General features: G+C 50.3%; 58 protein-coding genes and 2 tRNA genes. 55 read left to right on the top strand and 5 right to left on the bottom strand.

Annotated elements, in window-relative coordinates; genetic code table 11:
• The 16 genes from L5656_RS03515 to rpsT all read left to right on the top strand — a co-directional run.
• A partial coding sequence (locus L5656_RS03515; protein WP_297199098.1) for a TIGR03936 family radical SAM-associated protein occupies positions 1-494 on the top strand: 494 nt, incomplete at its 5' end.
• Positions 495-642: 148 nt separating this feature from the next.
• Positions 643-957 carry a 50S ribosomal protein L21 gene (gene rplU / locus L5656_RS03510; protein ID WP_297199095.1) on the top strand — a complete coding sequence of 105 codons (315 nt, stop codon included), beginning with the start codon at positions 643-645 and terminating at the stop codon, positions 955-957.
• A 1-nt stretch (position 958) separates the two neighbouring features.
• Positions 959-1,306 (top strand): ribosomal-processing cysteine protease Prp, encoded by a 348-nt coding sequence (locus L5656_RS03505; protein ID WP_297199092.1) that lies wholly within the window; start codon positions 959-961, stop codon positions 1,304-1,306.
• Positions 1,303-1,575, top strand: coding sequence for a 50S ribosomal protein L27 (gene rpmA / locus L5656_RS03500; protein WP_366017828.1), 273 nt, complete (start codon positions 1,303-1,305; stop codon positions 1,573-1,575). Before L5656_RS03505 ends, rpmA begins: the two co-directional genes overlap by 4 nt.
• An 81-nt stretch (positions 1,576-1,656) precedes the next feature.
• Positions 1,657-2,214, top strand: a complete 558-nt coding sequence (locus L5656_RS03495; protein ID WP_297199086.1) for a Spo0B domain-containing protein — start codon at positions 1,657-1,659, stop codon at positions 2,212-2,214.
• Positions 2,215-2,223: 9 nt separating this feature from the next.
• Positions 2,224-3,495 carry a GTPase ObgE gene (gene obgE / locus L5656_RS03490; RefSeq protein WP_297199083.1) on the top strand — a complete coding sequence of 424 codons (1,272 nt, stop codon included), beginning with the start codon at positions 2,224-2,226 and terminating at the stop codon, positions 3,493-3,495.
• Between the two features lie 15 nt (positions 3,496-3,510).
• Entirely contained in the window at positions 3,511-4,647 is a 1,137-nt protein-coding gene (gene proB, locus L5656_RS03485) for a glutamate 5-kinase (protein WP_297199080.1), read from the top strand.
• Between the two features lie 17 nt (positions 4,648-4,664).
• The gene (locus L5656_RS03480; RefSeq protein WP_297199077.1) at positions 4,665-5,921 is read left to right on the top strand and encodes a glutamate-5-semialdehyde dehydrogenase; all 1,257 of its coding nucleotides are present in this window, start codon (positions 4,665-4,667) and stop codon (positions 5,919-5,921) included.
• 91 nt (positions 5,922-6,012) lie between these two features.
• Complete coding sequence (gene nadD / locus L5656_RS03475) at positions 6,013-6,603, top strand: nicotinate-nucleotide adenylyltransferase (protein WP_428849295.1); 591 nt, start codon at positions 6,013-6,015, stop codon at positions 6,601-6,603.
• Positions 6,600-7,172, top strand: a complete 573-nt coding sequence (gene yqeK, locus L5656_RS03470; RefSeq protein WP_297199071.1) for a bis(5'-nucleosyl)-tetraphosphatase (symmetrical) YqeK — start codon at positions 6,600-6,602, stop codon at positions 7,170-7,172. The genes nadD and yqeK overlap by 4 nt, the downstream gene beginning before the upstream one ends.
• A gap of 52 nt (positions 7,173-7,224) precedes the next feature.
• Positions 7,225-7,581 carry a ribosome silencing factor gene (gene rsfS / locus L5656_RS03465; protein WP_297199104.1) on the top strand — a complete coding sequence of 119 codons (357 nt, stop codon included), beginning with the start codon at positions 7,225-7,227 and terminating at the stop codon, positions 7,579-7,581.
• 24 nt (positions 7,582-7,605) lie between these two features.
• Entirely contained in the window at positions 7,606-10,098 is a 2,493-nt protein-coding gene (gene leuS, locus L5656_RS03460) for a leucine--tRNA ligase (protein ID WP_297199068.1), read from the top strand.
• Positions 10,099-10,110: 12 nt separating this feature from the next.
• On the top strand, positions 10,111-10,422 hold the full coding sequence (locus tag L5656_RS03455; protein WP_297199065.1) for an MTH1187 family thiamine-binding protein: 312 nt from the start codon (positions 10,111-10,113) through the stop codon (positions 10,420-10,422).
• 207 nt (positions 10,423-10,629) lie between these two features.
• The gene (locus tag L5656_RS03450) at positions 10,630-11,241 is read left to right on the top strand and encodes a ComEA family DNA-binding protein (protein ID WP_297199062.1); all 612 of its coding nucleotides are present in this window, start codon (positions 10,630-10,632) and stop codon (positions 11,239-11,241) included.
• 60 nt (positions 11,242-11,301) lie between these two features.
• Positions 11,302-12,087, top strand: coding sequence for an undecaprenyl-diphosphate phosphatase (locus L5656_RS03445; protein WP_297199059.1), 786 nt, complete (start codon positions 11,302-11,304; stop codon positions 12,085-12,087).
• A gap of 56 nt (positions 12,088-12,143) precedes the next feature.
• Complete coding sequence (rpsT, locus tag L5656_RS03440; RefSeq protein ID WP_297199056.1) at positions 12,144-12,413, top strand: 30S ribosomal protein S20; 270 nt, start codon at positions 12,144-12,146, stop codon at positions 12,411-12,413.
• On the opposite strand, the gene holA is transcribed toward rpsT, so the two are convergent.
• Together holA and L5656_RS03430 are read right to left on the bottom strand one after the other, a co-directional pair.
• Complete coding sequence (holA, locus tag L5656_RS03435; protein ID WP_297199053.1) at positions 12,391-13,371, bottom strand: DNA polymerase III subunit delta; 981 nt, start codon at positions 13,369-13,371, stop codon at positions 12,391-12,393. The genes rpsT and holA overlap by 23 nt on opposite strands.
• An 81-nt stretch (positions 13,372-13,452) precedes the next feature.
• Positions 13,453-14,565 carry an AAA family ATPase gene (locus L5656_RS03430; protein ID WP_297199050.1) on the bottom strand — a complete coding sequence of 371 codons (1,113 nt, stop codon included), beginning with the start codon at positions 14,563-14,565 and terminating at the stop codon, positions 13,453-13,455.
• A gap of 173 nt (positions 14,566-14,738) precedes the next feature.
• Here L5656_RS03430 and L5656_RS03425 point away from each other — a divergent pair, with 173 nt between their 5' ends.
• Positions 14,739-17,234 carry a DNA internalization-related competence protein ComEC/Rec2 gene (locus L5656_RS03425; protein WP_297199047.1) on the top strand — a complete coding sequence of 832 codons (2,496 nt, stop codon included), beginning with the start codon at positions 14,739-14,741 and terminating at the stop codon, positions 17,232-17,234.
• Here the strand turns inward: L5656_RS03425 and spoIIP are convergent.
• Positions 17,173-17,907: a stage II sporulation protein P gene (gene spoIIP / locus L5656_RS03420; protein ID WP_297199045.1), complete on the bottom strand. Its 735-nt coding sequence runs from the start codon at positions 17,905-17,907 to the stop codon at positions 17,173-17,175. The genes L5656_RS03425 and spoIIP overlap by 62 nt on opposite strands.
• 321 nt (positions 17,908-18,228) lie before the next feature.
• On the opposite strand from spoIIP, the gene larB reads away from it, so the two are divergent.
• The 20 genes from larB to L5656_RS03320 all read left to right on the top strand — a co-directional run bounded on the left by larB (position 18,229) and on the right by L5656_RS03320 (position 37,929).
• Positions 18,229-18,981 carry a nickel pincer cofactor biosynthesis protein LarB gene (gene larB, locus L5656_RS03415; RefSeq protein WP_297199043.1) on the top strand — a complete coding sequence of 251 codons (753 nt, stop codon included), beginning with the start codon at positions 18,229-18,231 and terminating at the stop codon, positions 18,979-18,981.
• A 65-nt stretch (positions 18,982-19,046) separates the two neighbouring features.
• A complete protein-coding gene (locus L5656_RS03410; protein WP_297199040.1) occupies positions 19,047-19,385 on the top strand; it encodes a phage holin family protein in 339 nt (112 codons plus the stop codon).
• 106 nt (positions 19,386-19,491) lie between these two features.
• Positions 19,492-21,291: a translation elongation factor 4 gene (gene lepA / locus L5656_RS03405; RefSeq protein WP_297199037.1), complete on the top strand. Its 1,800-nt coding sequence runs from the start codon at positions 19,492-19,494 to the stop codon at positions 21,289-21,291.
• 1 nt (position 21,292) lies between these two features.
• Positions 21,293-22,420, top strand: coding sequence for a radical SAM family heme chaperone HemW (gene hemW, locus L5656_RS03400; protein WP_297199034.1), 1,128 nt, complete (start codon positions 21,293-21,295; stop codon positions 22,418-22,420).
• A 110-nt stretch (positions 22,421-22,530) separates the two neighbouring features.
• Positions 22,531-23,559, top strand: a complete 1,029-nt coding sequence (gene hrcA / locus L5656_RS03395) for a heat-inducible transcriptional repressor HrcA (RefSeq protein ID WP_297199031.1) — start codon at positions 22,531-22,533, stop codon at positions 23,557-23,559.
• Between the two features lie 139 nt (positions 23,560-23,698).
• The gene (grpE, locus tag L5656_RS03390; RefSeq protein ID WP_297199027.1) at positions 23,699-24,388 is read left to right on the top strand and encodes a nucleotide exchange factor GrpE; all 690 of its coding nucleotides are present in this window, start codon (positions 23,699-23,701) and stop codon (positions 24,386-24,388) included.
• A gap of 44 nt (positions 24,389-24,432) precedes the next feature.
• On the top strand, positions 24,433-26,286 hold the full coding sequence (dnaK, locus tag L5656_RS03385) for a molecular chaperone DnaK (RefSeq protein WP_297199024.1): 1,854 nt from the start codon (positions 24,433-24,435) through the stop codon (positions 26,284-26,286).
• Between the two features lie 16 nt (positions 26,287-26,302).
• A complete protein-coding gene (gene dnaJ, locus L5656_RS03380) occupies positions 26,303-27,463 on the top strand; it encodes a molecular chaperone DnaJ (protein ID WP_297199021.1) in 1,161 nt (386 codons plus the stop codon).
• 10 nt (positions 27,464-27,473) lie between these two features.
• Positions 27,474-28,340 (top strand): 50S ribosomal protein L11 methyltransferase, encoded by an 867-nt coding sequence (gene prmA, locus L5656_RS03375; protein ID WP_297199018.1) that lies wholly within the window; start codon positions 27,474-27,476, stop codon positions 28,338-28,340.
• 6 nt (positions 28,341-28,346) lie between these two features.
• Positions 28,347-29,096, top strand: a complete 750-nt coding sequence (locus tag L5656_RS03370) for a 16S rRNA (uracil(1498)-N(3))-methyltransferase (protein ID WP_297199015.1) — start codon at positions 28,347-28,349, stop codon at positions 29,094-29,096.
• Between the two features lie 11 nt (positions 29,097-29,107).
• The gene (gene mtaB, locus L5656_RS03365; RefSeq protein WP_297199012.1) at positions 29,108-30,433 is read left to right on the top strand and encodes a tRNA (N(6)-L-threonylcarbamoyladenosine(37)-C(2))-methylthiotransferase MtaB; all 1,326 of its coding nucleotides are present in this window, start codon (positions 29,108-29,110) and stop codon (positions 30,431-30,433) included.
• 61 nt (positions 30,434-30,494) lie between these two features.
• Positions 30,495-30,836 (top strand): histidine triad nucleotide-binding protein, encoded by a 342-nt coding sequence (locus L5656_RS03360; protein ID WP_297199009.1) that lies wholly within the window; start codon positions 30,495-30,497, stop codon positions 30,834-30,836.
• A 37-nt stretch (positions 30,837-30,873) separates the two neighbouring features.
• Positions 30,874-31,812, top strand: a complete 939-nt coding sequence (locus L5656_RS03355) for an aldo/keto reductase (RefSeq protein WP_297199006.1) — start codon at positions 30,874-30,876, stop codon at positions 31,810-31,812.
• Positions 31,813-31,909: 97 nt separating this feature from the next.
• Positions 31,910-32,086: a 30S ribosomal protein S21 gene (gene rpsU / locus L5656_RS03350; RefSeq protein ID WP_297199003.1), complete on the top strand. Its 177-nt coding sequence runs from the start codon at positions 31,910-31,912 to the stop codon at positions 32,084-32,086.
• 203 nt (positions 32,087-32,289) lie between these two features.
• Positions 32,290-32,601 carry a sporulation protein YqfC gene (yqfC, locus tag L5656_RS03345; protein WP_297199000.1) on the top strand — a complete coding sequence of 104 codons (312 nt, stop codon included), beginning with the start codon at positions 32,290-32,292 and terminating at the stop codon, positions 32,599-32,601.
• A 17-nt stretch (positions 32,602-32,618) separates the two neighbouring features.
• Positions 32,619-33,878 (top strand): sporulation protein YqfD, encoded by a 1,260-nt coding sequence (gene yqfD / locus L5656_RS03340; protein ID WP_297198997.1) that lies wholly within the window; start codon positions 32,619-32,621, stop codon positions 33,876-33,878.
• A 116-nt stretch (positions 33,879-33,994) separates the two neighbouring features.
• Positions 33,995-34,993: a PhoH family protein gene (locus tag L5656_RS03335; RefSeq protein WP_297198994.1), complete on the top strand. Its 999-nt coding sequence runs from the start codon at positions 33,995-33,997 to the stop codon at positions 34,991-34,993.
• Complete coding sequence (locus tag L5656_RS03330) at positions 34,972-37,140, top strand: HD family phosphohydrolase (RefSeq protein WP_297198991.1); 2,169 nt, start codon at positions 34,972-34,974, stop codon at positions 37,138-37,140. Before L5656_RS03335 ends, L5656_RS03330 begins: the two co-directional genes overlap by 22 nt.
• Entirely contained in the window at positions 37,109-37,573 is a 465-nt protein-coding gene (ybeY, locus tag L5656_RS03325) for an rRNA maturation RNase YbeY (RefSeq protein ID WP_297198988.1), read from the top strand. Before L5656_RS03330 ends, ybeY begins: the two co-directional genes overlap by 32 nt.
• Positions 37,570-37,929: a diacylglycerol kinase family protein gene (locus L5656_RS03320; protein WP_297198985.1), complete on the top strand. Its 360-nt coding sequence runs from the start codon at positions 37,570-37,572 to the stop codon at positions 37,927-37,929. Before ybeY ends, L5656_RS03320 begins: the two co-directional genes overlap by 4 nt.
• Here L5656_RS03320 and L5656_RS03315 read toward each other — a convergent pair.
• A complete protein-coding gene (locus L5656_RS03315; RefSeq protein WP_297198983.1) occupies positions 37,926-38,417 on the bottom strand; it encodes an NUDIX hydrolase in 492 nt (163 codons plus the stop codon). The genes L5656_RS03320 and L5656_RS03315 overlap by 4 nt on opposite strands.
• 75 nt (positions 38,418-38,492) lie before the next feature.
• Between L5656_RS03315 and L5656_RS03310 the strand changes: the two genes are divergently transcribed.
• The 10 genes from L5656_RS03310 (at position 38,493) to ppdK (ending at position 48,593) form a co-directional block, all read left to right on the top strand.
• Complete coding sequence (locus L5656_RS03310; protein WP_297198980.1) at positions 38,493-38,906, top strand: cytidine deaminase; 414 nt, start codon at positions 38,493-38,495, stop codon at positions 38,904-38,906.
• Positions 38,907-38,911: 5 nt separating this feature from the next.
• Complete coding sequence (gene era, locus L5656_RS03305) at positions 38,912-39,829, top strand: GTPase Era (protein WP_297198977.1); 918 nt, start codon at positions 38,912-38,914, stop codon at positions 39,827-39,829.
• A 62-nt stretch (positions 39,830-39,891) separates the two neighbouring features.
• Complete coding sequence (locus L5656_RS03300) at positions 39,892-40,050, top strand: hypothetical protein (protein ID WP_297198974.1); 159 nt, start codon at positions 39,892-39,894, stop codon at positions 40,048-40,050.
• A 1-nt stretch (position 40,051) separates the two neighbouring features.
• Positions 40,052-40,792: a DNA repair protein RecO gene (gene recO / locus L5656_RS03295; RefSeq protein ID WP_297198971.1), complete on the top strand. Its 741-nt coding sequence runs from the start codon at positions 40,052-40,054 to the stop codon at positions 40,790-40,792.
• A gap of 11 nt (positions 40,793-40,803) precedes the next feature.
• Entirely contained in the window at positions 40,804-41,247 is a 444-nt protein-coding gene (locus L5656_RS03290) for a DUF4342 domain-containing protein (protein ID WP_297198968.1), read from the top strand.
• A gap of 117 nt (positions 41,248-41,364) precedes the next feature.
• Positions 41,365-42,327: a glycine--tRNA ligase subunit alpha gene (gene glyQ, locus L5656_RS03285; RefSeq protein ID WP_366017826.1), complete on the top strand. Its 963-nt coding sequence runs from the start codon at positions 41,365-41,367 to the stop codon at positions 42,325-42,327.
• Between the two features lie 3 nt (positions 42,328-42,330).
• Complete coding sequence (gene glyS, locus L5656_RS03280) at positions 42,331-44,427, top strand: glycine--tRNA ligase subunit beta (RefSeq protein ID WP_297198962.1); 2,097 nt, start codon at positions 42,331-42,333, stop codon at positions 44,425-44,427.
• A gap of 36 nt (positions 44,428-44,463) precedes the next feature.
• Complete coding sequence (locus L5656_RS03275) at positions 44,464-45,102, top strand: helix-turn-helix transcriptional regulator (RefSeq protein WP_297198959.1); 639 nt, start codon at positions 44,464-44,466, stop codon at positions 45,100-45,102.
• Between the two features lie 16 nt (positions 45,103-45,118).
• Entirely contained in the window at positions 45,119-45,931 is an 813-nt protein-coding gene (locus L5656_RS03270; RefSeq protein ID WP_366017824.1) for a pyruvate, water dikinase regulatory protein, read from the top strand.
• Entirely contained in the window at positions 45,921-48,593 is a 2,673-nt protein-coding gene (gene ppdK / locus L5656_RS03265; RefSeq protein WP_297198956.1) for a pyruvate, phosphate dikinase, read from the top strand. Before L5656_RS03270 ends, ppdK begins: the two co-directional genes overlap by 11 nt.
• Positions 48,594-48,654: 61 nt before the next feature.
• Here ppdK and L5656_RS03260 read toward each other — a convergent pair whose 3' ends face one another.
• Positions 48,655-49,116 (bottom strand): DUF523 domain-containing protein, encoded by a 462-nt coding sequence (locus L5656_RS03260; RefSeq protein WP_297198952.1) that lies wholly within the window; start codon positions 49,114-49,116, stop codon positions 48,655-48,657.
• A 121-nt stretch (positions 49,117-49,237) separates the two neighbouring features.
• Between L5656_RS03260 and L5656_RS03255 the strand changes: the two genes are divergently transcribed.
• The 8 genes from L5656_RS03255 (at position 49,238) to L5656_RS03220 (ending at position 55,311) form a co-directional block, all read left to right on the top strand.
• Complete coding sequence (locus L5656_RS03255; protein ID WP_297198949.1) at positions 49,238-49,444, top strand: DUF6485 family protein; 207 nt, start codon at positions 49,238-49,240, stop codon at positions 49,442-49,444.
• Positions 49,445-49,510: 66 nt separating this feature from the next.
• Positions 49,511-49,975 carry a ribonuclease HI gene (rnhA, locus tag L5656_RS03250; RefSeq protein ID WP_297198946.1) on the top strand — a complete coding sequence of 155 codons (465 nt, stop codon included), beginning with the start codon at positions 49,511-49,513 and terminating at the stop codon, positions 49,973-49,975.
• A 41-nt stretch (positions 49,976-50,016) separates the two neighbouring features.
• Positions 50,017-50,622, top strand: a complete 606-nt coding sequence (locus L5656_RS03245; protein ID WP_297198942.1) for a flavodoxin family protein — start codon at positions 50,017-50,019, stop codon at positions 50,620-50,622.
• Between the two features lie 31 nt (positions 50,623-50,653).
• The gene (locus L5656_RS03240) at positions 50,654-51,643 is read left to right on the top strand and encodes a deoxyguanosinetriphosphate triphosphohydrolase (RefSeq protein WP_366017822.1); all 990 of its coding nucleotides are present in this window, start codon (positions 50,654-50,656) and stop codon (positions 51,641-51,643) included.
• Between the two features lie 463 nt (positions 51,644-52,106).
• Entirely contained in the window at positions 52,107-53,930 is a 1,824-nt protein-coding gene (dnaG, locus tag L5656_RS03235) for a DNA primase (RefSeq protein WP_297198935.1), read from the top strand.
• Positions 53,930-55,021 carry an RNA polymerase sigma factor RpoD gene (gene rpoD, locus L5656_RS03230; protein ID WP_297198933.1) on the top strand — a complete coding sequence of 364 codons (1,092 nt, stop codon included), beginning with the start codon at positions 53,930-53,932 and terminating at the stop codon, positions 55,019-55,021. Before dnaG ends, rpoD begins: the two co-directional genes overlap by 1 nt.
• A 136-nt stretch (positions 55,022-55,157) precedes the next feature.
• Positions 55,158-55,232, top strand: a tRNA-Asn gene (locus tag L5656_RS03225).
• Between the two features lie 4 nt (positions 55,233-55,236).
• Positions 55,237-55,311, top strand: a tRNA-Ile gene (locus tag L5656_RS03220).
• Positions 55,312-55,940: the final 629 nt, after the last annotated feature.

Below are 55,940 nucleotides of genomic sequence, written 5' to 3'. Positions count from 1 at the left end.
TAGCAGTAGGTGCAGAGAGCGAAGCTGAATATGTGGACTTAGAATTAAAGGAACCACAAGCCCCAGGCCAAGTATTAGAGGCCTTAGCCCGGGAACTTCCCCCTGGGCTTAAAGTATTGGCTGCCTGGGAGATCCCTCCTGATCATCCGCCAGTTGCGGCCCAAGTACGGTGCGCAGCCTATCAGGTAGAAGTCGAGGGCTTAGAGTCGACCCAGATTAAAGAGGCCATACAGAGACTTTTCGCCCAGGAGGAAATTTGGGTGTCACGTAAGGGTAAGGAGGGTTGCCGGAAGATCAATATACGGCCCGGCTTATATCAGCTTGAGTTGAAGGGGGAGGCTACTTTAAAGATGCTATTATCCTTAACCCCTGAAGGTAGCGTGCGGCCTGAAGAAGTAGTACAGGCCCTAGATCCTTCCCTGAGTATAAAAAGCATACGCCGAACGGCCCTCTACTTAAGCTGCGGTCCGGAGGGACTTATTCCCCTGGACTAGGCTTAGCTAGGCAGCGCTTTAGTTTGACGCTTTTCTGAAGTGAACGCCGGAAGCTTGACAGGTATTTACTGCTTATGATACACTGCAAGGGCGGAAAACCTGAGTTCAGGCTACAAGGATTTTAGTTTCAGTTTTGGGAGGAATTTGTATGTATGCTATAATTGAAACTGGGGGGAAGCAATACCGCGTAAAGGAAGGAGATCTACTGCGGGTTGAAAAGCTACCTGCAGAAGTAGGGGAAACCGTAGTCTTAGATAAAGTGCTAGCTTTAAAAGATGAAGAAGGGTTAAGGGTGGGTAAGCCCTATCTTCCTGAGGTAAAGGTCATAGGCAAGGTAGAGGCGCAAGGGAAAGGAGAAAAAATAATCGTCTTTAAGTATAAGCCCAAAAAAAATTACCGGCGTAAGCAGGGGCACAGGCAACTGTTTACTGCCCTGCGCATTGAAAAAATAGAGCGAGGGTAGGATGATCCACGCAACCCTCTGGCTGGATAGGGAAGGATCTGTAGTGGGTTTTGAAATTTCCGGCCATGCGGGCTATGCCCCCCGTGGGCGGGACATCGTATGTGCGGCTGTGTCGGCTTTGGCTCAAGCTACTGTTTTGGGATTGGAGGAGTTTTTAAGCAGGAAGCCGGCAGTGGAGATGCGGAAAGGGAGGCTGCGCTGCCAGTTGGCTCCGGATCTTTCTCCTCGGGATCGGGAGCGGGCAGGAGCCATTTTAGGTACTTTGAGGTTAGGCCTACAGGCTATAAAGGAGAGTTACTCACCTTATATTAAAATCGAGATAAGGAGGTGGAACGGATGCGGAGAATAGATCTGCAGCTATTCGCCCACAAAAAGGGTGTGGGAAGTTCTCGGAATGGCCGGGATAGCGAATCTAAGCGCCTGGGGGTTAAGCGGTATGACGGACAGTTCGTTTACGCGGGCAATATCCTTGTCCGCCAGCGCGGCACCAAGATACACCCAGGGCGCAACGTTGGAATAGGTAAGGATGACACCTTGTACGCCCTTATTGATGGGTATGTGAAGTTTGAAAGAAAAGGCCGGGATAAGAAACAAGTCAGCGTTTATGCGGCGTGTTAGATCTTAAATCTTAAAATAAAACCCCTGGATATCTCCAGGGGTTAATAAATACCGAGCCCACGGGAGACCTGGGGTGGGAAAATGGGCAACGGGCCGGCAGACTTTTTGAGGTTGTTGCGGGGGCAAAAGCACGATTTCTTAAATCACCTGCAGGTCATTTTGGGATTCCTGCAACTGGGTAAACCTGAGCGGGCTTTAATGTATACTAAAGAAGTAGCGACCAAAATAGAGAAGAACGGAAGGCTTATGCGTCTTAAGCCACCAGAAATAGCCTTTCAGTGCCAGTTGAAGCTAGAGGAGGCTGCCCGGTACCAGGTGGCAGTGGAGGTAAAGATGGAAACAGAAATGGACAACCTGCTTTTACCTGGTGAGGTGGCGGCTGAACTTCTGGAACGCGCGTGGGACCTGGCCCTTGCGGCACTAGGGAGAAAACCTGAGGATAGGGAATTATTTTTAACGATTAGTGAGACGGACGAAGGGTATTGCTGGCATTTTAATACTGGGGCGGACCATTTTGAGGACGGAGATTTGGCTCTGTCTCTGGCCCAATTAGAAGAAAAGGCTAAAGAATGCCGGGTGCCTTTCTCTTGGTCTCTTTACCCCCTGGAGTTTAGCTTGTGGTTGCCGCGAAAGGAGTAGCGGTCTTTTGTGTTTTATGACGAGGCTAAAATCTACGTCCGTGGCGGTGACGGCGGTAACGGAGCAGTAGCCTTTCGCCGGGAGAAATATGTACCCCGGGGTGGACCTAGCGGTGGTGATGGCGGTCGGGGTGGTAGCGTAATTTTGGAAGCCGATCCTGGACTTAGGACCCTGGTAGACTTCCACTACCGGACCCACTACCGCGCTGAAAGGGGCGAGCACGGGCAAGGTAAAAATAAACATGGACGGAGCGCCCCTGACTTAATTTTGCGGGTCCCCGTGGGTACCGTGGTGAAGGATGCGGAGACTAACAAGGTGATAGCAGATCTAATATATCCCGGGCAGCGCGTGGTGGTAGCGGCCGGCGGGCGCGGGGGGAGGGGCAATGCGCGCTTTGCTACACCTTGGGACCAAGCCCCCACCTTTGCTGAAAAAGGTGAGCCCGGAGAAGAACGCTGGCTTCTATTGGAGCTAAAGTTGCTGGCCGATGTAGGCCTAATAGGATTGCCTAACGCGGGGAAGTCCACTCTGCTTTCGCGGATTTCAGCAGCCAGGCCCAAGATCGCTGATTATCCTTTTACTACTTTAACCCCCAATTTAGGTGTAGTTCGTTTGGATGAGGAACATTCCTTTGTGGTAGCGGATATCCCCGGCCTCATTGAGGGGGCCCACCGGGGGGCGGGCTTGGGTCTTAAATTTTTGCGGCACATAGAGAGAACGCGGATTTTAGTGCACGTGCTAGAAGTAGGAATGCTTACAGGTGAGGAAGTACTGCGTAACTTTAAAATTGTGAACGAAGAGCTAAACCATTACAGTCCCAAACTTTTAGAGCGCCCTCAGGTTATCGCTGCAAACAAAATAGATCTTCCAGGCGGGGAAGAAAATGTAGAGTTTGTGAAGGCCAACCTTGGGGCATCCTACCGGATTTTTCCTATTTCGGCTTTAAAAGGCGAGGGTTTAGAACCCCTTCTCTGGCATTTAGCCGAGCTTCTGGCCGGTTTGCCGGAAAGCGAACCTATAACTTTTGAAGAAGAATATGAAGAAGTCCACGTGAGGAAGGCGCCCGTGAGTGTAGTCCGGCAAGGAAATGTGTTCCTTGTTACCGGGACGGAGATAGAGCGTCGGGTGGCCATGACGGATTTTAATAATGAGGCGGCTGTGCGCAGGCTCCAACGTTTTTTAAAGCGCACAGGAGTAGAAGAAGCCTTACGGCGTGCCGGAGCCCGGCCGGGGGATATCGTGCGCATTGGTGAGCAAGAGTTCGAGTTCCAGGCAGGATAAGGTAGGGGAGCTCCGTTGAATGCAAGCGAATACCGGCAGGGGTTAAAAAATAGCCACCGGTTGGTGGTGAAGGTAGGTACCAGCACTCTTACGCATCCCACTGGCAAACTTAACCTCGAACGCTTAGAAAGGGTAGTACGGGAGCTGGCCGATCAGGTTAATGCGGGCCGGCAGGTGATCTTGGTCACCTCTGGAGCCGTGGGGGCCGGAATGGGGCGCCTAGGGCTCAAAGAGAAACCCCGGACACTACCTGAAAAGCAAGCGGCGGCCGCTGTAGGCCAAGGTATTCTCATGCACATGTACGAAAAACTTTTTGCTGAATACGGAATAATTGTAGCGCAGGTCCTTCTTACCCGGGATGATCTGGCTGACCGGCGCCGCTACCTTAATGCCCGCCATACCTTAAGTACCCTTTTACGTTTTGGTGTGTTACCTATCATAAATGAAAATGATACAGTGGCAGTGGAAGAGATTCGAGTAGGGGATAATGATACTTTATCAGCTTTAGTAGCTGGACTGGTGGATGCGGACGTACTTATTTTATTGACTGACAGCGAAGGCTTGTACACCTCAGATCCCCAAACCTGTTCTGAGGCAAAACTTATCCCTGTAGTGGAAGAGATTACACCGGAAATAGAGGCCCTGGCAGGAGGTTCGGGTTCTACCTGGTCCACAGGGGGTATGGTTACCAAAATCCAGGCGGCCCGCCTGGCCACCAGCTTTGGTATACCCGTGGTTATTGCCAGCGGCCTTTTGCCGGGGAACCTGGCTGCTATCCTGCGGGGTGAAGAGGTAGGTACGCTCTTTCTGCCTCGGGAACACCGGGCCCAGGCCCGTAAACGCTGGCTGGCCTACGGCCCGGCGGTTCAGGGTAAGATCCTGGTGGACGCCGGAGCGGAGCGAGCTCTTGTCAGGAACGGGAAAAGCCTGCTACCCAGCGGTATTGTAGGCGTGGAGGGTGAGTTTGAACAGGGGAGCCTGGTGAGCATAATAGGCCCTAAAGGGCAGGAGATCGCCCGGGGAATAGCTAATTACTCTGCAGAGGAGATAAGGCGTATTCAAGGGAAAAAGACCAGTGAAATCACCTTTGTTTTAGGTTATAAGGATTACGATGAAGTAGTTCACAGGGATAATTTGATTATATTAGGATAAAACGGAGGTGCCAAAGGATGAGCGTACGGGACGAGGTTGTGGCCTTGGCCCGGCGGGCTAAAGCGGCCGCGGCAGAACTCGCCACCTTAAGCACAGAAGTAAAAGACAAGGCCCTTAAGGCCATGGCCCATGCTTTGAGGGAAAGGGCCCCTGAAATCCTGGAGGCAAATGCTAAAGATATGGAAGCCGGACAGGCCCAAGGACTATCTCGCGCTTTACTCGACCGTTTACTCCTTAACGAAAAACGTATCGAGGAGATGGCCCAGGGTTTGGAGGCCTTAGTCAGCCTTCCCGACCCCGTTGGAGAGATAACATCCATGTGGACCCGGCCCAACGGTCTTAGAATTGGGCGGATGCGGGTACCTTTGGGTGTAGTAGGCATAATTTATGAGGCCAGGCCCAATGTTACGGTGGATGCAGCAGGTTTGTGTTTAAAAACGGGCAATGCTGTTATCTTACGGGGCGGTTCGGAGGCTATTAATTCCAACCGGGCCATTACCAGAATTATAAGCGAAGCTGCAACCTCCCAAGGTATCCCGGAGGGCGCCATCCAGTTGGTAGATACTACCGACCGTGAGGCTGTATATGTAATGTTAAAACTTAATGAATACATCGATGTACTCATACCCAGGGGAGGAGCAGGGCTTATCCGGACGGTGGTTGAAAATGCCACTGTACCGGTTATTGAAACGGGCGTAGGTAACTGTCACGTCTACGTAGATGCTGAGGCAGACCTTGAGATGGCCGAAAAGATCGTGGTTAATGCTAAGACCCAGCGGCCAGGTGTATGTAATGCCATGGAGACCCTGCTTGTGCACAAAGATATAGCTCCGGCCTTTCTACCCGTGGTGGCGGAGAAGTTGCGGGATTTGGGGGTAGAGCTCAGGGGCTGCGAGTATACACGCACTTTAGTGCCCTTCGCCCGGGAGGCGACGGAAGAGGATTGGGCAACAGAATACCTGGACCTCATCCTGGCGGTAAAAGTAGTAAACAGTTTTGAGGAGGCTATAGAGCATATAGGGAAGTACGGTACCAAGCACTCGGAAGCCATTGTCACCACTAATTATACAAGAGCCTGGGAGTTCCTTAAGCGGGTAGATGCAGCGGCCGTATATGTTAATGCTTCTACGCGTTTTACCGATGGCTTCCAGTACGGATTCGGTGCTGAAATCGGTATTAGTACCCAAAAACTTCATGCCCGGGGCCCCATGGGCCCTGAACAGTTGACGACTTTCAAGTATATAGTGTTCGGCAGTGGACAGATCCGGCAGTAATTGCTAAAATACTCTTGAATTCACCGGAATTAAGGGCCCCGTGGAGGATGATATGTATTTAGGAGAGACCGATTTTAGGCGGGTCGGCTTGATGGGCGGGACGTTTGACCCTATTCACTATGGCCATTTAGTCACGGCTGAAGTGGCCCGCTGCGAGTTTAACCTGGATAAAGTAATTTTTATTCCTTCGGGGCACCCGCCCCATAAAAAGGATTATGAGGTTACAGCAGCGGAACACCGTTATCAAATGACCGTGCTGGCTACTGCCAGCAATCCATACTTTGAGGTATCGCGGATAGAAATAGACCGTCCAGGCCTTTCTTATACAGTGGACACGGTAAAAGAGTACCGTAGGCTATGGGGGCCTGAGCCTGAAATCTATTTTATAACCGGAGCCGATGCTATCTTAGAAATTCTGCATTGGAAGGATGTAGATATACTTTTAGATACGTGTTGCTTTATTGCCGCCACGCGACCTGGCTTCCCTTTGGCTAGGCTAGAAGAAGTCAAACCTTGCCTGCCGCAGGGAGCAGAAGGCCGCATTTATCTTTTAGAAGTACCGGCTTTGGCCATTTCTTCCACAGATATCAGACGGCGTGTAAGGGAAGGAAAAAGCATTAAATACCTTCTACCGGAACCGGTCGAAGAATATATAAGGGAGCAAGGGTTATACCGAAAATGAAAGAAAATGATTATGACAAACTTCTGGCCAGGAAGCTTTCCCCTTTACGTTACCGACACAGCCGGGGAGTTGCTTCTTACGCGGCACAATTGGCTTTAAAATATAACATAGAGGTTAATAAAGCTAGACTTGCGGGTTTATTGCACGATTATGCCAGGGATTTACCGGAGGGAGAGCTATTAACCCTGGCGGAAGAGGCCGGCTTGATATCCTGCGAAGTAGAGAGAAAGCTACCTTTACTCTTACATGGGCCGGTGGGAGCCTACCTGGTACAGAAAGACTTAAACGTAAATGATGGAGAGATTTTGCAAGCCATTAGCCGCCACACGGTAGGGGCACCTGATATGACCCTCCTGGATAAAATAATCTATCTAGCGGATGCTTTGGAGCCTGGCCGGGTTTATCCGGGGGTGGATGTTCTCCGGCGTTTAGCGGAAGAAGACCTGGATAAGGCACTGTTAAAGGCGTTGGAGAGCAGCATATCCTACGTGCTTGCAAGAGGCCAGCTACTGCACCCGGCTACAGTGGAAGCGAGGAATTGTCTTTTAATGAAGAGAGATAATAGTTAAATCCGGGAAGGTTGGAGGATAATTTTAATTCTAAGGGGGTTTAGGCTGCTTGGTGGATCCATTGCGGGTGGCCCGGGTAGCCGCTCAAGCCGCCCGTGATAAAAAGGGACAACAGGTTGTTATATTAGACATACGTAAAATTTCCCTAATAGCTGATTACTTCGTTATAACCCATGGCACTTCCGTCCCCCAGGTCCAGGCTATTGCTCGAGAAGTGGAGGATAAGGTTACGGCTTTAGGAGAAAAGCTTTTACGGAGGGAAGGTTTTGATTCTGCCCGTTGGATCCTCCTAGACTTTGGGGCCGTAGTGGTACACGTATTTATGGAGGAAGAGCGCAAGTTTTACGACCTGGAACGCCTTTGGGGGGATGCTGAGGTGGTAGAAGAAAAAGCCTTTGCTGAAGCGTAGCTTTGGAGGGAGTGAAAGGGAACCTTGGAGGCTAGATATAATTTTAAGGAAATAGAGCCAAAATGGCAGCGGCGTTGGGAGGCTAACGAGCTGTATAAAGCACGGGAAGACGACCCGCGGCCTAAGTTTTACTGCCTGGAGATGTTTCCCTACCCTTCTGGCAACCTTCACATGGGGCATGTGCGCAACTATACCATCGGTGATGTGGTAGCTCGTTTTAAACGCATGCGGGGGTTCAACGTCCTGCACCCCATGGGTTGGGATGCTTTTGGTTTACCTGCGGAAAATGCCGCCATTAAACACGGGATACATCCGGCGGAGTGGACATGGAAAAATATAGCCAATATGCGCAGGCAGCTAAAATCCATGGGTATAAGTTACGATTGGGACCGGGAGATAGCTACCTGCCACCCCAGCTACTATAAGTGGACCCAGTGGTTATTCCTGCAGATGTACAAACACGGCCTGGCCTACCGCAAAAAGGCTGCCGTGAACTGGTGTCCTTCCTGTGCTACAGTTCTGGCCAACGAGCAAGTGGTAGGTGGAGCCTGCGAACGGTGCGGTACACCTGTAACACGTCGCGACTTGGAGCAGTGGTTCTTCCGCATCACGAAGTATGCAGACCGCTTGCTGGAAGACTTGAAGAAGCTTCCAGGTTGGCCGGAAAAAGTAAAGGTAATGCAGGAAAACTGGATCGGCAAAAGTTTCGGTGCCGAGGTGGTGTTCCGCCTGGAGGGAAGCGGGGAGGAAATACCTGTTTTTACTACCCGGCCGGACACCCTTTTCGGTGTAACTTATATGGTTTTGGCTCCCGAGCATCCCTTAGTGGTAAAGCTTACACGTGGGACACCTTATGAAGACAAAGTAGAAAAGTTTATAGAGGCTGCTCGGCATTTAAGCACTCTGGACCGCACGGCAACCGAGAAAGAAAAAGAAGGTATGTTTATCGGAGCTTATGCAATAAACCCGGTCAACGGGGAAAGGGTACCAGTATGGATCGCCAACTATGTGTTGATGGAGTACGGCACGGGGGCAGTCATGGGTGTACCGGCCCACGACCAGCGGGACTTTGAGTTCGCCCGCAAGTACGGTCTCCCCATTAAGGTGGTTATTAAGCCCCCTAACGGTGAGCTTGACCCCTCCAGCATGGAACAAGCTTATGTAGAGCCAGGTATAATGATCAATTCCGGGCCTTTTACGGGATTGCCCAGCGAGGAAGGTAAAGAGAAGGTCATAGCTTATCTAGAAGAAAAAGGTGCAGGTTGCCGCAAGGTGAACTATAAATTGCGGGATTGGCTCATTTCCCGGCAGCGGTACTGGGGGGCACCTATACCTATAATCTACTGCGACCGCTGCGGTATTGTGCCTGTGCCCGAGGAAGACCTGCCGGTAATCCTGCCTGAGGGGGTCGAGTTTAAACCTACCGGGGAATCGCCCCTTAAAGAATGCCCCGAGTTTGTCCATACTACTTGCCCGTCCTGCGGGTCACCGGCCCGGCGGGAAACGGATACCATGGATACCTTTGTTTGTTCTTCCTGGTATTTCTTGCGCTATACCAGTCCCCACAGCCAGGATGTTCCCTTCGAGCGAGATAAGGTTGATTACTGGATGAACGTGGATCAATATATAGGCGGCGTAGAGCATGCGATCCTCCACCTCATGTATGCCCGGTTCTTTACCAAAGCCCTGTACGATTTCGGCCTAGTAGGAGTGGAGGAACCTTTCCAGAATTTGCTTACGCAGGGTATGGTTCTCAAGGACGGGGGCAAAATGTCCAAATCCAAGGGAAATGTGGTAAGCCCGGAAGAGATCATAGAGCGCTACGGGGCCGATACCGCCCGCCTCTTTATCTTGTTTGCCGCGCCGCCAGAAAGGGACCTGGAATGGAGCGACCAGGGAGTAGAAGGTTGTTATCGCTTCTTAAATAGAGTTTGGAGGCTGGTTTACCATTATAGTAATAAGGTGCGGGGGATACAAGAGGATGAAGTCCGACTTATGAGGAAGGCCGACAAAGAGCTGTATCGCCTTCTGCATGCTACCATCAAAAAGGTAACTGAAGATATAGAAGAACGCTTTAACTTTAACACCGCCATAAGTGCCATCATGGAGTTGGTAAACGGGCTCTACGATTACCAAGAGCAAATTGACCCTGCGGACCAGAATTTACCTTTGCTCAAGGAAGCTTTGAGCAAGCTGATTGTACTTCTGGCGCCTTTTACGCCCCATATTGCGGAGGAGCTTTGGCAAGGTATAGGTAAGGAGAGAAGCGTACATCTGGAGAGCTGGCCGGAGTACGACCCCGAAGCCCTTGTGGCCGATGAGGTTACAGTGGTAGTCCAGATCAATGGGAAAGTCCGGGATCGTATTCGCGTACCGGCCGGCCTTAAGGAGGAAGAGCTACGGGAGGCCGTCCTCTCCCGGGAGAAGATCGCCGCCTGGCTGAAAGGGCAGGAGTTGGTAAAGGTAATTGTGGTACCGGACAAACTAGTTAACCTAGTGGTCCGGAAGGCAGGTTAAGGAGGGAGATGTATGCCTGTTGCCCAGATAACGGTGATCCCTTTAGGAGGTCCGGGTTCACCGAGCATAAGCTCTTATGTAGCGGAACTGCAACGTCTTTTGAGTGAGATGCCGGGTATTAAGTTTCAACTTACGCCTATGGCTACGGTTATAGAGGGAGATTTGGATTCTCTTTTCCAGGTTTTCCGGAAGATGCACGAGTTACCCTTTCAAAAAGGGGCTTTAAGGGTTATAACTTCTATTAGTATAGACGATCGGAAGGATAAGGAGCTTACCATGGAAGGCAAGCTCGAATCCGTAAGAAAGAAGCTTCAGGAAACCTGAAAAGACCAGGAAGGCCGGGCTAATTTTAACGATGATTAAGTTTAAAGGGTCTGGAACGGACCCTTTTTCTTTTTAATGTTTTTAAGGCAGGAATCTTGTTAATGCAGGAATCTTACCTACATGCGTTGTATAGATACTTCTGGCATGGCAAAAAGAAATCAACCCTTAAAGCAAGGGTGGCAAGCTTTCTTCTCGGGGTGAAGAAGGTTGTGGGAATGGGATAGCCGGTCCCGGTGGGTGATTATATTTATTGCAGGGTCCCTTTTGTTTGGTGCTGGGGTGCAGTACGGGAAGTGGAGGCAGAGCGAAGAGGGGGCCGTACCTGTAGTGGAACGGGGGGTGGTGGAAGGCAAGCTTGAGGTAGAGGATGACGTATCAAAAGAACAGCAGTTCATACAGGTACATATAGCGGGGGCTGTCGAACGGCCCGGGGTATACCAGTTGCCTGCGGGTGCCCGGGTGAACGAGGCTCTGAAATTGGCGGGCGTCCTTCCGGAAGCCGATCCCCACGCCCTTAATCTGGCTGCTCCCTTATCTGATGGGCAGCAAATTATCGTACCCCGGGTGGGCGAGGAAGGGAAAATTGCCCAGGGAACGGCAGGTCCGGGGACGGGCAGAACACAGGGAAAAATTAATATAAATACTGCCGGGCCGGAAGAACTGGATACCCTCCCGGGTATCGGACCCAGCCTAGCCCAAAGAATCATCGAATATCGCGAGCAGCACGGTCCCTTCCGGACCATCGAAGACTTGCAGAACGTACCCGGCATTGGGAGCAAACGATGGGAGAACCTTAAAGATTTAATCACGGTGTACTGAGGGTACCAAAGGGTAAACTTTAAAAGAAATTTATTTCGAAGTAAAGGAAGATGCAGCGATATGAGCGTATTTCAGGCCTTAGTTTTAGGAGCCGTGCAGGGGTTGGCTGAGTTTTTACCTATCTCCAGCTCAGCCCACCTTATTTTGGTCCGCTTTTTTTTCGGTTGGCCGGACCCGGGCCTGGCCTTTGACGTAGCCCTTCATGTGGGAACCCTAGTCGGTGTGCTGGCTTACTTTTGGTCTGAATTGACCAGGCTTGTCGTAGCCGGTTTCACCCGTCCCCGTAGTAAAGAGGGACGGCTTTTCTGGTACATCCTCTTAGCGTCTGTGCCTGGTGCTCTGTTTGGGGTAACCTTGGAGGAATATGCCCAAACGATCTTTAGGACGCCGACTTTAATAGCCGTCACCCTTGCCTTAATGGGTGTAATTCTTTGGTCCTCCGACCGCTTCAGCCGGAAAAAGAGAGGGCTTGAGGAGATAAACGTGTGGGATAGTCTGCTGGTGGGTTTTTCTCAGGCACTGGCCATTATACCCGGAGTATCCCGTTCGGGTGTAACCATGACCGCAGGTTTGTTAGGGGGATTAACAAGGGAAGCCGCAGCACATTTTTCCTTTCTACTTTCCATCCCTATTATAGCGGGGGCCGCTCTCTGGGAACTGCGCCACATATCCTGGCAAGACATAAATTTCTCCTTCGGCGTGGGTGTTTTTACTTCAGCCCTCCTAGGATTTCTAGCTATTAAGTTTTTACTTAAGTATTTACGGCGGGGCAGTTTTGCCCTTTTCGCCTGGTACCGGCTCCTTTTAGCTACCGCGACATTTTTAATGGTGCTTCTTAAAGCTTGAATCAAGTTGCACGGGGATCCCAGGTGTGATAAAATACGTCGGGAGGTGAGGGATAGGTGGCCCATACTAAATCGGCCAAAAAGCGGATCAAAATCATCGAAAAGCGCACTTTGCGGAATAAGGCCATAAAATCCAGGGTGAAGACGGCCATCAAGAAATTTGAGAAGGCGTTGGCCGGAGGTGCCTTGGAAGAAGCCAAGGAGAATCTTCGCCAAGCTCTGAGGATCATAGATAAGGCGGTTACAAAAGGGGTGTTGCACCGTAATACTGCGGCGAGGAAAAAATCGCGGCTGCAACAGCGCTTTAACCGGGCCGTGGCCGGGTAAGTGACCATATAAGTTGTTCGAGGATCAAGCGGGGGTCTCCTACACCTGTTTTCAAGGCTACGTCTGCCCTAAGGATTTTCTCTAGGGCTGAAACCGTGGACGCTAAGGAACTTTTCCTGGCAAGGCGTGCTATTTTCTTGGCCACCCAGGGATGCAGGCCCAGGATTTCTGCCAAGGGAGAAGCGGGCCCGTGGATGTGGGCGAGGAGCAGGAGACGAAACTGGCGGGCCATCATGCCCAGGATGGCCAAAGGAGCTTCACCAAAGGCGAGTAGCCTCCGACACAGGTCTATCGCTGTCGAGCGGTCTCCTTCCGCCAGGGCATCCAGGAGCTGGAAGATGGTTTTGGAACTTAGGGCAGCAGGGACCAGAGTCTCCACGTCCTTAAGGGTGATGGGTGTTCCGGGCGGAAGATAGAGATCGAGCTTCTCCAGTTCCTTTAACCCTTGCTCAAGTCCGGTAACGGCCTCGGCTAAGGCTTGAGCTGCTCCTTCTTCCAGGGACCGTCCTCGTTTCCGTGCTTCATCCTTAAAGTATTGGGCCAGTTCGGCTGGCGGTAAATTCCTAAATTCCACTACCCGCCCTGCTTGCTGAATAGCTTTTACAAGCTTTTTCCTCTTATCTATCTCCTCTCCGGCCAGAAGCACCAGGCATGAGGTAGGACAGGGCGGAGAGATAGCTTCAAGGAGGGCTTCCTCATTTAACGGAGCATCCTTTACCACGATTAAACGCCTAACGGATAATACCGGCGGTGTTTGTGTAGCGGAGAGGAGGGCCTCGAGATTTATTTCTTTTCCTTCAAACTCTTGGTAGTCCAAAAGCTCGGCTTCCGGGCCGAGCAATTTATTTTTAAGGGCTTCTACTGCCCGGGTAATAAGATATTTTTCCTGACCGTAGAAGAGATACACAGGAGCTACTGAGCCTGCGGTCAACTCTTTTTGAAGTTCTTGCCAGGTCATTTCAAACTCACCCGTTTAGAATATGTATTAGGGCGTTTAAAAGGCCCTTACCCTATTATAGCAACTATTACCTTTAGGGTACTAAAGAAGTTCACGGCGAACGTATTCACCGAACATGGGCTCGATAAATCTATACGTCCCTCGTCCGGTTTTTTCGATTATACCTTTCGCAATCAGGTAGTCTATAGCCCGCTTGATTTCGTTAGGATTGACTTTTCCGGTATATACTTTGGACCCTCGGGCGATGCTTCTTAATACCTGGCGGATGACGGGCCGGTGGCCGAGTTCTTCGATAATTACTTCGTATATGGGAGCCAGGCTGAGCATTGCCCGGTCGAAGCCTATTTTGATGATACCTGGTGTAATGGTAGACTTTGCTGTTTCGAGTAATATATAGTAGATCTCGGAACATAATAGCATCGTGTTATAAGGATGGCCTTGAGTTATCTCCAAAATTTGCCTAATTGCTTCTTCTTCAACAGCAAGATTTTGCTCCGCAAACTTTCGAGAAATATATTCTATCCATGCTTCTTGCGGGATAGGAGGGATAGAAAAAATAGTGGCAAAACGGTAAAATGCTTCTCTACGATTACCAAAAAGGGTCTTCATCATTCCTTCTTTTGAACCCAGGAATAAGTAAGATACCCTACGGTGGTTTTGGAAATACGATCGCATCTTTTTGTATATATCATCGCCTGCTATTTGACTAATGTCCTGAAATTCGTCGAACATCACTACCATATTTTTTCCGTCACGGGTGGCAATAGTCTCTGGGAGGTCTAAAGCGTAGTTAAGAACAGTGGCTTCGTCTAAATCAATGTGGAAGAGATCAACGCTTACTTGCAGGTCTTCAAGTTTAACCGCAAGTTTGGCGGTGTCAGCGAGTGCCTTAGCATGGCTCTTTAGAACATCTAAAGTTCTTCGCATACCCGTTCTGTTTTCGAGGCAACTGTTAATAAGAGACTGCGCCAGGTCACGCCTGTTTGAGAGGCGAAAACAGTCGACTGTGGCCGTATAAAACCCGCGCTTTTTCAGCCTGCGGAGAACTTCGTGGGCTAAAGAAGTTTTACCGGTTCTGCGAGGGCCTACCAGTACAATACTTTGTCCCCCTGCTAATCTCATCTCTAAGGTTGTTATAAAGGCTTCCCTATCTACGATGTCTTCTTCCGTGACCGGACCTCCGATAGGGAACAATTTGCCAGCCAGATTGAACACCTCCGGATATTACGTTAGTAGTAATATTTTATTACTGAATAAGTAATAGGTCAACGCTTGCTCGATTAAGTAGGCCTAAAACCGGTTTAGACCTTTGAGATTAGCAGGAACCAGCTTAAAGAGGGCGTAATTTACTTCTTATGGGGCAATATTTGATCGTAAGTGGGACTATCGCTTTTATAGCAGGGCTTTGGCTGGCTCGCTGGGTGATTTTACCTGCGCTGCCTGCCCTATTAGCATTTATAACTTTGGGAGCATTAACTTTATCTCCCTTTTTTAGAATACGGCCCTGGGCTAGGATGGCTCTTTTACAATTCGCTTTTTTAGCGGGCGGTTATGCTGTAGCTTCTTGGGATTATACTTACCATCGTAGCCAATTAAGTACAGAATTAAATACCTTCCTTGAACTGCAGGGTGTGGTGATCGAGGAGCCTAAAATATATTCTCAGCGGGTGGTCTATGTACTGGAAGCCCAAGAGATAAAGCAAGGAGAACGCCAATGTAAGATAAAGGAGAAGGTAGAGGTCATCCAGTATCTTCCACGGGATATAAAAGCTTCCGGGGTTTCTTCAGATTCTGCTCTATCCTGGGATATTCCTTACTACCGTTATGGCGATGTTTTAAAGGTTAAAGGTCGCTTGGAACTCCCGGCCACCGCCCGCAATCCCGGAGAATTTGATTACCGTGCCTATTTGGCCCGCCGTTACATATATACCCAGTTGATTGTAGATAATCCCGGAAATATAAGGAAAATAGGAGAGGGCAAGGGTTACCTGTGGTGGCATCTTGCTTTGAAGGCGAAGGAACGGGCTCGGGTGGCCATTACTTCAGCTCTTCCCCCGCGTTTTAGTGGCCTGCTTCTGGCTCTCCTTTTCGGGGATAAAGAAAAACTGGAACAGGAAGATGTGGATGTTTTTAAAACTTTGGGGGTCATGCATGTTCTCGCCGTCTCTGGCCTCCATGTGGGTTTCGTTTTACTTTTTCTTATGGGCCTAGCAGGAGTTCTAGGATTGCCCTTGAAGTGGGCTGTGACCCTAAGTATAGCGGGACTAATTTTTTATGCAGCGATGGCTGGTTTTAGCCCTTCTATTACCCGGGCGACTATCATGGGAAGCCTGGGTTTATACGGTTATCTAAAACGCCAAAACTTTAACTTTTATAGTTCCCTCTCTTTAGCAGCTTTCCTTATCTTAGTTTTTCAACCGCGCTACTTATATGATGCCGGATTCCAGCTATCTTTCTTAGCTACCTGGGGCCTTGTTTACCTGTATCCCTTGGTAGACGGCCTCTTAACCTGGCTTCCTCCTTGGCGGCGCTATCTGATCGTACCTTTGGCAGCCCAGATCGCTCTTCTCCCTTTGACCGTTTATTACTTCAACCTTCTTCCCCTTCTGAGCTTGCCGGCCAACCTGGTAACTATAGGTTTAAGTGGGGTGGTTACCCTTTTAGGGCTGGCCACTTTTCTGGCGGCCCTAATTTCCCCGGTGGCCGGGCAAGCTTTAGCTTCGGCCGCCGAACCTTTGCTGGCCTTTCTCCTATATGTACTCTATAAACTGGGCTCCCTGCCCGGCGCTGCCCTCCCACTTGCCACCCCGTCTCCAGCCTGGATTGTCGGCTATTATGCGGTACTTATTCTAGTACGGGAGGCTTACATGAGGTGGGAACACCCGCGCATGTTATGGTGGCGCACGCGCTATTTAAAGGGTAAGGCGCTGCGTAACACCCTCATTTGCCTCAGCCTGATAGGAGCGAGTATTTTTTTCTTATGGGATCATATTTCAGCCCGGGAGTTGCAGGTTACCTTCTTAGATGTAGGGCAGGGCGATGCCATATATATCCGTACCCCCGGTGGTAAACACGTGCTTATAGACGGGGGCGGCCGGCCGGACGACGATATGGGTAAGGAAGTAGGGGAAAAGGTAGTTATTCCCTTTTTGCATCGCCAAGGCGTAAGGAAGCTAGATGTGGTAATAAGCACCCATCCGGACGCTGACCATATGGGAGGGTTGCTGGCGGTTGTGGGAAGGATGCCCATTTCATTAATGGTGCTACCGCCCTTGAAGGGAAACTTTTTGTACGAATATGCGCCTTTACTGGAAAAGTTAAAGGAACGGCAAATTCCCTGGTCCGAAGCAAGCCGCGGAGACGGCCTTCGCCTTGATGATGTTGTAGAGGTTATATTTTTAAATCCCTCAAGCCGTACATCCGGAACCAAAACCTCGGACAATAGTTGTTCACTGGTCACCCGTCTTCAGTATGGCCGCATTACATTCCTTTTTACTGGTGATATAGAAACTTATAGTATGGAGGACATACTAAATAGTGGGCTAAATGTAAGCAGCACGGTTTTTCAGGTTCCCCATCACGGTAGCCGCTTTGGGTTGCATGAGAAGTTTCTGGAAGAAGTAGGGCCGTCTTTCGTAGTGATCTCCGTAGGCGCCAAAAATAGCTTCGGTCATCCTAGCCGCGAGGTCGTTGATTACTGGCGAACCAGGGGAATACCTGTTTTACGCACTGACGAGCACGGGGCTATCACCTTTTTTACCGATGGCCGGGGACTTAAGGTTAAAACTAAAGACAGTGACATCAAGATTCGGGTTGTTTCAGGGGATTCTCCTGCTTTAGCTGCTCCAGGGCCTCGGCTATAACACGTGCCAAAAGCTTAGCGGATCTCTGGGCTTGATCTAAAGTATTATTACTGCTTCCTATTTCTAAGAGGAGAGCACGGGGGTGTAAGTGCTGGTTATACCTGCCCTGCTGTACGCGGACACCGCGGCACAGTCCTGGATAGAGTTCATCCATTATTTTAGCCAGCTTTTGGGCAAAGGCTTCGTTTTGGCGCCAGTTAGGGTGCTCTAGCCGTGCGTTACTGCCTACGACGATCAATATCTGAGCTACTTCTTGATTATTGATATAAGCTACAGGTGGCTGTTTGAGTCCGGCATCCCTGTGGATATCCAGTACGATCTGGATGGAAGGATTTTCGGCTAGCATCCGGCGCACCGTCTTTTCCGAATTGGCGTAGGAAAGGGTAAAATCGGGATAATCATGGATAGTTTCTGACCGCACTACAGGAATGCCGTAATCCTGGGTTAAGGTTTCGGCCAGGACGGCGGCTACCCGGACTACGCCACCGTTTTGGCCAGGCAATTTTTCAGCCCCCTGGCTGGGTGCATAGGACTCTGCATTGTGGGTATTATAAATGGCTACCAGTGGGTGTTTGCTATCTTTGTCCAACTGATTAATATTTAGGGGTGGGGGAGGCGGGGGACTCTCTGATGTACCCGGGAAAGGGTACTCCTCTTCTTCAGCACTTAACATTGTCACTAGCTCCGGGGACAAGCTACGGAGGTAAAAGGGCCATAAGCCTTCTTCCTCAAAATGGGGAGGGTGGGAAGCCTTAAGGACTAACGTAGGTAACCCTGCGTATAGGATATTTTTCCAAAATGAGGGTGGAAAGGAGAAGGGAGCCAAGCTCTGGGAAAACTTAAAGAAAATTGAAGATCGTATCCCGAGGACAACCAATAAAAAAATGACGGCAATCCGCAGGAAATTTTTTTTCAAGGGTTTATCCCCCCCGCTACACCCATTTTATTCCTGTAACGTTCTTTTTAGACCAGTAGCTAAAAGGAGGCGAACCCTTTGACGGAAAACAAGCTCAAAGAGCTCCTTGAAGCTGTGCGTGAAGGCCGGGTAGACGTTGAGGAGGCGCTGAAGCGTTTAAAAAACTTAAGTTATGAAGACCTGTTTTACGCTAAGATCGACCATCATAGAGCTTTACGCCAGGGTTTCCCTGAGGTAATTTTCGGGCAGGGTAAAACAAAGGAGCAAATTGTGGCTATCTGCCGCCGCCTTTATGAAGCTGGCAGTACCGTATTGGTTACCAGAACTACGGAAGAGGTTTTTCAGCAGGTACGCTCAGAACTACCTTTGGCTCAGTTTAATTCCCTGGCCCGAACCATAGTGATACCTGCCGGTGAGATACCCCCTACAGGAGGCAGGGTGGCTGTTTTAAGCGCAGGCACGGCGGACTTACCTGTAGCTGAGGAGGCGGCGGTTACGGCCGAAGTTATGGGCAATGAGGTGGTAAGAATTTATGATGTGGGAGTAGCAGGCATACACCGGCTGCTGGACCAGATGGACAGAGTCCGGGAGGCCGACGTTATTATTGTCGTGGCAGGGATGGAGGGAGCTTTAGCTAGCGTGGTAGCAGGTATGGTTTCCCAGCCAGTTATTGCCGTACCTACAAGCGTAGGATACGGGGCCAGCTTCGGGGGTTTGGCTGCCCTTTTGACCATGCTTAACAGCTGCGCTATAGGGGTAGGTGTAGTAAATATTGATAACGGTTTTGGGGCAGCAGCCCTGGCCACGGCTATCACACGGTTGAAAAGGTAAGTAGTTAGTATAATCCACCTCCTTTTGGGTAAAGCTATGGAGGAATGGGAAAGGAGGTGGAGTAAGTGCAAAATTGGCTAGGAGCGGTGATTAGATTTATCGTATCAGCCCTGGTGTTGATGCTTGTAGCTTACTTGTTGCCGGGCATCAGAGTAGCGGGCTTCACCGGTGCTCTCGTAGCGGCGGTAGTCATCGCCGTACTGGGTTGGGTAATAGAAGCTCTGCTAGGTAAGCGCATTTCACCTCACGGACGGGGTATCGTAGGTTTTCTGGTAGCGGCAGTAGTAATTTATCTAGCTCAATTCCTCATACCTCAGTTTTTGCAAGTAAATATTTTAGGGGCACTCCTCGCTGCTCTGGTGATCGGCGTTATTGATGCCTTTGTCCCTACAGAGCTCCGCTAAAGTAAATGTATATGGTGTACTAGCAGGAGCAAGGATATACCAAAGGGCCCGGCTTTAAGCCGGGCTCGCTTTTTGCTATAATCAGGGCCAGGAGGTTTTGACTACCTTGACCAAGCAGGAGCGTATCCGTAATTTCTGTATTATAGCCCATATCGATCATGGCAAATCTACCTTAGCCGACCGTCTGCTAGAGTATACCGGTGCCCTTAGCCCGCGCGAAATGGTAGACCAGGTGTTGGATACCATGGAACTGGAGCGCGAACGGGGCATAACCATTAAACTTCAGGCGGTGCGGCTGGTTTACCGTGCCCGTGACGGCCAAGAGTACATCCTTAATTTGATCGATACTCCTGGCCATGTAGATTTTACGTATGAAGTCTCCAGGAGCCTGGCTGCGTGCGAAGGGGCCTTGCTGGTGGTGGACGCCAGCCAGGGAGTAGAAGCCCAAACTGTTGCCAACTTATATTTGGCCCTGGAGCATAATTTGGAGATTATACCCGTTATCAATAAAATCGATCTGCTCAATGCTGAACCCGAGCGGGTACGCCGCGAGCTGGAAGAGGTCTTGGGACTGGACGGAAGCCAGGCCATACTTGCTTCAGCCAAGACGGGATACGGGATTGAAGAGATCTTAGAAGCCATTGTCAGCCGTATCCCACCGCCGGAAGGGGATCCAGACGCACCTCTACAAGCCCTTATTTTTGATTCTTATTTCGATTCCTACCGTGGAGCCATCCCTTATGTGCGGGTGGCCAACGGCCGCTTAACTAAAGGCATGGTCATCCGTATGATGTCTACAGGCAAGGAATTCGAGGTTACCGAAGTGGGAGTATTTACTCCTAGGCCCCGGCCGGTGGAGGCTCTGGAGGCCGGGGAAGTGGGGTACCTGGCGGCCAGCATTAAAAACGTGCGGGATACCCGTGTCGGAGATACCATAACTTCAGCGGAAAGGCCGGCCGCACATCCCTTGCCCGGGTACCGGCCCGTAACTCCCATGGTCTATTGCGGCCTTTACCCGGTGGATTCTGAGAAGTACGAGGAACTTAAGGAGGCTCTGGAAAAACTCCAGCTAAACGATGCCGCCCTTGTCTTTGAACCCGAAACTTCAGCAGCGCTCGGTTTCGGCTTCCGCTGCGGTTTTTTGGGCCTTTTGCACATGGAGATTGTCCAAGAACGGTTGGAGAGGGAATACGGTCTGGAGCTGATTACTACGGCTCCCAGCGTAGTTTACCGGGTGACCCGCACCAACGGGGAAGTCCTTCATATTGATAACCCTACCCGCCTTCCGCCACCGGGGAGTATAGCTACCATAGAGGAGCCTTACGTTAAGGCTACTCTGATGCTGCCTACTGAATATGTAGGTGCGGTGATGGAGCTTTGCCAGGATAGAAGGGGCGAGTTTGTCTCCATGGAGTATCTTTCGGAAAAGCGGGTGGTCCTGACTTATGAGCTACCCTTGGCGGAGATTATCTATGATTTCTTTGACCAGCTTAAATCCAGGACTCGGGGATATGCGTCTCTAGATTATGAGCTTATAGGTTACCGTCCCTCTGACTTGGTAAAACTGGATATCTTGATAAACAATGAAGTAGTAGATGCCTTATCGGTGATAGTCCACCGGGACCGGGCATACCAGCGTGGCAGGGCTTTAGTGGAAAGATTAAAGGAGCTCATTCCCCGGCAGCTCTTCGATGTGCCTATACAAGCGGCCATCGGGAGCAGGGTTATCGCCCGGGAGACCATCCGGGCCTTGCGTAAAAACGTTTTGGCTAAATGTTACGGTGGCGATGTTACCCGCAAGCGCAAGCTTCTGGAAAAGCAAAAAGAAGGGAAGAAGAGGCTAAAAAAGCTGGGCAAGGTAGAAATACCCCAGGAAGCCTTCATGGCTGTGCTGAGGATAGATTAGAATGCATCTTTATATCCATCTTCCCTTTTGCCTTAAGAAGTGCAACTATTGTGATTTTATTTCCTACGCCGGGATTCCTCGCGGGCAGGTGCGGCGCTATTTGGCTGCCTTGTTTAAAGAGATGGAGTTAGTGGCTGCCCGTTTTCAGCCGAGAAAGATTTCCACCCTTTATTTAGGCGGGGGGACCCCTTCTTATCTTTCAGGAGAAGAATTGCTGGATATAATTGAGAGGGTCCGGAATATTTTTGGTATTGAAGAAGAAGCGGAAATTACTTTAGAGGCTAATCCCGGCACCTTAACTCCTAAGAAACTAGAGCTTTTGCGGCTGGCTGGCGTAAACCGCCTATCCTTGGGGGCTCAAAGCTTTGATGACGCATTGCTTAAGGCCATGGGGAGGGTTCACCAGGCCAAGGATATCTACCAGGCTTTCTATTGGGCACGAGAAGCCGGTTTTAGCAATATTAATCTGGACCTGATTTACGGGCTACCCGGTCAAACCTTCTCCCAGTGGGAAGATACACTAAATCAGGCCATAAAGCTTTATCCCGAACACGTCTCTACTTATGCCCTAGAATTATCTATAGATACTCCCTGGGGTAGGAGACAAATGCTGGGCGATTTACTTCTTCCCGCAGAGGAAGAAGTTCTATCCATGTACGGGCTTGCCTGCCAGAAACTTAAGGAAGCAGGCTTCGAGCACTACGAGATATCCAACTTTGCTCGACTGGGCTTTAAGTGCCGCCATAACCTAAGTTATTGGGAGAACCAGGATTATTTGGGACTAGGCGCGGCTGCCGCGTCTCACTGGAGGGGTAAAAGATGGCAAAATGAGATTGCCATAGAAAATTACTGCCGGTCCCTGGAGGAAGGCAAGCTCCCGGTAGCCGAGGAAGAAGAGCTAGACCGGCGTCAGAAGATGGGGGAAACCCTTTTTTTAGGTTTGCGGTTGCGCAAAGGTATAAGCCTTAAGGAATTTAAAGACCGGTTTGGGGAAGAGCTTATGTCGGTATACGGGCCGGAAATAGAGCGCCTTGTTAGCTCAGGTCTGGTAGAGATAAGGGAGGGGCGCATGGTTATAACAGAAAAGGGCTTGCCCCTGGCCAACGAAGTCTTCCTGGCTTTTGTTTAACCCCCCGAATTTGCTTGACAAATCAAAAAGCCGGTGCTATGTTGTTAATGAAAGTTTTAGCACTCTATAATTTAGAGTGCTAAGTCGGGAAAAGGTGAGGCAGGGTGCGGGTGGAGGGACGAAAGAGGAAGATATTAGAGGCTATAATATTAGACTATATTGCCACCGGCGAACCGGTAGGGTCACGTACTATCGCACGGCGTTATAATTTAGGCGTAAGCCCGGCTACCATACGGAATGAAATGGCAGATTTAGAAGAACTCGGTTTACTTGAGCAACCCCATACCTCAGCCGGCCGGGTGCCTTCTGATCTGGGCTACCGGTATTATGTGGATTGTCTCATGGAGCGGCAGGAGCTTTCCCAAAGTGAAAAAGATTATATCCGAAGCCGGTTCGAGCAGAAACTAGGAGAAATAGAGCAGGTATTGGCCGAGGCCACCCGCCTCCTGGCCGAGATGACCAATTTAGCTGCTGTGGGATTAGGACCTTATCAGGGCCGGGCTTATATCAGGCAGGTGCAGCTCTTCCATGTTTCCCCTGGCCGGGCTTTGTTGGTAGTGGTTACCAGCAACGGTCTAGTAGAACACCACTTTTTCAGCGTACCCTGCGGGATCAGCCAGTTTGAGCTGGAGCGTGTTTCGCGCCTTTTAAACCACCGGCTTCAGGGAATAATTTTGGAAGAGCTTAAACCTAGTATTTTGAATGATATCTACAGGGAATTGGTGGCCGAACACCGGGAGCTCTGTTCTTTGTTAATGGAGCTTTTAGAGCGGTTGAGCAAGCTAGAGAAAGAAGAGAAGATTTTCCTGGAGGGGACGTTAAACCTCTTTGAGCAGCCTGAGTTTAGGGATATCAACAAGGTAAAGAGCTTGCTGTCTATCCTGGGGCAGGCGGATACCCTGCGGGAGCTTTTTGCCCAGGGGCCGCCGGCCGGGTTAACCATAAAAATCGGCCGGGAAAATAAATACCAGGGAATAAGCAAGTGCAGTGTCCTAACCGTCACTTATGAAATAAATGGCGAGGTTATCGGTAATGTAGGGGTTTTAGGACCCACTCGTATGGATTATTCCCGCACGATCTCTATTTTGGAATACGTGGCACAAAATCTTTCTCGAGCCTTAGAAAGGCTCTGCGGATGAAGTGTTTTGGATAACTTTTTAAAAAAGAGGTCTGAGGCCGGTGCATTAATGGCGCTGGCCTTTTTTCCGAAAGGGAATGGAGGAAAGGGTTAATATGGTTTGTGAAGGAAGCAAGGTTAAATTTGAAGGAGGCCAACAGGTGAAATTAGAACCCGAAGGCAAAGAAGTAGACCAGCCCACAGAAGCGCCCGAAGAGGTTCCCGTCTCCAGTAAGGAAGAAGCTGAGGGGGTTCCAGCCGGAGAAGTAGAGGAAGCGCCACCCGAAGTAAAGGTGGAAGGAGAAGAAGTAGAAGGAAAAGAAGCAGAAGCAGAAAGGGATGTCCGGGAACAAGAGATAGCCGCTTTAAAAGAAGAAGTAGAATCCTTACGTTCGCAGCTTATCCGCCTGCACGCTGATTTTGATAACTATCGTAAGCGAGTCCGGCGGGAGCAGCAGGAGATGAAGGAGACAGCGACAGCCGGCCTTATCAAAGAGTTGCTCCCTGTGTTGGATAACTTAGAGCTGGCTCTGGCAGCGGCCAAAACCGGGGGAGAAAAGGAAGCTTTTGTGTCCGGAGTGGAAATGGTTTGGCGCCAGTTGCTAGAAGTGTTGAGCCGGGAGGGGCTTACCCCTATAGAAGCAGTAGGCCGGCCCTTTGATCCTTTCCAGCACGAGGCAGTGGCCACAGAGGAGGCTTCAGAAGCCGGCCAATATAATACGGTCACTGCGGAGCTCCGTAAAGGGTATCTGTTGAAGGGTAAGCTTTTACGCCCTGCCTTGGTGAAGGTAGCTGTTCCCCCTGCTCCTCCGCCGGAGGCCAGTACAGAAGATAAGAAGGAAGAATCTTAGTCGTGACTAATCTTTACGAGCCTCTTGAGGAGGTGTTTTGATTTATGGGTAAGAAAAGTAAAGTTTTAGGAATCGATCTCGGAACTACCAACTCCTGTATGGCCATAATGGAAGGCGGCGAAGCTGTGGTAATACCTAACGCTGAAGGCGGTAGAACCACTCCTTCGGTAGTAGCCTTTACTAAGGACGGCGAACGCCTGGTAGGCCTAGCCGCTAAGCGCCAGGCCATCACCAACCCTGAGCGTACTGTTATTTCCATTAAACGGCACATGGGGACCAATTATAAGGTAAGGATAGACGATAAAGAGTACACTCCCCAGGAAATCTCAGCTATGATCCTCCAGAAACTCAAGGCTGATGCCGAGGCCTATCTGGGGGAAAAGATCACCCAGGCTGTTATCACTGTTCCGGCTTACTTTACAGATAGCCAGAGACAGGCCACAAGGGATGCTGGACGTATCGCAGGCTTAGAGGTTCTACGTATTATAAATGAGCCCACGGCTGCTTCTTTGGCCTACGGGTTAGATAAAGGTGAGGACCAGACTATCCTCGTTTATGACCTGGGCGGCGGTACCTTTGATGTGTCTATTTTAGAGCTGGGAGACGGCGTCTTTGAGGTCAAAGCTACCAGCGGTAACAACCGTTTGGGTGGGGACGATTTTGACGAAAGGATAATGAACTGGCTTATCGATATTTGCCGCCGCGAGTACGGTGTAGATTTAAGACAGGACCGCATGGCCATGCAGCGGCTTAAAGAAGCTGCGGAAAGGGCTAAAATTGAGCTTTCCAGTGTTACCAGTACCAATATCAATCTGCCGTTTATTGCGGTAACCTCTAGCGGTCCGGTACACCTGGACGTCACTTTGACGCGAGCCAAGTTTGAAGAACTTATCGCTGACTTGGTGGAGAAGACGGTGGAGCCCATACAGCAGGCCTTAGCCGATGCGGGCCTCAGACCCGAAGACATAGACAAGGTCTTGCTAGTCGGTGGATCCACCAGGGTACCCTTGGTACAGGAAACAGTGCGCAGGGTACTGGGTAAAGAACCCCATAAGGGTATTAACCCAGACGAATGTGTGGCCATGGGGGCAGCTATCCAAGGAGCCGTGCTGGCTGGAGAGGTCAAAGATATATTGCTGCTGGATGTAACGCCGTTGTCGCTGGGCGTGGAGACCTTGGGAGGAGTGTTCACCAAGATCATCGAGCGGAATACCACGATTCCTACCTCTAAAAGCCAGATCTTTACTACCGCGGCTGACAACCAGACTACGGTTGAGATCCATGTTCTCCAGGGCGAGCGCCCCATGGCGGCGGACAACAAGAGCCTCGGCCGGTTCCAGCTTACCGGTATCCCGCCTGCGCCGCGAGGGGTGCCCCAGATCGAAGTCAAGTTTGATATCGATGCGAACGGTATCGTCCACGTATCGGCCAGGGATTTGGCTACCGGCAAACAGCAGGCCATCACCATTAAGTCGTCGAGCGGCCTGAGCGAAGAAGAGATACAGCGCATGATCAAGGAAGCCGAGATGTACGCCGAGGCTGACCGCCGGCGCAAGGAGGAAGCAGAAACCAGAAACCAGGCGGATTCCCTCATTTACCAGGCCGAACGTACCCTTAAGGAGTTCAAAGAAAAAGCCGATAAAAGCGATGTCGAGAGGATTGAACAGGCTAAAAAAGAACTGCAGGATGCTCTGGGAGGCAAGGACATTGCTAAGATTAAAGAAAAGATGGAAGCCCTCTCCCAGGCTGTCTTTGCCCTTACCACCAAGGTGTACCAGCAGACCGGGCAGCAAACCGGCGGCCAGGCCTGGCAGGCCACGGGTACCGAAGGGCCCTCTTCAGGTCGCGATAACGTAGTAGATGCCGAGTATAAAGTTATGGATGATGATAAGAAATAAAAATCGGTGATGGGTCATGCCCAAACGAGACTATTACGAGGTGCTGGGTGTCAGCCGGGATGCTTCGGCAGAGGAGATAAAAAAGGCTTACCGCCGGCTGGCACGCCAGTACCATCCCGATCTCAACCCGGGTAATAAAGAGGCGGAAGAGAAGTTCAAGGAAGTCCAGGAAGCTTACGAGGTTTTAAGCGACCCGGAGAAGAGGGCCCGGTACGACCAATTTGGTCATGCGGGCTTGGGCGCGGACGGCGCCGGACCGGGTCCCGATTTCGGGGGTTTCGATTTTGGCACTGCTTCTGCCGACTTCGGAACTTTTGGCGACTTGTTTGATATGTTCTTTGGAGACCCCTTTGGGACCCGGAGACGGGCCGGGCCCCAGCGGGGCGCCGATGTCCGGCTGGATTTAGATATTTCCTTTGAGGAAGCTGCCTTCGGGACGGAAAAGGAAGTGGGGGTGCCTCGCCTGGAGAGATGCCCGGACTGCGGCGGTTCCGGGGCCGCACCGGGGACCTATCCTGTGGATTGCCCGACCTGCCAGGGTACAGGGCAGGTGCGGTATTCCCAGCGTACCCCGTTGGGCCATTTTCAGACTATACGGACCTGCCCTCAGTGCCGCGGGACAGGTACTATTATCACTAGTCCGTGTAAAACCTGCCGCGGTCGGGGTCAAGTGCAGCGGACAAGGAAAATTAAGGTCAAGATACCCCCGGGAGTGGACACAGGAGCTCGCCTGCGCTTAGCAGGAGAGGGCGAGGCGGGAGAACGGGGTGGCCCACCGGGCGACCTGTATGTATATATAAATGTGCGCCCCCATCCTATATTCCGGCGGGAAGGTTTTGACGTAATCTGCGAAATACCCGTTTCTATGGTCCAAGCAGCCCTGGGTGATGAAATCGAGGTTCCAACACTGGACGGCAAAGTCCGGCTAAAAATACCCGAGGGGACCCAGAGCGGCACCTCTTTCCGGTTGAAAGGGAAAGGGATACCACGCCTAAACGGGACCGGGAGAGGCGACCAGCATGTAGTAGTACGGGTGCTTACTCCCAGGAACCTTACCGAAAAGCAGAAGGAGATTTTGAGGGAGTTTGCCCGTTCATACGGTTGGGAGCCTTCTGAGCGGGAAAAAGACCAAGATAAAGGTTTTTTTAGGAAAGTAAGAGACGCTTTTATGGGATGATAGACTCATCATGAAGTGGCAGGAAATAACTGTTACTACCCCGAGATGTGCTGCAGAAGCCGTAGCTCATTTATTTTATGAGGCGGGCGTCCAGGGGCTGATTATAGAGGAAGGCGGCGATGGGCGGGTCTCCCTGCGGGGTTACCTTCCCGAAGGTCCTCTGCTGAAGCTCAGGCTGGAAGAACTTAGAGAGAAGGCAAATGAACTGGAGCATTTTTTTCCCGATTTCTATGCCTTTTTTACCACCCGGTGGGTAGAGGAAGAAGATTGGGCTAGCTCTTGGAAGGCATACTATAAACCAATCAAGGTAACCGAGCGCCTGGTGGTAAAGCCGAGCTGGGAGGATTATTCTGCCCGGCCGGGGGAAATGATAATCGAACTTGATCCGGGAATGGCCTTCGGGACGGGTACTCACCCCACCACCGTTATGGCCTTAAAGTTCCTGGAAGAATTCCTAAAGCCGGGGTTTATAGTTTATGATGTGGGTACAGGGTCCGGTATTCTAGCTATTGCTGCTGCCTTGTTGGGGGCTGCTGAAGTAATAGCCGTAGATAGCGACCCGGTAGCGGTCAGGGTGGCTAAGGAAAATTTAGAACGTAACCGGGTGCAGAGTACAGTAAGGGTGGAAGAGGGGGACCTGCTCTCCGGGTTTACGAAGAGGGCTGACATGATAATAGCTAATATAGTTGCCAGCGTACTTCTTAAGCTTCTCCCTCAGGCCGCGAAAATTTTAAAGCCTGGAGGTTATGTTATATTAGGTGGTATTCTAGCCTCGCACCAGGCTGAAATATTGGAAGCCCTTAAAAATCACGGCTTTCGTCTAATAAAACAGGATAGCCAAAGTGATTGGGTAACTTTAGCGGCAAAGAAAGGGTGAGCCGGAGTGGCCCACCATTTTTTTATACCTGGCCGACATTCCAAAGGCACCAGAGTGATGCTGTCCGGAGAAACTGGGCATCATGCTGCTCGGGTTTTACGCCTTAAAGTCGGGGAAGAGATCACCCTAGCCGACGAGCGGGGAGGCTTATTTCGTGGAAGGGTTACTGCCGTCCTGGAAGGAGAAGTGGAGGCTGAGCTTTTAGAAGACCTGCCTTCCGTAGAACCGCCTTTAACGGTGACTTTACTGCAGGGGTTACCCAAAGGCGATAAGATGGATTTAATCGTAGAAAAATGCACAGAATTAGGGGTGAAGCGGATAATTCCCCTTTTGACGGAGAGGGTGGTAGTTCGCCTGGATGAAGAAGCGGCCTTGCGCAAAAGAGAACGGTGGCAAAGGGTGGCCCGGGCGGCAGCACAGCAGAGCCGGCGCGGCCACATACCGGCAGTGGAGCTTCCCCGGACATTGGAAGAGGCCTTGGGGGTTATTCCTGCGGAAACCCTGCTTTTGATTCTTTGGGAAGGGGAAAGGAGCTGTGGCCTTAAGGGGGCGCTGGGACGAGCATCTCCCGGCCAACCTGTGGCTTTGATTGTGGGACCAGAAGGTGGATTAAGTAAAAAGGAAGTTGAGCTTGCCTGTAAGGCGGGGGGTATACCGGTACACCTAGGGCCGCGGATTTTACGGACGGAGACAGCGGGTTTGACCTGCCTTGCCATTGTCATGTATGAACTGGGAGATTTGGGCAGACTGTTTTAGGAGGTGAAAACGTGGCTTCCCGGCGGGTGGCCCTGGCCAGCTTGGGATGTAAAGTCAACCAAAACGAATTAGAAGCCCTTAAAGGTCTATTTCAGCAAGCTGGGTACGAAATAGTGCCCTTTGATGAGACTGCTGATGTATACGTCATTCATACCTGTACCGTTACCCATTTAAGTGACCGTAAATCCCGCCAATTGATCCGGCGGGCCACCCGGCAAAATCCGGAAGCCATTGTGGCGGTAACGGGTTGTTACTCACAAGTTGCACCGGAAGAAGTTTTAAAGATTCCCGGCGTGGATGTAGTCGTAGGTACCCGTGAGCGGGCGCGGCTGGTTGAGCTGGTAGAAGAAGCGCGGCGAACTGGTAAGACCGTAAACGCTGTGCGCCCGCACGAAAAAGGAGAACCCTTTGAGGAGTTACCCCTCGTCCAGACTTCCCGCTCCCGCGCTTTTGTCAAGATCCAGGAGGGTTGCGAAGAATTTTGTACATATTGTATCGTACCCTATGCGCGAGGGCCTTTACGTAGCCGGGCGCCAGAAGCCGTTATTGCCGAAATTAGAAAGCTTGTTACTGCCGGGTACCAGGAGATAGTTCTCACGGGAGTCCATGTGGGAGCCTACGGCCGGGAACGAGGAGATATAGATCTTGAGGGGCTTTTAAAACTTGTGGTGTCTATTCCCGGCCTGGGACGGGTACGGGTTAGCTCCATAGACCCTCCTGATTTTACTCCCGGGCTCGTTGCAGTTTTGACAGGTTCGGAAAAGATCTGCCCCCATTACCATATTCCTTTACAGAGCGGTGATGACTGGATTTTAAGGCGCATGGGCCGCCGGTACAACGTTAAGCAGTACCTGGATTTGATCGCCAGCCTCCGGCAGGGCCGTCCCCGGGCCGCCATTACCACAGATGTTATAGTGGGTTTTCCGGGTGAAAAAGAAGAACATTTCCGGCATACCTTAGAAGTGGTTGAAGAGGTTGGCTTCTCCCGCGTACATGTTTTCCCTTTTTCACCCCGGGCACGTACTGCCGCAGCCTTAATGCCCGGGCAAGTGGATGCTGAAGTTAAAAAAGAAAGGGTAAACAGGCTTTTAGAGCTCGCCCGCAGGCTAGCCGCCGAGTATGCACAAGGATTTATAGGGGAGACTTTAGAGACGTTGGTGGAAGAGGAGATGCCTGGGCGCGAAGGTTTTTGGGAGGGCCATACCGGAAACTATCTGCTGGTATCTTTTTTGGCTCGGGAGCCCTTAAGAGGTCGGTTGGTGCCCGTAAAGATAGCGGAGTACCGGGAAGGAAGGCTTTGGGGAGAAGTCTCTTATGAAGGATGCAGGATTTTCTAAAAGATAAATCGAAAATAAACCTGGTTTCGTCTTGACCACTTTATGGGAGGAGGAAAAACATATGTCCGACTGCATTTTTTGTAAAATAGCTGCGGGAGAGCTTCCTTCAGAGATGGTTTATCAGGACGAACGGGTAGTGGCCTTCAAAGATATACGCCCTGTGGCGCCCGTGCATATACTCATCATCCCCCGCAAGCACATCCCCGACCTTACGGCCATAACCGAAGAAGATGCAGAGCTTATCGGGCACTTGCACCTTGTGGCTGTTAAAGTGGCCCGGGAGCTTGGCTTGGCTGACCGGGGTTTCCGCTTGGTCAACAATTGTAAGCAGGAAGGAGGCCAGGTCATCTATCACCTTCATTACCACCTCTTGGGCGGGCGGCAATTGAGAAACTTGTGTTAAAGAGCTTTTAACTAAGATAGGAGGTTTGCCTCTTAAAATGGAATATCGTCCTTTGGGGCGCACGGGATTTAAGGTTTCTGAGCTGTGCTTTGGTGCTCTGCCCATGGGGCCACGCCAAAAGAATTTAGATGTGGCTACCTGTGAAAAGCTTATCCGCCGGGCCCTGGAGGGAGGAGTAAACTTCATAGATACAGCCCAGATTTACGAGACCTATGAGCCGATAAGGAGAGCCATCAAGGGGTACGGCCAGGAAGTAGTAATAGCCAGCAAATCCACAGCCGAAGATTATGAGGGAATGAAAAAGGCCGTAGAAGAGGCTTTAAGCAAGTTGGGCTTAGACCATATCCATATTTTCCACCTCCATGCTGCGAGGGCCACGGAAAAGGTCTTTGCAGAAAGGGCCGCAGCGTTACAGTACTTGCTAGAGGCCAAGGAAAAGGGAATTATCGGTGCGGTGGGTATATCTACCCATTCGGTGCTTGCGGTCCGGGAAGCGGCGAACCGTGAAGAAATAGATGTAATTTTTCCTCTCATAAATATAAAAGGGATGGGACTTTTACACGGAAACCGTGAGGAAATGCTGGAAGCTATAGAAGAGGCTGTGGCAAAGGGGAAGGGCGTGTACTTGATGAAGGTACTGGCCGGAGGCAACCTGATCCAGCAGTACCGGGAAGCCATGGAGTTTGCGAGAAAAATACCGGGGGTAGCCTCTATAGCTGTGGGAATGCTGACTGAGGAGGAGGTAGAATATAACCTTCGCTACTTCAACGGGGAGGATCCTGGTGAGCCTTTAAGTTTGAGCAAACGTTTTGCTGTAGTAGAAACGGTATGCGTAGGAGATGGAGCTTGCTTAAAAGCGTGCGCCAGCGGGGCTATTACTTTAAACCAAGGAAAAGCCCGGATTGACCCTGAAAAATGCATATTGTGTGGCTACTGCACTGAAGTTTGTCCCCAATTTGCCATCCGGATGATATAAAGATATTTTAAAAAAGGAAAAACAACGTTCAATGTGGAATACATATAAAGCGAAGTGCAGCAGCTGCCACCGGTTAGGAGGGGAGGGAGACGGTCGAATGAGCGAAGTTCGCGTGGGAAAAGATGAGAGCTTAGATAGCGCTCTGAGGCGTTTCAGACGCCTTTGCCAGAAGGATGGACTGATGGCAGAGATGCGCAAACGGGAGCATTATGAGAAGCCCAGCGTAAGGCGGAAGAAAAAGGCCCAGGCTGCTAAGAAGCGGCACTGGCGATAAATTATTTTTAGCCTTCCTCCCCCAAAAGAATATATTCTTCGATACTGTCCGGTAAGGCGGCTGCTTTACAAACAATATAAGGTGACTTTCGCCCGGTTGATACGGCCGGGCTTTTTTACTGCTTTTTATTTTGAGACGGCTATTAAAGGGGTCTTTTTCCAGAACGAGAGGCATAGATTGAGTAAGAGGGGGCGGATTTAATTATGCCGGTACGGCAGGGAAAGGGTCGGAAATCGGCAGAGTTCGTGAAGGCCAAAGACCACATGGCAAGCTTCTTAGATCTGCCCCAGGAAGCGGTCTGTGACTGGCCCCGCCTAACACTAATTGGGAATAGCCGGTTACTGCTGGAAAACCACCGGGGAGTAGTTACTTATGAAAGCGGACTATTACGAGTAAATGCAACCTTAGGTCAGCTGGAGATAACCGGAAAGGATTTAAAGCTTAAGGTCCTTCGTCCTGACGCCATGGCTGTAGAAGGAAGTATTAAGTCGATAAAGTTTTTGGAAAGGTATTAGCCCGGAGGGGGAGGCCGGTGAGAGGGCAGGATTGGCAGGCTTTTTTCAAGAACTATGTGGTAATTGAGGTAGAAGGGAATAACTTAGAAGAATTCCTGGATGTCGCCTTGCACCAAGGTGTTATCTTTTGGGATATAATCCAGGGGCCCGGGCCCAAATTTAGAGCTAAAATACCGGTAGCTTGCTTTGCGCAGCTCCGGCCGGTAGCCAGAAAAACCCGCTGTCGTGTCCGCCTTATGGACAAGCGGGGGATTATCTTTTGGTGGCAGCGTGTCAAAACGCGGCAGAGCTTTTTAGCAGGGGCTGTCCTTTTCCTGCTGGGCCTTTTATTTCTTTCTAATTTTGTCTGGGCGGTGGACGTGCTACCGCGAGGGGAGCTAAAAAAGGTGGACCCCAACTTGCTGAAGGTCGTAGCGGCAGAAGCGGGTTTAAGGGTAGGAACCTGGAAGGGGAGTCTTGATGCGCGTGCGCTGGAGCATGAGATCCTCATGAGAGTGCCGGAACTGGCCTGGGTGGGAGTAAACTTCCAAGGTACCAGGGCGTGTATTGAAGTGACGGAAAAACTTTTTCCTTTAGCGGAAGAGGGTGGATCAGAACCGGCACATATAGTAGCTGCTAAAGATGGTATAATATCCGAAATCCTTGTTCTGGCGGGCCAGGCCAGGGTTGGCGTGGGCGATACCGTACGCCAGGGCGACATTCTCATTTCTGGCCTCATTTTACCGCCTAGGGAGAATCCTTCCGGGCAGGAGGGACAACCTGGGCCTCCCGCTTTACCCCGGTTGGTAAGGGCTCGAGGAATCGTCAGAGCCAAGGTCTGGTACGAGGCGGAAGGGCAGTCGCCCAGGGAAGAGGTTAAGGAAGCCTTTACTGGAGAGCACAGCACAACTGTAATATTACGTACCCCCGACCGGGAATATATTCTTAAGGGTTCGCCGGAACCGCCTTACCTAAGCTTCCGGCAGGAAAATAGAATTATCAAATTGCCTACCTGGAGGAATTTTACCTTCCCTGTCGAACTGATTATTGTGACTTATTTTGAAACCTCGGTGGATAGAAGATGGTTAAGCCGGGAAGAGGCGGTAACCAGGGCTAAAGAGCAAGCCCTTTTGTCTTTGCGACAGAGCCTTTCAGACCGGGCTAGAGTTTTAGGCGACAGGATCATAGGGATCACGGAGGAGCCCGGCCTGGTACGGGTTAAGGTTCTTTTGGAGGTGGAGGAAGATATAGGCCAGACAGTAAACCTCAGGGAACCTCCGAGACAGGCTGGTAGCTAAACGGTGGACCTAGCAGAAAACTTTGGGGGATAGCCCTTCTTTACTCTCCTCAGAGAATGGAGTATAATAAACTGTCGCACAAAGTGTATGTATAAAGAGGAGGTTGATTGTTAAATTTGAGTGAGCATCTCGAGGTTAAGGTAGTCGTGGGTAGTAACGGGGAAGCGGCCAATCTTTTTGGCCTTCATGATGAAAATCTAAAATATATTGAAAGCCAGGCAGGCGCTCGCATAGTAGCCAGAGGTAATGAAGTGTATATTTCGGGGGAAAAACAGGAGGTGGAGGAGCTAGAGGAGCTTTTTCGTCAGCTCCTGGGCTTAGTAAAAATAGGTTCCACTATAAATACCAATACCATTAACTATACGTGGAATCAAGTACGGCAGAGAAAGAGAAGGAAAGATGTGCCGTCGCCCGACCTGGCGGAAGCGTTAGGGGAAGTTCTTTATATAACACCCCGGGGGAAGCAGATCCGTCCGAAAACCTTGGGGCAATTACGTTATGTGCAGGCTATACGCGAACACGATATAGTATTCGGAATAGGACCTGCGGGGACGGGCAAAACTTATCTGGCGGTGGTGATGGCGGTTTGTGCCTTGCGTTCCCGCAGCGTAGAAAGAATAGTATTGGCCCGGCCGGCCGTGGAGGCGGGTGAGAAGCTGGGCTTTTTACCTGGTGATCTTCAAGAAAAGGTAAATCCCTATCTTCGCCCCCTTTACGATGGACTATATGATGTGCTAGGTATGGAAACAGCACAGAAATATATGGAGAAGAATATTATAGAAGTAGCGCCGTTGGCTTATATGAGGGGTCGCACCTTGGACGATGCCTTCATAATTTTAGATGAGGCCCAGAACACCACTACCGAACAAATGAAGATGTTTTTAACACGCCTCGGTTTCGGATCTCGAGCGGTGATAACCGGAGATATTACTCAGATAGATCTGCCCCGCGATGTGCCTTCCGGTCTGGTAGAGGCCCAGCGCATCCTAAGGGGCATAGACGGTATAGCCTTTGAATATTTAACCGAAGCTGATGTAGTACGGCATCCTCTGGTGCAAAAAATTATTAAAGCCTATGAAAGGAGTGAACGGGCTTGGCGTGGCAATGGCTCGTAGGCCAGCTACGCTCATTATGGGCCCGTGGAGGGAAGGTAGGTTTATCGAACAGGCGAGCCCTCTGGGGAGGGGTTTTATTTTTTCTGGCTTTGGCCATTGTTGCTGTGGACTTTTTACCCCAGAAGCTGGATCTTAAAGTAGGCCAGCCTAGCCCCAGGGATATTAAAGCTCCCCAGGGTATCGTTTATGAAAGTGAAGTATTAACCGCCCGGGCTCGCGAAGAAGCAGAACGAAGGGTGGAACCTGTCTATAGAATCGACAACACGGTTACTGATAAGGTAGTAGAAGAGGCTCGGATCCCTTTTCAAAGCGTGCGCCAAATACTTCTTGAAACTTCAGAAGCGAGCCTAAGGGAAGAAAGACTAAAGACTGCTCTATCCGGTTGGGAGGTGGATAATTCCACCATTAAGGTATTGGCTTCAGCTGGCCAGGACACTTTAAACAGGCTAGAAGAGGGGCTTATACAGATTATACGCCGGCATATGCAGGGAGCTTTAGCCCAAGAAGCTCTGGAAAGCATTCGGGGAAAAATGCTTGCCGACGTTGAGGCACTAAGTATAGAAGCGAAATACAAGTCCTTCCTGGCTGCTATCGTCCGGAAGCTGGAGCTTAAACCTACGCTGGTATATGATGTTGCTGCCACCCTACAGCGCCGGGAGAAAGCCCGGGCCGAAGTAGCTCCCGTACAGGTGACCATCCGCCAGGGGGAGAAAATAGTAGGTGACGGGGAGATTGTTACCGAGGAAGATATAGAAGCTTTACAGAAATTAGGGTTGCTACGTCCTGAGACACCTTGGAGAGGCTTGGTGGGCTTAGGCTTGCTCCAAGGAGTTTTAGTGTTCCTTATGCTTTTCTATTTGCGTACCTTTAAAAGAAAGATTTATGGCGACGATCGGCTCCTTTTGCTTTTGGGGCTCCTATGGGTGGTTTTCCTTGTCTTTTCGCGGGGCGTTACCGCTATAAGCTTAGGTAATCCCTCAGAAATGTCCAGAGTAATAGGGTATCTCATCCCTGTGGCCGCAGGTTCCATGCTTACAGCTATTCTTGTCGATGCCCAGGTCGCCTCGGTTTTTACGGTTTTTTTGGCCCTGGAAGCGGGTATCTTAGGGGGAAACTACTTCCATATTACTGCGGCGGGAATCGTAAGCGGGCTGACAGGGGTGTATTGCGTAAATCACCTGGACCAGAGATCGAGCTTGGCCAGGTCCAGCATTTTTATTACTTTGGCCAATATGCTGGCGGTGCTGGCTCTAGGTTTACTTTTAGAACACTCTTTACTAGAGACAAGCTTAGGCTTAGGCTTGGCCGTGGCCAATGGGGTGCTTTCTGCGGTTTTGACCATCGGTTTTTTACCCTTTTTGGAGAATACCTTCGGTATTACTACTGCAGTGAAGTTACTTGAACTATCTAATCCCAACCACCCCCTCTTAAAGAGGCTTTTATTAGAAGCACCTGGTACCTACCACCACAGCCTACTGGTAGCCAATCTCGCAGAAGCGGCAGCCGATGCCATAGGGGCGGATTCCTTGCTTGCTCGTATCGGTGCTTACTATCATGATATCGGCAAGCTTAAGCGACCCTACTTTTTCATTGAAAACCAAGTGGGGATGGAAAACCCCCATGATAAATTGTCACCCTCTCTAAGTAGCTTGATAATATCCTGTCATGTGAAGGACGGATTGGAGCTAGCCCGTGAATTTGGGCTTCCCTCTGTAGTGCAGGATATTATTGCTCAGCACCACGGTACAACCCTTATGTCCTTCTTTTACCACAAGGCCTGCGAAAAGAGCCGGGGCTTGGAAGTAGATGAAGAAGAATTTCGTTATGAGACACCCAAACCGCAGACAAAAGAGGCGGCCATTGTTATGCTGGCCGACAGTGTAGAGGCTGGGATAAGGGCGCTACCTAAGATTACGCCAAACCGCATGGAAGGTTTTGTGCGCAGGATTATAAAAGAAAAATTGGAGGATGGTCAGCTAGAGAACAGCGATTTAACCTTCCGGGACCTCGCTTTAATAGGAGATGCCTTTTTAAAGGTTTTAAATGGTATATATCATTCCCGGGTGGAATATCCAGAGGTAGTCCTGCGGGAAATGGAAAGGAGAAGGGGCCGCAATGGAGTGCTTCATAAACAATCAGCTGGATAGCGAACTGGAACCCCACTTGGAAAGAATGATAAGGAGGATCCTTGAGGAGGCGGCCAGGCTTGAGGGGGTACCTGAGACGGCGGAAGTGAGCTTAACTTTGGTGGATGATGAGGAGATACGCCGCTTAAATCGAGATTTTCGCGGGATAGATGCTCCTACCGACGTTTTATCTTTTGCCCTCCAGGAGAAAGCTCCCGGAGAACCCGAGATTAAGGAAGAAGGGGAGCTTCTTTTGGGAGATATTTTTATTTCACTGGATACTGCCCGGCGCCAGGCTAAAACTTACGGGCATTCCCTGGAGAAAGAGATAGGGGTACTGGTTGCCCACGGCTTTTTGCACCTTTTAGGTTACGACCATGATACCCCGGAAAAAGAGGAGATAATGTTCCGGCGGCAGGAAGAACTGTTAGACAGGGTGGGAATAAAGGGATGATTAACAAGTTCAGGGCGGCCTTAGCCGGTCTGTTTTATACCTTGCGTACCCAGGTTAATATGGGTATCCATTTAACAGCGGCTGCAGGGGTGTTTTTCCTGGGTTACTACTTCCGGCTAGAAGGTTGGGAATGGGGCATTTTAATTCTAACGGTGGCCTTCGTACTTGCGGCGGAAACCTTTAATACGGCCTTGGAGTTAGCTGTAAATCTATCTTGTCCCCATTACCATCCCCTGGCTCGGAAGGCTAAAGATGTGGCCGCAGGAGCCGTTTTGGTCACTGCATTAGGGGCTGTGGCAACAGGCCTCCTCATTTTTTTACCCAGGTTTCTCCAAATATTTAATAGCGGTTTTTAAGGATTGTGTTCCTTACGCAAGATACTACGGTAGAAGAGGCGGGAAGGTTCGCCTACGGGCCGACCCGATAGTAAGCCCAAATGCTCAAGGAGATCCAGAGTTCCAGAGGTAAGCTGGTAGTTACTCACTTCTTTTAAGGGGATCCAACGTGCCTCAGCCACATCGGAAGCAGGTTTTAGCTCTCCGGAAACGTAGCGGGCCCAAAAGTCTACCAGCACGAAGTGGTATTTAACCCTGTCCAGGTCGTCCAGATAGATGCTGTCTAACACCGCTACCGGTGGTCCGACTTCGATAACGATACCGCATTCTTCGGCTATTTCCCTTTGCAAAGCCTCGCTTAACGTTTCTCCAGTCTCTACTCTACCCCCAGGGATGCTCCAAAGTCCCCGGGCGGGTGGATGTCCTCGCAGTACCAGAAGGATTCTTTCACCCTCTACAATTATTGCTCCCACGCCAACCAAAGGCTGACCAGGGTAAATACGAGACATTTACCTACTCTCCCTTCACCTTTTAAAACGGGTATGATAAAATGATAACAACTGGAAATATTCTTTGACAAGTACTTGTGGAAAAATGGAGGTATAATAAGGATTAGAGATAGGCTTTTAGATTTGGCTTACGAGGCAAAAGGGAAGGCCTATGCTCCCTATTCCCGTTTTCCGGTGGGAGCTGCCCTACTCGCCTCTTCAGGTCGTATTTACCAGGGTTGCAATATAGAAAATGCATCTTTAGGGCTTAGCGTATGTGCTGAGAGGGTAGCCTTATGGAAAGCTGTCTCCGAAGGTGAGCGAGAATTTATAGCCTTGGCTGTGGTGGGCGGGGAACTTGCGGCCTGTTTTCCTTGCGGAGCGTGTAGGCAGGTATTGGTAGAGTTTGCCCCCGATCTGGAGATAATTACCGGTCAACCTGGACAAAGATTATTGGTGTGCAGTCTCAAGGAACTTTTACCGGAGACCTTTACCTTTAAGGAGAAGTAGCGCCTATGTCGGAGACCCCTTTCTACCGTTCGGGTTTTGCTGGTCTCATCGGGCGCCCTAATGCAGGTAAATCTACCTTGCTTAATACCCTCATCGGGCGCAAGGTGGCCATCATATCAGATAAACCCCAAACCACCCGTAATAAGATTTTGGGGGTTTACACAGATGAGAAGGCCCAGATCATTTTTTTAGATACCCCCGGTATACATAAGCCCAGGCACCGTCTCGGGGAGTACATGGTACAAGTAGCCCAGCACACTTTAAAGGAAGTAGATGTAGTTGTATATGTTGTGGATGCAGCGGTAGAGCCGGGTGCAGGGGAAGAGTATATAGTTAACTCCTTAAAGGATATTCCCACACCTGTGATCCTCGTCTTAAATAAGATAGACCTGATTTCGGAAGAACAGCTCCTTAAGGTGCGGGAGTTTTTCCAAAACAGGTTTGAACCTGCTGCAACAGTAGCCATTTCCGCTTTGCAAGGTACCAATGTTGATAAGTTACCTCCCTTGATAATTCAATATCTTCCTCCAGGACCTCAATATTACCCGCCAGACCAGGTTACGGACCAACCTGCCAGGTTTATTATAGCCGAGCTTATTCGCGAAAAAATTCTCCTTTTAACAGAAGAAGAGGTGCCCCATTCAGTAGCCGTAGTAGTAGAGGATATGCTGGAGAGACCTGGTGGGCTGCTTTACGTTCCGGCTATTATCTATGTAGAAAGGGATTCACAGAAGGGGATCCTTATCGGAAAGGAAGGCCGGATGCTTAAAGAGATTGGAACCTTGGCCCGTCAAGAGATAGAAGCCCTCTTAGGTAATAGAATCTATTTGGATTTGAGGGTAAAGGTGAAAAAGGATTGGCGCCGCCAGGAAGGAGCTTTAAGGCAGCTGGGCTATGAAGTTGGCAGAAGGAGACCAGTATAGCCCGGAGATTTTAGGTGAGACTTATAAGGGAGAGGCTGCCTTTTAGAGGAGGAGAAACCCCTGTGCGACCTAGTGACGCTTTATGGCAAATTTTTGCCGCAACAGGCCATGTAGGAATTTATCTATTGTACAGACAGCAACTAGAATATGAATTAAAAGTTTGCGGGCAAAAGGCTGAAAGGGAGGTTTTATTGGAGCAGCCTAGCTCTATAATAGTTTAAAATGGGTAAACTTTATCAAGTTAGGGGTATAGTGTTATCCACCCAGGATTTTCAGGACAACGACCGGATATTGAGCATTTTAACTCCGAGCAGGGGGAAAGTAACCGCCATAGCCAAAGGAGCACGTAAAGCGACGAGCAGCCTACGCAGCGGTACGCAACAGTTATGCTTGTCCCGCTTCCTCCTTTATGAGGGTAAGAGTCTGGCTACAATTACCCAGTGCCAGGTAGAAGACTTCTTCGGTGCTGTGCGGGAGGATCTGAAAAGGCTTTTGACTGCATGTTATTTGACGGAGATAGCTGAAGCGGTTACGGTACCTGGACAACCGGGTTATGGCATGTTTAAGCTCCTTAAAGAGAGCTTATCTCTTCTGGCCAGAGAAGATCCTTTTATTGTAACCCGGGCTTTTGAGGTTAAGACTATAGGTTTGCTCGGGCTAGCTCCTCGGTTGAATTTGTGTGTTTCTTGCGGAGCTTCCTTAGATTGGCAAGAAGCAGTAGCAGTATCACCCGCTGCGGGAGGCACTCTGTGTTCCTCCTGTCAGGGACGTTATAGTCCGGAGTACCGCCTTTCAAAGGAAGGTCTTAAAATCTGGGAATATTTAACTAGATGGAGGGGAGAAAGCCTTTCGCGTTTAAAACTTTCCACCCGCTGCAGGGGAGAACTAGAGGAAGTTTTGCCCGCCTATTTGGAATACTATCTAGAAAGAAAGTTAAAATCTCGGATATTACTCCACCTTTGAGGAGGATGCTTATGAGCGCGGAGTTAGAGAAGATTGATATCCTCCGCAAACGCCTGGGTTTGACTTACCGCGAAGCTAAAAAAGCCCTGGACGAGGCGGGAGGCGATGTTATCGAAGCCCTTATAAGGTACGAGGAGGGAAAGAAATCCGAAGTAGTCGAACAGATAGAGACGTGGAGCAGTAAAATTTTGGCACGAATTAAAGATATATTGCAGAGGGGGCAGGCTACCAAAATTAAAATCAAAAAGGATGGTAAAACAGTGGCTGAAATACCGGCCACGGCAGGGGCCTTAGGTGTTTTGGGAGTCTTGGCCAGCACGGAGTTAGCTATCCTGGCCGGGATCAGTACAGTGGCCGCATTGTTTAACCGTTACACCCTAGAAATAGAGCGTCCGGGCGGCCAGGTAGAAGAGCACACCCTTAATTTGGGGGATACAGGAATGAAAAACGAGTAGAAGTTGACAATCTGCACCTCCTCTGGTAAATTATCAAACGGAGGAAGGCTCCCGTCCCTGGGTGGGGCGGGATTTTTATGTAGGAGCTACACATTTTTGAGGGAGTGCCAAGATCAGGTGAATTTTCAGGAGTTGATCCTTGCCCTTCAGGATTTCTGGGCCCGCCAAGGCTGTGTGATCCAGCAACCCTATGATTTAGAAAAAGGTGCGGGGACCATGCATCCGGCTACTTTCCTGCGCGTCCTGGGGCCTGAACCCTGGCGCGTGGCTTACGTAGAACCGTCCCGCCGGCCCACCGATGGCCGGTATGGCGAAAATCCTAACCGCCTCCAGCATTATTACCAGTTCCAGGTAATACTTAAACCTTCCCCGCCCGATGTGCAGGATATTTATCTAAAAAGTCTAGAACACATAGGTATAAATCCGCTAGAACATGATATCCGCTTTGTAGAGGATAACTGGGAGTCCCCGACTTTAGGCGCTTGGGGATTAGGATGGGAAGTATGGTTAGATGGTATGGAGATAACACAGTTTACATACTTTCAGCAATGTGGAGGTTACGATTTAAAACCTGTAAGTGCAGAAATTACTTACGGCCTGGAGCGGCTGGCCATGTACATTCAGCAAGTAGATAGTGTTTTTGATATCGAGTGGGTAAACGGTATCACTTATGGAGATATTCACCACCAGGCGGAGGTGGATTATTCTCATTATAATTTCACAGCGGCCGACACGTCTATGTTGTTTTCCCTCTTTAACGCCTACGAAGCAGAGGCCAAACGGGTCATCGAACAAGGGCTGGTCCAACCCGCCTACGATTATGTTCTAAAATGTTCTCACACCTTCAATTTACTTGACGCCCGTGGGGCCATAAGCGTTACAGAGAGGACAGCTTACATAAGCAGGGTTCGCCACCTGGCCCGCCTCTGTGCAAGTGCCTACCTCGAGCAAAGGGAGAGGCTGGGTTATCCCCTCCTAAAGAGGCGTTCCCCAGGCACCTCTGAAGCAGGAGGAGAGGCTCTCCACAAAGTGGGTACCCGGAAAGACCTTAAAGATGGCCTCGATATCAAGGAGGGGTAGAGAGTGGCGCGCGACTTTATTATGGAAATAGGTACCGAAGAAATGCCAGCACGGGTCATACCTTCAGCGTTAGCACAACTGGAAGAGTTGGCTTCTAGCCTTCTTCGGGAAGAGCGCTTGAGTTATAAAAGCTTGGCAGCCTATGCTACCCCACGGCGCCTTACGTTACATATAACCGAGCTGGCTGAGGAGCAGGAGGAGCTAGTAAAAGAGATAAAGGGCCCGCCTGTTAGAACAGCCTTCACGCCCGAAGGCCAACCTACCCGGGCGGCCCTGGGTTTTGCCCAAAGCCAGGGTGTACCGGTAGAGGAACTGGTCATCCGCTCTTTGCCCGGAGGGGATTACGTATTCGCGATCAAGAAAGAAAGTGGACGGCCGGCGCTGGAAGCCTTGCCCGGTATACTGACCAGATTAGCAGAGGGACTAAGCTTTCCACGGCCCATGCGTTGGGACGATTCAGAATGGCGCTTCGTCCGTCCTGTGAGGTGGCTTGTGGCTCTTTACGGAAGCGAAGTCGTACCTTGGGAATGGGCTGGGCTTAAGGCCGACAGGTTTACTTACGGCCACCGGTTTCTAGCTCCAGGACCCCATCTTATACCTTCTTCCCGGGATTATTTCCAGATATTAGAGAAGGCTTATGTGATCGTGGACCACCGGCGTCGGCGGCAGCTCATATGGCAGCAGGTACAAAGCCTAGCCTTAAAGGCCAACGGTCGGGTAGAAGAGGACCCGGAACTCCTAGAGGAGATAACCTTCCTAGTAGAGTATCCTACGGCTTTGACCGGGAGGATTGACGAAAAATATCTTAGCCTTCCTGAGGAAGTAGTTACTACACCCATGCGGGGGCACCAGCGTTACTTTCCCGTACGGGACGGCCAGGGGAAGCTGTTACCTGTCTTTATCGCCGTTCATAATGGCACGGAAGCTCATATTGATAACATACGGCCGGGGTATGAAAAGGTTCTTAAAGCCCGGCTGACTGATGCGGTATTCTTTTATCAGGAAGACCGTAAAACTACTCTGGCCAGTAAGGTGCCGAAACTTAAAGAGATACTTTTCCAGGAAAACCTGGGTACCATGTGGGACAAAACCCGGCGTATAAGGCAGCTCTCTTTATATCTAGCACGGGTATTGGACCTGCCGGATAAAATCCACCCTCATGTAGAGCGTACCGCTGAGCTGGCCAAAGCGGATTTAGTTACCAATATGGTTTATGAATTTCCAGAACTCCAGGGGGTTATGGGATATTATTACGCGGCGGAAGATGGTGAGGAGAGGGAAGTTTGTGAAGGAATAAGACAGCATTATTGGCCTCGCTTTTCCGGAGACCGGGTACCGGAAACCCTTACGGGTATGGTGGTAGGTTTGGCTGATCGGCTGGATACTTTGGTGGGCTGTTTTGCCTGCGGCCTTATTCCTACCGGCTCGCAGGATCCCTACGGTCTCCGCCGCCAAGCCCTGGGGGCGGTTACCATGACCGTAGAATTGGGGTTGAAATTCTCCCTGTCCGAGGCCATTTCTGCAGCATACAAAAACTATGTGGAGGAAGGTATAGCGCTTCCCCGGCCTTTGGAGGAAGTGCAAAAAGAACTTATGGACTTTTTCCGGGGAAGAATGGAATATATCTTAAGCGAAAAGGGAGTACGCTATGATGTAATAGATGCTGTTTTAGCTGTGGGATGGGATGATTTGGCCGATTCCTATGCTAAAGCGCGCGATCTGGAAATTTTTCGTCAGGAGGGTGATTTTGCCGCGCTTCATACCGCCTTTACCAGGGCCTTCAACCTAGCCCGCCAGGTTTCCGAGGAGATAAAAACGGTAAACGAGGGCCGCTTAACGGAAGAAGCGGAGAGAAGACTGTACCTGGCCCTTAACGAGACGAGGGAGAAGGTGGAACCCTATTTAGCTCGTGGAGATTATCTTAAGGCGTTAGAAATTTTAAGCTCTTTACAGGGACCTATTGACAATTTCTTCGATAAGGTTCTTGTTATGGCCCCAGACCCTGAAGTTAGGCGCAACCGGATAGCTTTACTCCAAGGGGTAACGAGGCTTGTGCTTAAAGTAGCTGATTTCTCCCGCTTGGTCCCATCATCACAGTGAATCGTTGCCGGCGGGCGATTTGAGGGTGGTGACACCGTGCAACTTTCGCCGCGGCAGGAAAAGATTGTGGAGATTGTCAAGCGCCATGGTCCTATCACCAGCCATCAGATTGCAGAGATGCTAAATTTAACCAGGGCAGCACTACGGCCCGATCTGGCCATTTTAACCATGTCCGGGATACTGGAGGCTCGGCCACGGGTTGGATATGTCTACCATGGAAAACCTGCCCAGGCCCTGGTAGCGGAAGAAATAAGAAAAATAAAAGTAGGGGACGTAAAGGGGTTACCTAAGGTCATAAGATACGATGCTTCAGTATATGATGCCATAGTAACATTGTTTTTAGAAGATGTGGGGACGCTTATGGTAGTAGATAGCGAGGGACATTTAGAAGGGGTGGTGTCCCGCAAGGACTTGCTCAAGGCGGCAATAGGCGATACGTCTAATCTTAAGACTATGCCTGTCTCTGTAGTTATGACCCGTATGCCCAATATTATCTGTACTACCCCGGAAGAAAGTGTGCTGACTGCAGCCCAAAAGATAATTGAGCACGAGGTAGATGCCCTACCGGTGGTTCGCCCGGTGGCGGGTAAGGAGAAGAAGCTGGAAGTCATCGGCCGTATCACTAAAACCACCATTACCCGCCTTTTCGTAGAACTGGGCACAGCCGGAAGGTAGAAGGGGGGGCTCCACTATCGGGGTCATATATGTAGTCTCCGATTCCTTAGGTGAAACCGCTGAATATGTAGCCCGCGCAGCAGCTAGCCAGTTTGACGGAAGCGATTTCGACATCCGCCGGATTCCCTATGTAACCGATCCAGAACATTTGGAGGAAATCGTAGCCGCCGCAGCTCAGGAAAAAGGGATTATTGCGTTTACTTTGGTGGTTCCGGAGCTAAAAAAGAGGCTAGTTGAGCTGGCTGCCGAGTATAAAGTGCCCGCAGTAGACTTACTCGGACCCATGCTGGAAGCTATCAAGGCAGTTACGGGCAAATCACCTCGCTTGGAACCGGGGCTTATAAGGAGGTTAGATGAAGAATATTTTCGTAAGATGGAAGCCATAGAGTTTGCCGTTAAATACGATAACGGGAAAGATCCCCGGGGGCTTTTGTATGCTGACCTTGTCGTCATAGGAGTTTCCCGGACCTCCAAGACTCCGGTATGTATGTATCTAGCCCATAAGCGTATACGAGCTGCTAACTTGGCCTTGGTCCCGGAAGTCCCCCTTCCTGAGGAACTTCTGGCCGTTCCCCGGGAGAGGGTAATAGGGCTTACCATTTCTGCCGAAAAGCTTTACCAAATACGCCAAGAGCGTCTTAAAACTCTGGGTTTTTCCGGACGTGCTGACTATGCTACTTTGCCCCGTATCAAACAGGAACTGGCCTATGCTGAAGAAGTTATGCAGCGTTTAGGCTGCCCCGTGATTGACGTTACCAATAAAGCCGTGGAAGACACGGCTGTAAAGATATTAGAAATTTACAATCGGAGGGAGAAGAATGGCAGGTAAAAAGTACATTTACATGTTCTCTGAAGGCCGGGCTGATATGAGAAACTTACTGGGCGGTAAAGGGGCCAACCTTGCCGAAATGACCAACATCGGCCTTCCCGTCCCCCCCGGGATTACCATTACCTGTGAGGCTTGCAATGAGTACAACCGGCTGGGAAAGAAGTTTCCTCCGGGCCTAGAGGAAGAGCTCGCAGAGCGCCTTAAAGAGCTGGAAAGGATAAACGGGAAAAAGCTGGGAGATCCCCAGAACCCCTTGTTGGTTTCTGTCCGTTCCGGTGCACCTGTTTCTATGCCTGGGATGATGGATACCATCCTGAATCTCGGATTAAACGACCAGTCTGTCCAGGGTTTGGCTGCCAATACAGGGGATGAGCGCTTTGCTCTGGACTGCTACCGGCGTTTCATCCAGATGTTTGGGGACGTTGTTTTAGGGATAGAGCACGGCAAATTTGAAGCTATCTTAGAAAAGCATAAGGAGCGTATTGGGGCGAAGTTCGATCACGAGCTTACCCCGGAAGCGCTTAAAGAGGTTATAGCTGAATATAAGGAACTGGTTAAAGCCGAAACCGGCCGGGAGTTTCCGCAGGATCCCCAGGAACAACTCAGAATGGCTATCCGTGCGGTCTTCGACTCTTGGAATAATCCCCGCGCCATTGTGTACCGCAAGATAAATAAGATTCCCGACGACCTGGGTACTGCCGTGAACATCCAAACCATGGTTTTCGGGAATATGGGTTCCACCAGCGGTACCGGTGTAGCTTTTACCCGGAACCCCTCAACGGGAGAAAAGGGCATTTATGGCGAATACCTCCTGAATGCCCAGGGTGAGGATGTCGTTGCCGGTATTCGTACACCCAAACCCATCGCTCAACTTAAAGAAGAGATGCCTGAAACGTACCGGCAGTTCGAGGAGATCTGCGAGCTTTTAGAGAAACACTACCGGGACATGCAGGATATCGAGTTTACCATTGAAAGGGGTAAGCTCTATATCCTTCAAACCCGCGCAGGCAAGCGTACGGCGGCTGCTGCAGTCAAGATAGCTGTGGATATGGTGGAGGAGGGGCTTATCACCAAAGAGGAGGCCATCTTGCGTGTAGATCCGGAACAGGTGGTTCAGCTCCTGCACCGGCGTGTAGATCCTAACGCCAAGGTAGAAGTGATCGCCAAAGGGCTTCCTGCTTCGCCTGGTGCGGCCTGTGGCAAGGTTGTCTTTGATGCTGACGAGGCAGAGAGGTTAGGCCTTGAGGGTGAAAAGGTTATCTTGGTGCGCAACGAAACCACTCCTGATGACATTCACGGTATCGTCCAGGCCCAGGGAGTGTTGACGGCCAGAGGGGGTATGACCAGTCACGCCGCAGTGGTTGCGCGGGGTATGGGCAAGCCGGCGGTGGTCGGTTGCGGGGATATCAGAATCGATGTAGGCGGTAAGAGGTTTTTTGTGAAGGATCTGGAGGTTAAAGAAGGAGATATCATCTCTATCGACGGGGCCACGGGGAACGTGATGCTGGGCGAAGTCCCCCTTATAGAACCCCAGCTTACCGGCGAATTTAAAACCCTGCTCCAGTGGGCTGATGAAGTCCGTCGCTTAAAGGTGCGGGCCAATGCTGATACTCCCGAGGATGCCCGACGCGCTCGCGAGTTCGGTGCGGAAGGCATAGGTCTTTGCCGTACAGAGCATATGTTTATGGCTGTAGACCGGCTTCCAGTTGTTCAACAAATGATCTTGGCAAAGACCAAGGAGGAAAGGGAAGAGGCTTTAGCCAAGCTCTTACCCATGCAGCAAGGAGACTTTTATGAGATCTTGAAGGTAATGGAAGGGCTGCCGGTTACCATCCGTTTACTGGATCCTCCGCTCCATGAGTTTTTACCTAGTTCTGAGGAGCTATTGGTAGAGATCACCAGGTTAGAGGCTACTGGCGGAGATAAGGCGGAGATAGAAGCCAAGCGAGCCCTTTTACGGGAAGTCCGGGCGCGGGAAGAGTTCAATCCTATGCTGGGACACCGGGGTTGCCGTCTAGGCATCACTTATCCTGAGGTCTATGCCATGCAGGCCCGGGCTATCTTCCAGGCGGTAGCTCAGCTTAAAAAGGAAGGCATCAATGTACTACCAGAGGTTGAAATTCCGCTGGTTATTCATGTTAATGAATTGCGCCGCTTACGGCAACTGGTGGAAGAGGTAGCAGAACAAGTTAAGAAGGAGACCGGTGTGGACTTCAAATATAAAGTCGGTACCATGATAGAGATGCCGCGCGCTTGTGCTACAGCGGATGAGATAGCTCAGGAAGCGGAGTTCTTCTCCTTCGGTACCAACGATCTTACCCAGACCACCTTCGGTTTTAGCCGTGATGATGCGGAAGCTAAATTCCTACCCCAATACTTGGAAGAAAAGATACTGAAAGAGAATCCCTTCATGGTTATCGATAGGGATGGGGTAGGTAAGCTGATGAAGATGGGTGTGGAGTTGGGCCGTAAGACTAGACCCACATTGGAGATAGGTATCTGCGGTGAGCACGGAGGCGACCCGAGCTCTGTAGAATTCTGCCACCAGATAGGTCTGGATTACGTAAGCTGCTCGCCCTTCCGTGTTCCAGTAGCCCGTCTGGCCGCGGCTCAGGCTGCCCTTAAGGAGAAAAGAGGACAAGTTTTAGAGCGGGATGTTTAAAAGCATTTAAATAAAGAGGATACCGGTTCTGGCACTAGCCGGAAGCGGTATCCTCTACTTCTTACCTCCAGGTTTCCTCGCTGAAGAGCTGGAGGCCCTGCCTAAGCAGTAAAGCGGCGGTTACCCCGCAACCCGACCTGGTACAGCCACTAAAGGTGCCGTCGTACACGGTTCGGGTTCCACAGGAGGGGCTCCTTTCTTTAAGAATAGCCACTTTGGCACCCAGGGTTCGGGCCAGCTCTGCCGTAGCCTGGGCACCCTTAAGAAATGCCTCCGTAACGTCGCGGCCTTCCTTATCTACAACCCGCGCCCGGCCCTCCAGGACGTCGAAACCATCGCCACCCTGTATTTCCGCCGGGGGACGCGGTACGGGTAGGCCTCCTAATTTTTCCGGGCATACAGGTATGGCCTGGAACCGTGTCACAAGATCTTTAATCTGAGGTACCAGGTTGGAACTCCCATCGTACCTGCAGTGATACCCCGCAAGGCAAGCGCTTACGAGAATACAAGGCCGGTTTTCCATAGATGTATCCCCGCTTGATTAAAAAAGTGTTTTTCCTAATTTTATCTTTAAGCATTTTCCCCAACAAGTATGACCGGTACCACTTTCTTAAACATTTTAGAGCAAGGGGGCATACACTATTATGGCCCAGTGTGTTAATATAGCCGAAAACAAGAAACTATGTACCTGTACTTATGAACCTTGTCCTCGAAAAGGGAACTGTTGTGCTTGCCTTCAGTACCACCGCAAGTATGGTGAACTTCCGGGGTGCCTATTTCCACCGGAAGTAGAGCGAACCTACGACCGCAGTGTAGAGCGCTTCGTAGCTTGCTTCAGCCGGACCAGGTAGTTATACTTACGGTTAGCTCTTTCTAGCGTTGGTTGTCGTAACTGGTCGCAAATTGAGGTGCTATTTATGAAACCGCTTAAGGAAGTGGTCATATATACTGATGGAGCTTGTAGTGGAAATCCCGGACCGGGGGGCTGGGCAGCTGTCCTACTCTATGGGGGGCACCGTAAAGAGCTTTCCGGAGCCGCAGCAGTTACAACGAATCAGCGTATGGAACTTACAGCTGCTTTGGAAGCCTTGAAGGCCCTGAAAGAACCCTGCCGGGTAAAACTTTACAGCGACAGTGCTTATTTGGTAAACGCTTTTCGAGAAGGGTGGATAAAAAGGTGGCAGGCAAACGGCTGGCGGACAGCCAAAAAAGAGCCAGTGGAAAACCAAGATTTGTGGCAGGAACTGTTGAGGGTGGCTTCCCAGCACCAGATAGAATGGGTAAAAGTGACCGGCCATAGTGATAGCAAAGAGAACAACCGGTGTGATGAGCTGGCCCGGGCGGCCATTTCCAACCTCCTTAAGAAGGAAAAAGCTACTTAGACGTCGAACCTTTTTCAAAAGCAAAGATGAGGGTGGCTTAAATGCTAATCGTAGGTATTAACGGGAGCCCGAGAAAAGCAGGAAGTACAGCCTTTCTCGTCCAGGAGGGGCTAAAAGCGGCTTCCTCGAAAGGAGCCCAAACCGTGCTCATCCATGTCGCCGATGTTCTGGCCGATCAAAAACAGCCGTTTTGTACACACTGTAGTTCTCCTTGCCAAGGGCTGTGTTTCCGGGGCAAGCGTTTAGAAGAAGCTTATAGTTTGCTGCGCCAGGCCGACGGTATACTTTTAGGTAGCCCGGTGTACTTTGGGACTGTTTCTGCCCAACTAAAAGCTTTTTGGGATAAGAGCCGCCTTCTGCGTAAAGAGAAGGCCTTGTTAAATGTAGTAGGTGCTGCTGTAGCCGTGGGTGGTAGCCGTTTCGGAGGGCAAGAGACTACGCTGAAAGCCTTATTCGATATGATGTTAGTGCAAGGTATGATGATAATAGGAGATGGCTACCAGGATCATGATTGCGGTCACCACGGGGGTTGTAGCCAAGCTCCTGCTGTAGAGGACGAATTTGCTAGGGAGCGAGTAAGGATTTTAGGCTTACGCTTGGCTGAGGTGGCTGCTGCCACCATGTCCCTTCGCCGGAGAAAACTGTAAAAAGTAAGTTGGGGGTCACGGGCGGATGGGGTTGCTCCTGCGAGAAGAAGCTGAGCGCCTGGAAAGGGAATTGTTATCTCCTTTTGCATCTTTAAGCAGCCGTACCCGGGGCCGGGACCGACCTGAGGAGCCGTGTAAAGTACGTACAGAATTTCAAAGGGATAGGGACAGGATCATCCATTCCAAAGCTTTCCGTCGCCTGAAACATAAGACCCAGGTTTTTATAGCTCCGGAGGGCGATCATTACCGTACCCGCCTTACCCACACTTTAGAAGTTGCCCAGATAGCGCGCACCATCGCTCGTGCTTTACGTCTTAATGAAGACTTGACAGAAGCCATAGCTTTAGGTCATGATCTAGGACACACCCCTTTTGGCCACGCAGGGGAAGAAGCTTTGAACGAAGTTGTACCTGGAGGTTTCAAGCACAACGAGCAGAGTTTGCGGGTAGTGGATGTTTTAGAAGGGGAAGGGGGGCTCAACCTTACCTGGGAAGTGCGGGACGGCATTGCCCACCATACCGGCCCGGTCAAGCCGCAGACGTTAGAAGGGCAAGTGATCTGTTACGCTGACCGTATTGCCTATATCAACCACGATATAGATGATGCTTTGCGTGCAGGGATAATAACTTTAGAAGACCTTCCGCAGGAGTGTTTAGAGGTCCTGGGCTACGAACACCGCCAGCGCATCAACACCATGGTCTTGGATGTTATTGAGAACAGTTGGGGTAAAAATTATATAACCATGAGCTCGCAAGTTCAGCAAGCTACAGATACTTTGCGAGCTTTTCTTTTTAAACACGTATATATAGGCTCACGGGCCAAGGCAGAGGAAGGCAAAGCGAAGAGGATGCTAAAAGAGCTTTATCATTTTTACTTGGAACATCCCGAATACCTTCCCCCACCTAAAAGACCGGAGGATGATTTGCACCGCCGGGCATGTGATTATATCGCTGGAATGACCGACCGTTACGCTATTATACAGTACCAGAAGTTGTTCGTACCTAGCGGTTTTCCCTTATAAACACAAGAAAAAATAATGGGAAGGTACCTGGGAAATCTCTTCGCTCGTCAGGCTATCCGGCACTTGACGAAGGCGCCGGCAGGATTTCCCGTAAGTACCTTCCAAGCGTATTATAACCGGTGAACCCCATATTTTATACTATAGACCCTAATTTTTTTATTGTCGGGTTTTAAAATAAGGCTCGAAAAGGGGAAGAAGGACCCCTTTATAAATGACGTATAGAGTGCTTCCCCCGAGGAGCACTATCAACAAAAAGGCAATAAATTTACCCACCCAAACTCACCTCAATTTTTATTATGGCCCGGCAGATGCGGAGCTAAACTTAAAGGTGAGGTATATTATGGTAAATAGTTACAAATAATAGATTAGGTCAATATTCCTTACAAAAAAAGAGGATATTTGCCTTCAATGGCGAATACAATAAAAACATTTGGGTCGCAAGACTGGTAAGGGGGCATCATTTTTGTCGGCCGCCCTGCGGGAGGAACTCATTGAAGAGATTAAGGCTAGGGTAGATATTGTAGATTTGATAAGTGAATATGTGCCCTTGAAAAGACGGGGTCAGAATTATGTAGGTTTGTGCCCTTTTCATACCGAAAAAACCCCCTCTTTTACTGTTAGCCCGGGCAAGCAGTTGTTTTATTGTTTCGGGTGCGGGGTAGGGGGCGATGCCTTTACCTTTTTAATGAAACGTGAAGGCTTAAGCTTTACCGAAGCCTTAAGACGGTTAGCTGAGCGTGCAGGTATAAGCCTGGATGAAAAGGAAGGAGCTACTGTCTTTGGGTTCCGCCGGGAAAAAGAAAGACTTTATCAGATCGGTGCCCTAGCCGCGAGATTTTATCACCTCATCCTCCTTCGTCATCCTTCCGCGGCCAAGGCCAGGGAATACCTCCGATATAGGAGAGTAAGCCCGGAAGCCGTCAAAGTGTTTGAGCTGGGATATGCACCGGACAGTCCCAGGGCTTTAGTGGATTACCTTAGACGCCATGGATTTCACCCGCGTGAGATAGCCCTAGCCGGGCTCGCAGCCTCCAGAGCTCCGGAAGGCAGCTTTGACCGCTTTCGTAGGCGGCTGATGTTTCCGGTAAAGGATGCCTCCGGCAGGGTGGTCGGTTTTGGCGGCCGATCTTTAGATAATAGCGAGCCGAAATATCTAAACACCCCCGAGACACCGCTGTTCCGCAAGGGTCATCATCTCTACGGGTTGCACCTGGCCGCACCCGGTATTAGGCGCCAGGGCAGGGCGGTGGTAGTGGAAGGATACCTGGATGCTGTCTCGGCCTGGCAGCACGGTATCGATAATGTGGTGGCTACCTTAGGGACTTCTTTAACTGCAGAACAGGCCCGAGAGCTTAAACGATACACAGAAGAAGTTGTTATAGCTTACGATGCAGACGCTGCTGGAAGGGCAGCAGCCTTACGGGTTCTCGAGATCCTGGCGGAAATGGGGTTGAGGGTGCGTGTGCTCCCCTTACCAGAAGGGAAGGATCCTGATGAGTTTTTACAGGACCACGGTGGGCAAGCCTTTCGGCAACTCATAGAGGAAGCTCCACCCTGGTTGGTTTATATAATTGAGGAGACCATCCGGTTCCATGATTTAGCAGATCCCAACGAATGTGTAAAGGCGGTCCAGAAAGTGATACCTTATCTAGCTAAGATAGAAGATGCTGTGGAACTGGATAACTATGTCCGTTTTTTAAGCAGACGCACTGGCCAATTAGAAAGTGCCATCTATGAAGAGATCCATAAATTCCGGCGCCGCGAAAAGAGAAAACCCAGGCGCTTTATACCGACGGATAATATTCAGAACACCCAGCGCATAGCGGACACTACTTTCCAAGGCCCAGAAATCTATCTTTTATACGCTTATCTGGCCGATGAAAGATGGGCTAAGCACATTGAGGCTTCTTTAGGAACGGATTTTTGGAGCTTGCCGGAGGCAGGTATTATAGCAACCACAGCTCGGGAGTTAAGGCAGGAATATCCATGCTTAGAAGGAGAGGATTTCCAGGATAAGCTAAGTAGGAGGCTACCCCCAGATGCCCTTCCTTTACTTGCACGGGTAATGTTGAAGGAAGGACAAGAACCCCTAGAGTCCAAAGCCCTCGAAGAGGCTATAAAATCTATACAGCTAAAAAAGTGGGAGGAAGAAATTCGAGCTTGCCGCCGAAGTTTGGGTTTGGCCGAAACAGCTGGCCGGGAAGATGAAGTTAAAAAGTTGCAGGCCAGAATATTGGACCTGGCTAGGAATATAAAAAATCTAAAGATAGGAAGGGGGGAGAATTGATGAAGGAAGAAACACAGAAATACCAGGAGTTAGTGAAGGAGCTAATTGAGAAGGGGAAAAAACGTGGTTCTCTAACTTACCAGGAGATAATGGATACCCTACAGTCCGTGGAGCTCACTCCAGAACAGATAGATGACATTTATGAACAACTACACCAAATGGGTATCGAAGTTATCCCGGAGGCAGCAGAACTAGAGGCCCTAGAAAGAGAGAGCGGTGCTCCGGTAGAGGAGGATATTGACCTTTCGATTCCGGAAGGCGTGGGAATAGACGATCCGGTACGTATGTACCTGAAGGAGATCGGCCGTATTCCCTTGCTTACGCCTGAAGAAGAGATTGAACTTGCCAAACGTATGGAACAGGGGGACGAGGAGGCGAAGCGCAGGCTGATAGAGGCTAATTTGCGCCTGGTCGTCAGCATTGCTAAGCGCTATGTTGGTCGCGGTATGCTTTTTTTGGACCTGATCCAGGAAGGTAATCTGGGATTGATAAAGGCTGTGGAAAAATTTGACTATCGAAAGGGATATAAATTCAGCACTTATGCTACCTGGTGGATCCGGCAAGCTATCACCCGTGCTATTGCCGACCAGGCGCGTACCATCAGGATACCTGTACACATGGTAGAAACTATTAATAAATTGATCCGCGTTTCACGTAATCTCCTTCAGGAATTGGGCCGCGAACCCACTCCGGAAGAGATCGCTAAGGAAATGGATATTCCTGTAGAGCGGGTCCGGGAAATTATGAAGATAGCTCAGGAACCCGTCTCCTTGGAGACGCCCATAGGAGAGGAGGAAGACAGCCATTTAGGCGATTTCATCGAGGATGAGGATGCGCTAGCTCCGGCAGATGCAGCATCTTATATGCTTTTGCGGGAGCAATTAGAAGAAGTACTAGAGTCCTTGACCCCGCGGGAGAGGAAGGTTCTGCGCTTACGTTTTGGCCTTGATGACGGGCGCTCCCGTACTCTGGAAGAAGTTGGGCAGGAGTTCGGGGTTACACGGGAACGTATACGCCAAATAGAGGCTAAAGCACTACGCAAGTTGCGCCATCCCAGCCGTAGCAAAAAACTGAAAGATTACTTGGAGTAGGAACTTAAATCCAAAAGCACTTAAGGTATGCTAGCTCATCCGAAGTTCAGCTAGCCGGTTTTATAAAAAGCAGAGTTGAGAGGGCGCGGGGGGTTGACCGAACTTCCCCTATTGCGTATAATATCAATAGCAGCTTTCCTCGGTAGCTCAATGGTAGAGCGCCCGGCTGTTAACCGGGTGGTTGCAGGTTCGAGTCCTGCCCGGGGAGCCAATAAGGGCCCATAGCTCAACGGCAGAGCAGCGGACTCATAATCCGTTGGTTCTAGGTTCGAATCCTAGTGGGCCCACCACAAGAAAAATCAAGGGTTTGCGGGTTAGTTAAAACTTCCAAAAGGCACTTAAAACCGCAAATCCGTTGTTCATGAAAAAGCCTCCTACCGGCCAAAAGCGGAAGGGAGGCTTAAACTTTTTTATGCAGGTCCTAAGGCTTAACCCGGCACCCACCACATGGCAGGAGGCACTGGTGGAGGTTAGCCCTGTGCAGTGAGTTAGCCAGTGGCAAGGTATAGTTGTACATACGCCCAGAGGTGGCTAATACACTTACCTGCCTTAATTTTTTCCATAGGAAGGAGAAACGGGGGCTTCTGGAGAAATATATTTGTGAAAAGGCGAATTATCTTTCCGGTCAAGACTAAGACAATGCACCTTAATCTATACCTGGAAAGGAGGAAGGTCGAAATTATGATCACTTACGTTTAAAAATACCAACGCTAAGAGGGAAGAGCAGCATTTACCGTAATCTTGACGTAAGAAGAAAACTTAATCCATAATAGGAAGGGTGCAGGGTTTAAAACATCCAAAGCTTTAGGGAGATATAAGGAGAGATAAAAGATGAGCAGGTTAGGCAACTTTTATAATCCCTCCTCGGTCGCAGTAATCGGCGCATCGAAAACGCCGGGCAAAGTAGGCCATTCAGTAG

It is taken from the genome of Thermanaeromonas sp. (genome assembly GCF_021890735.1).
Classification (GTDB): Bacteria; Bacillota; DSM-521; order Neomoorellales; family Neomoorellaceae; genus Thermanaeromonas.
Note: the sequence above shows the minus strand (reverse complement) of the source record. Positions and strands in the feature narration are given on the sequence as shown.

Coding starts and splice junctions, on each gene's coding strand:
- L5656_RS03355 (WP_297199006.1), top strand. CDS start 30,874: ATGGAATATCGTCCTTTGGGGCGCACGGGATTTAAGGTTTCTGAGCTG.
- rpsU (WP_297199003.1), top strand. CDS start 31,910: ATGAGCGAAGTTCGCGTGGGAAAAGATGAGAGCTTAGATAGCGCTCTG.
- rnhA (WP_297198946.1), top strand. CDS start 49,511: ATGAAACCGCTTAAGGAAGTGGTCATATATACTGATGGAGCTTGTAGT.
- spoIIP (WP_297199045.1), bottom strand. CDS start 17,907: ATGTTAAGTGCTGAAGAAGAGGAGTACCCTTTCCCGGGTACATCAGAG.
- L5656_RS03245 (WP_297198942.1), top strand. CDS start 50,017: ATGCTAATCGTAGGTATTAACGGGAGCCCGAGAAAAGCAGGAAGTACA.
- L5656_RS03320 (WP_297198985.1), top strand. CDS start 37,570: ATGATTAACAAGTTCAGGGCGGCCTTAGCCGGTCTGTTTTATACCTTG.
- L5656_RS03255 (WP_297198949.1), top strand. CDS start 49,238: ATGGCCCAGTGTGTTAATATAGCCGAAAACAAGAAACTATGTACCTGT.
- era (WP_297198977.1), top strand. CDS start 38,912: ATGTCGGAGACCCCTTTCTACCGTTCGGGTTTTGCTGGTCTCATCGGG.
- prmA (WP_297199018.1), top strand. CDS start 27,474: ATGAAGTGGCAGGAAATAACTGTTACTACCCCGAGATGTGCTGCAGAA.
- L5656_RS03480 (WP_297199077.1), top strand. CDS start 4,665: ATGAGCGTACGGGACGAGGTTGTGGCCTTGGCCCGGCGGGCTAAAGCG.
- L5656_RS03445 (WP_297199059.1), top strand. CDS start 11,302: ATGAGCGTATTTCAGGCCTTAGTTTTAGGAGCCGTGCAGGGGTTGGCT.
- dnaK (WP_297199024.1), top strand. CDS start 24,433: ATGGGTAAGAAAAGTAAAGTTTTAGGAATCGATCTCGGAACTACCAAC.
- rplU (WP_297199095.1), top strand. CDS start 643: ATGTATGCTATAATTGAAACTGGGGGGAAGCAATACCGCGTAAAGGAA.
- L5656_RS03495 (WP_297199086.1), top strand. CDS start 1,657: ATGGGCAACGGGCCGGCAGACTTTTTGAGGTTGTTGCGGGGGCAAAAG.
- dnaJ (WP_297199021.1), top strand. CDS start 26,303: ATGCCCAAACGAGACTATTACGAGGTGCTGGGTGTCAGCCGGGATGCT.
- L5656_RS03505 (WP_297199092.1), top strand. CDS start 959: ATGATCCACGCAACCCTCTGGCTGGATAGGGAAGGATCTGTAGTGGGT.
- L5656_RS03360 (WP_297199009.1), top strand. CDS start 30,495: ATGTCCGACTGCATTTTTTGTAAAATAGCTGCGGGAGAGCTTCCTTCA.
- L5656_RS03290 (WP_297198968.1), top strand. CDS start 40,804: ATGAGCGCGGAGTTAGAGAAGATTGATATCCTCCGCAAACGCCTGGGT.
- nadD (WP_428849295.1), top strand. CDS start 6,013: ATGGGCGGGACGTTTGACCCTATTCACTATGGCCATTTAGTCACGGCT.
- L5656_RS03260 (WP_297198952.1), bottom strand. CDS start 49,116: ATGGAAAACCGGCCTTGTATTCTCGTAAGCGCTTGCCTTGCGGGGTAT.
- recO (WP_297198971.1), top strand. CDS start 40,052: ATGGGTAAACTTTATCAAGTTAGGGGTATAGTGTTATCCACCCAGGAT.
- rpoD (WP_297198933.1), top strand. CDS start 53,930: ATGAAGGAAGAAACACAGAAATACCAGGAGTTAGTGAAGGAGCTAATT.
- L5656_RS03455 (WP_297199065.1), top strand. CDS start 10,111: ATGCCTGTTGCCCAGATAACGGTGATCCCTTTAGGAGGTCCGGGTTCA.
- yqfC (WP_297199000.1), top strand. CDS start 32,290: ATGCCGGTACGGCAGGGAAAGGGTCGGAAATCGGCAGAGTTCGTGAAG.
- ybeY (WP_297198988.1), top strand. CDS start 37,109: ATGGAGTGCTTCATAAACAATCAGCTGGATAGCGAACTGGAACCCCAC.
- holA (WP_297199053.1), bottom strand. CDS start 13,371: ATGACCTGGCAAGAACTTCAAAAAGAGTTGACCGCAGGCTCAGTAGCT.
- L5656_RS03315 (WP_297198983.1), bottom strand. CDS start 38,417: ATGTCTCGTATTTACCCTGGTCAGCCTTTGGTTGGCGTGGGAGCAATA.
- hemW (WP_297199034.1), top strand. CDS start 21,293: ATGCATCTTTATATCCATCTTCCCTTTTGCCTTAAGAAGTGCAACTAT.
- ppdK (WP_297198956.1), top strand. CDS start 45,921: ATGGCAGGTAAAAAGTACATTTACATGTTCTCTGAAGGCCGGGCTGAT.
- yqeK (WP_297199071.1), top strand. CDS start 6,600: ATGAAAGAAAATGATTATGACAAACTTCTGGCCAGGAAGCTTTCCCCT.